The sequence below is a fragment of the Paenibacillus allorhizosphaerae genome (genome assembly GCF_042659105.1).
GTDB classification, from domain to species: Bacteria; Bacillota; Bacilli; order Paenibacillales; family NBRC-103111; genus Paenibacillus_G; species Paenibacillus_G allorhizosphaerae.
The window spans coordinates 115344-173014 of the sequence record NZ_JBHSRV010000010.1; the positions used below are offsets into that span (position 1 = coordinate 115344).

Here is a 57671-nt window from a genome sequence, read left to right on the forward strand (position 1 = left end):
CTCGTCGACAATTTTAGAAAAAAACGTTTCTGTGAGTATTTTTCCGCTCCCGTTTTTCTTTGCCCCAATGCCATTTTTTAGCGCCTGTGTGACGATGAGCCTCAGTTGTTCTTCGGGTCTGCTGGATAGCTTGTCGCTTCGAAATCCAGGCACAGACAAATTAAACAGGTTGCATATCTGCAGCAAATCATGCTTAGATAATAGCTGCGGCAACCACTCGCTCTCATGCATATACACGCCTCCAGTCTACCCATAATTCTACCATTTTCGTATATATCGGACAACGAAATTACTGGAAATATAAGCTATATTAGTAACATGCGCATATGTTAGTGTCGCAAAACGGTTAAGCACATATCAATGCGATTGAAAATGGAGTTTGGATAGGGGCTGCAGTTGCCGGGTGCCAGTCTTCGCCATAAAAATGCACCCCTAGAATCCATCGGATAACCTAAGGTTTTTTCCAATGTTCTAAAGGGTGCAATTCAATGGCCCGCGGGGATTTCTTGTTCCCACCAGTATCTTACATCGTCGAGAACCAAACTCCGCCGCTGCCATCATACTTCCGGCCGTAAGAGATAACCGGGTTCTGGTCATCCTTTTTGACTAAGAATGCTGCCCATCCAGTGTGCGATGCGCCTTCATAAAGCTTTGTTCTAACTGTTGGACTAGGTTCTACAACAATCGCCCGTTCATAATCCTTTCCCTCCGAGGATATCATAGAGAAGTCAACCGGGCTCACGTCAATTTGTTTGTCTTTATTCTTGCTGCTTGATACTTTAATGCTGACTTTTGCCAATACGTATTCATAACCATCCTTCGGAGAATTGTTAAGCTTATTGGCCGAGGAAATCATTTTCCAGGCTTCTTCTCCTCGAATTACTTGATCAACTGATAGCGTTCCGGAATAATCATTCAAAAGATCATTAACAGTGAAGTCAACTTTCTGTCCGATTGGTGCGGGGTTGCTTCGCGATTTTCCAGGTGTGCCTGCCGGTTTCGAATCGGCTTGCCCGCCAATAAGTACCGTATTTGTTGCGCTGTCGTAACCGACTGCTGTGCCGAGAGCTTCAGCAACTGCTCGTGCCGGTAGATATGTATTTCCATTATATGAAATAGGATAGAGTGCGTTCCCTTCCTCATCTTTAGGCTGCCACGCTTTACCATTGAGTTTAAGGTTTAACCCCTTATTAAGGTAAGCAGAGATTTCATCAAGGTTCGAAGCAGCGAAGGCACCAAACGACATTGAAGTAACGATAATTACTGATAAGGCAGACGCGATAAGTAGCTTACGTTTCAAATCTATCTCCTCCATATGGTTATTCCATAACAATTTTATACGGAATAGGATTATTTGGGTAGTACTATTTTCCTAAAAAGTAAAACCTTAAAGATTCCGGAATCATTTTTCAGAACATTCGTTCGTAATTATAAGCTCCGTTTGACCCGGCTATGCCGATGAATGGCGCATTGTGCATTGGCGTCTTGTCAAAATGATAAACACGAATGGGCCAGGGTAGCAACTCCCCCGGCCCAGCCTGCATGCAGTATGTATATGGCCCTTTTGAGGTTCGCGTCCCTCTCCGGATTCGTGCGAACGCGAAAGCTTCGGGCGCCACTCCAACGGGTTGTCCTGTCGCTAGCTGACATGGCCGCAAACAATCGATCTGAAATTCGATGAAAGCGCACATGTTTGTGTCGCCGAACAGATATCAAGTTACTTAATATGATTAAATCTTAAATTTAGTTAAAACATTAAAGTATCGATCATCCTCGATTTTTTGTCGGTCGGTTGACAAGAACTTTATCCCATTCCCCGACAGAAAAAAACGAATCGGAAACAAACTGCGGCTTGCCCCTGGGCTCATCCCGGAAGCTGGGATATTCCTCGATGTCCTCGGCGTTAATCAAATCTCTTTGCCAGCTTGTACAACGATATATTGGTTAGTCAGTGTTGCTCATTAGCTGATCTAGGAAGTACTATTAGCATAATAATTTCAGTTATTATTAGAAAAACCGCTATTAATACGTGGTACATAATCGTGCCTTTAAAATTTGACTCTAGCCTTTTTATTTCCTCGCTATGTTTATCTGGCCCAAACTCTCCAGTCATTACATTATTAGAATTACCCAATTTCGGGAGTTCAACGCCTTTAGGTCTTAGATTACTAAGCTCCAAATCCTTCATTATTTCAGCGTATCTATCACCGACACGTGACTTATATTTATCTTCAATTTCTTTCTTTTGTTGCTCAATTGACGCCTTTGATTCTTCTTCATACCTTTTTATCTCTGCGTCCCGTTGTTTAGCAGCTTCCGCATCGGCCGCCTTTCTCGCTTCTGCAAAGGCGGCACGATCTTTATTCCTCTGATCCTCGATGGATTGAATATCTAACTGCAATGTATTATAGAAGTAAAAGAATGATAGTAGTGTCAATACCAATCCTGCTAAGAAAATCAAGCTAGCTTTCATTCTTATTGTCATCGGCATCCCCACTTGAACGTTCTATTATGTAATTACTTCATTAATGACTATTTGAGCCTCTTAACATATATTTCATCGTCGATACCATCAACCTTCATTTTGTAACGTGTGCCACTTTTATAGATGATTACCTTTGGACTTAATTTTATAGCGACTCTTATTTTATAATCATCTTGTTGCCAGATTTGTCCGTTCTGCAATTTGAATATTGTAGTCCCATCCCACCCGTTAAAATCTCCGTCGATTCTGCTTTCGATGACGCTACTAGTTATTTGTGGCGTTGAAGGCGTAGATGGTACGGTTATTGTTGGCGCGTTTTGGACTAGCCATAGTTTTAAAAATTCATCTTGAGATATCTGGTTATCAGTAAACTTTTTTATGTCTGAATAGCCTACCGTGACCCTTGCTTGATAAGCTTGATCTTTATAAATCTGAATGGATACTCCATCAAGCGGAGTGTTTAACGAAGTAAGGAGGCTCGCCATTACTAGAATGTTTGTACGATCCGTATCAGCATTGCCGCTTGAATTATACACGTATTGCATAATACCTAATTCTTCGCTAAGTTCAATTGTTAGCTTTGCATCAATGCCAGTTGCTTTCAAAAGTCCATTAAACAACTTGGACATACTTTTGAAATCAGTCTTCCCAAGTATCGTAGCAGTTTGAGTTTCTTCATCCCAATCAACTTTAGCAAATATTCCTTTAACGGCTTCTAATGGAATTAATACAGTCCCATCAACATTTATAGCGGGTACGTCACTAGATATCAATTCTCTGTTGACGTTAAGATTTACGATGGGATATCCATTGTAATCTCCGTTAATACTTGAAGCGCTTACTACGCTTGCAAACATCATTAAAACAACGCCGGATAGAATAACTTTTTTCAATTTTCCGAAACTATTAGATGTTGCAATCCGCATATGCATTCACCGTCCTATTTTTCTTATGGCTTCTGTTTCTGCCTTTAGTTATGTAAAACCAATAACTATAGTCGCAATCTGAATAAGAAATCACATCATCCTTTATATTCCTAGATCAACAACCGCTGTAGCGCCTGCCATAAATCCAATACCACTATCGCAAGTAATGACTAATCCCTTTAAATCTTTTGGCATTTCAAAAACAACGTGACCGCTTGCCGTTAAGCCAGGGTTTATTTTTTTTAAGAAAAATGTATTTCCACTTTCATTAATGTATATGTCTGCACCTGAATCAGCACTATACTCTTTTCCGGCAGAATCTTTGATTTTAAACATATTGGAGTCAATTGTTCTTGCGTCTTTGTCATTATTAGTGACCTTTATCTTTACTACTACATATTGGTTTTCTGTTTTCTTTTGAAGAAATTGATTCTTACCAATTACATTCGTAATCTTTGGTTCAGAAACTACGAACGATAAATTTTTAGCCTTCACTTCTTCATCAAGCTTAGCGATTACAGGCTGCTGCTCTTTCTTTACTTCTGCCTGTTTTGCTTTTTCTGCTTTTTCTGCATCGGCATTTTGTTTGGCTATTACAGCTTCGGCCACCGTATTTCTTGGGGTAGTCTTGTCTTCTGGCTTATTACCAATCGCCACAAAAACCACAATCACCGCGACAACCCAAAACCACCATTTCTTATAAAATGGCTTGTCGATCTTCATTTTCCCGCCATCCAGCTTATCAGTCATTGTTATCCCTCATCTGTATAGATAATAAACCTATTATATTACAAAAGTAATAGATATGGAATATCTTTCCTACTATAAGACTATTGACTATATCTGAAATTAGAATAATATTTCAAGTTCTCCAATGTAATGCTAAAGATCACGCCATACAAGACTCCTTCTAATCTTATATGCTTGCTCTAATGTCACCATGTATCCTCATCGGTTCCGCTTTTTGCAACAAAACATTCATTTACCATTCCCACTGGCCATTCCTTCCCGACCATAGCCCTCGCCTGTTTATCCTCCATCGCCCCTCGACATGATATGTACACCTATTTGCACAATACCCCATCCATAACCGATTCTACAAGCCGCTTAAAGCTTCCAAAATGTAAAGCGTATAAACCTTATAAATCGGATGCTCCGAACGCATTTGCAACAATTGGCAAATCCAACGATCTCTCCCTCTTCACTTCCAGCAACTTAAACAACTTGATCCGTATTCAAAATTGCTGCAACCGTTTTGTTCGTTCCTCATATGTCATGCTAAAAAGTTATCCCTCCGGTACGCTACTACGATGATAAGTGCTTCTCCAACATTCAACATAAATTCCTGCAGAGGAGAAAAAGGAAAACAAGCTGCAGCGCAAAAAAGAGAGGAGCTAAAGCACCTCTCTTTCGTTATTGAGGTCTTTCAGCAGCCGCGGCACGAGCCGCTCTTGATAGCCCGCGCGACCAGCCTCCAGCATGCGTTCTTTCACCTCATGTAAATCAGGCATCTGCACGTTCTTCAGCATGGAAAGACGCCGGGTCGAGAGCTCAACGAGTGAAAGGCACGTGTCGTACGAGATCCGGTCCATGTGCCACAAAGTGAAGTGCTCTCCGTATCTTTGCCACAGCCGCTCGCAAATCATCAAGCTCTCCGGGTCGAAGTCACCGGCATAGTGAATCGTCACGCCGCTCTCTGCCAGGCGGTCCAAGAGAATCAGCGAACTTTCTTTCGGCTGCCCGTGCAGGCAGAGCAGCGGCGGCATGGGCCCATTCTTCATTCGGTCGAGGAGTGCCGAAAACACCCCGGAGTTTTCCACCACAAAAACATCTTTTCCATGCGCCGGGGCGGCAAAGGTCAGTTTTATGGCTTCCCGTAAGGGAACGTTCAGTATGCAGCCTTCCTCGCTTGCGATCTGCCAGAAAGAAAAATTAGAAATAAGTCCGCTTGCGCTGACAAAGTTATGGATATCATCTTTCAAAATCCCGGCTGCCACCAGTAGTTCACTCTCGTCTTCTTCGGGTGCGTCAAATAGCAACTTGAGTCCGTCGATCAGATATTTCCCCCACACGTCCGGATCGAACGCATGAGGGTCCTTTGTGATTTTCTCGGCAAACATAGGCAGCCGCTCGTACCCGTGTAAGGGGAGTGCCGCCAGCGCCTCAAGTACCAAGGAAAGAATGGTCTTTGCTTTATGCTCATCTTCCTCGTACAGCCGGATGTAGGATCGCGGCGGCTGCGCCAGCACCGCTTGGACGTTAGCGTTAGCAGCTGCCGTAGTAAGCCGGTCAAAAAAGAGCTGCTGCTGCGACCGTTTGTCCTCCCTTGCCTGTTTGTTCGAGATCAGTTCTTCGCCTGCATAAGCATCCAGCAGCTCTTTTAAGGTAATGCCGTCAAACACCGAATTTGCCAGCATCTTCTCGAACTTTACTAGTTTCATTTTATACGGTTCTTTGGGCTCGTCGACGCTTCGGAAAAATTCACTGATGGCGCGTCGCTCCTCAGGCTTCAAAATCTCCAGCGTAATCTCTCCGGCGATCCGCCCATACGAACGGTATTTTTTGATCATTTCTTCAAACAATCGTTCATAACCGGCAGCATTTTTCTTAAAAAATGCGATGGCTTTTTCAATGTCCATGAGCTTCCTCCGTTAAGTCTCAAAAGCGAGTTGTTCACCAAACCCGCGATGCTCCTCTTCCTCGACGTCATGACGCACCAGCTCCACGCCATCCCAGTTGTAGTGGGCGATGGTTGCAAAGTTCGCGGTTTCCGGTTTGATAATATGAGCAACAGATAAGCTTTTCACCGTCGGGTAGTCCCCCCACAGCACTTGCGAGGTAAGGATATACGAAAATTCCATTTCCTCGGCAAGTCCAAACATATCCGCAATATTTTTCTCGTCGACCCCGGCAAACGCCTCGTCGAGCGTCACCAGCCTTGCCGCATCCTCGTTCGCTCCTTCGTAGCAAGCGTGCAGCGCCGAAAAGAGCGGAACATACACGGATAGTGCCCGCTGACCGCCGGAAGCGGTATTTAAAAAGGTCCTGTTCACTTCATGCCATTTGCCTTCCTTATAGCAGTCGAGTTTGAAATCAAACCACTCCCGGTAATCGAGCACATCGCGCAGCGCGTCCTGCAGCTTCTTCGTCGGGTTTTCGCTCGTCCACTCCCGCGCCCGGTTGATCTGTGTCCTGAAGTGCTTGGTGATCTTTTCTGAATCCTCTTCTTTCATCAGTTCGCTGCTGGCGGTAAGCAGCTGCACAAGCTCCAGCGTGTCAATCTCATCGCTCGTTTCTGCCTTTTTCCCTTTCCAATCCAATCGGAAGCTGATGGACGCTTTTCGCCGCTTCATCACCGCATTGATTCCATCAATCCAGCGCCTCGCCTTTTTGATTTTTTCGCGGATCGTCAGCCCTAGAGTATTGATGATGATATCCTCGAAAAGCTTCTGCTCCTGCCCGTCCAGATTCATCTCAAGTGACTCAAGTTTTTCGCGAATCTCGCGCAGCGCCTCGTCCGGACTCACCCGCTTGAGACCTGTTGCGGCTTCAATGACCCGCCGCTCGGCGATCAGTCCGTTCGTATTGTCAAACAGCGTTTTAAACTCAAAAACGTAATCTAACAGCCGCTCATTCATTAAAACACTCGTGACGTGATCGTAGGCGTGGCTGCTGCTCTCCATGGTGCCGACCGCTGCCGCCTTGGCATAGGTGAAAATATCCGTATCCGGCTGATCATGAAGCGGTAGCGCCAGTTCGTCGCGCAGGATCCGCTCTGCCGCTTGGGTTAATTCGATACGCTTTACACTTTCTCCCTCTTCTTCTTGCAACTTTTCCTCCGCGCGCTCCAATTGATACTTCAACTTATACGACATATCATTTTGTTCTTTGAGCTCTTGCGGCAGCTGGTCAAGCCTCGTTATAATCGAGCTGATTCGCTCTTTAATCTGTTCGCCGCCAATTTTATTGACTTGTAGCTGAAGGGCTACCTTTTCCCCTTCAAGCTTCGTAATTTCTGAAGCAAGAACATTCTTTTCTCCTAGAAGGTCGACGATATAGTCTTCGATTTCCTTGATTCTCAGTTCCAAGTTCAGGATGATGGCTCGCTTATTTTCAATAATACTCATCCGGTGTTGGATTTGTCTCACCTCATCCATATACTCACCGAGGAATTGGATCGCCTTCCTGCATGCCTCAATCGTATTCACACTGAGCCGCATCTGACTCAGCTCTTTTCGGGTTTCCGTGAGCGCTGTAAATGCCTTGCTATGGTTTTGTTGATTGATCTCCAGTTGTTTTTCCACGAACTGCAGAGAAATCTGCAGGAGACCGATGTCCTTGAGCCGGCTCATGATGACAGTAGGTACCGGAAGGCGACGCTCTTCTTCCTGAAGGCGATCCATTCTTTCTTTGAGCATACGCTGCTCTTGTTGAAGCACTTTGTAGGCTTCATCCGCTTCACTCAGTTGCGCCCTCAGGGTTTCGATCTTGGATTGGCGGATCTTCTCCCTCGCCACTTTTCCGATGTAACTGGCTTCTGCCTGTTCTGCGTGGCCCACAAGCGCTCCCGTGTGGTACCGCTTCCCTAACAGGATCACGGTGTGGCTGTCCCTCTCGCCGCTCACCGATATGGCGGAAAGACACTTCGCAATCGCCTCATCGCTTATCGCAAGACCATGATCCGCAATCTGAACATATTCCAGCAGCGTACCTGTTTCGGCTACGTGTGCAGCGCCCTGCAGGACCCGGTCTTCACGGATCTCCCCGCCGGCAAGAGTTGGCGCCACCAGTGCATCCAGCAGCCCGGATGCACTCAGGGCGGACTCTACATCCATCCGCTGCTCGGGGCTTACATGTTCCTTCCAGTCGACCAGCGCGAAGAGCGGTGCATGCGGCGTTCCCGCTTCCTTCAAGGCAGCACGGAACGCATCCGCCCCTGCCTTACGCTGCGGCTCAGGGTCCTTCAGGTTTTGCCATCTCCTCAGCTCTTTGCTGAGCTCGATCCGATAATTATCGCAGTTGGTCATCCGCTGCCGGAGCTCCATTTTCTTTTCGGTGATACCTTTTTCCTGACGCCGGATCATTTGGGTGATCCACTCTTTCAAAGGATGGAAGCCGTCCTCATCCTCACTGACGGCAGCAGCCAGTGAATACATCTGCTTGCTATCATCTTCGTTTAAGGATAGACCTTGAAGCTCCAGACTCCACTGCGACAGCACCTGCATATAATCCTCTTGCAGTGAAATGAGCTCTTCACGAAGGTGCTGTATTTCTTCTTTCACCCGATCGTCTTCTTTTTGAATCTCATCCCGCTCATCTTTAAGCTCTTGGAGTCTGCGCTCTTTTTCCTTGACATCTGCTAGTTTTTCTTTCCCCCGGGTAAGCATGTCTAGATAAGACTGCGCGTTTTGGATCCATGCATTAAAATCCGGCGATTCCGGTTCGGCATAATATTCGTGATCCATATAAGCACTTTGTTCCGCCAGTTCGGTCACCTTCTCGAACCGCTCTTCCAGGCTTTCTAGTTCTTCCCCTAGAGTCGATTCCGCTGCATCCCGCGCCTCGATCTGACTTCGCTTTTTGCTCAGTTCGTCGCTGTACTGCTTTTCTTTATCTTTTTGATTGATCTTTTTTCTATCCAGGTCGCTCGAGAGCTGCTGTAGTTGTTCCAAAATGGATACTACCCCACGCTCCCTATTATACCCTCCGAACTCTGCCTTGAGCGTCCGCTCCTCAGTAGTGAGCTCCAGCACCACCTCATCGACTTGCCGCTTGTTCTCTTGGATGCGCTCGAGTTCTTCTTTTGCATTGGCAAGCCTTCTTCGAATGTCGTTTTCGCGGTTCACTGCATCCACATATTGTTTTGACTTTTCTCCCACGACAGCTCGATTATACGCGCGATACACGTCGTCAATGCGCTCGAGCGACTGCACGGTTTGCCGGCTGCTTTTAATATCGTCTTGAATGTTATCGATGTGCTGGATGGACTCCGTCAGCACCCGCAGATCGTCATCGGTGAGTGCCGGCATCGACTTTTTCAAGATGTCGTATACCGCTTTAAAGTTCATGTCTTTGGCATTCGAAAGTTTCGGCGTGCGAAGCTGCACCAGAAGTTCGATCCAATTTTGAAAGACGTCCATGGTGGGAAATTCAAACAGCAGTTTATTGACTTCTTTCGCGTATTCCTCTTTTTTATCTGTGTGATAGGTACCGGTATTCAGTACTTTGTTGCGCAGGTCCCCTTTCGGGTACGTGACCCTTTCTTCGCCGCCATCGAGTGCAATCCGCGGGCGAATCACATCAAAATCGATGCGGTATCTCCGGTTATCTTTGACGATGAAATACCAAACATCGAGCCCGTTTTTTCTGCCGATTTTTCCGTTGAGTCCCATACCGAGCGTGATATACCGGTTTTGTCCCGGCTTTTCGAATTCCAACAGTACATAGCTGTTTCGTTCGGTCCGCTCCTCCATCTTGCTTTCGAACAGCACGTAATAATCCATATGCTTGTCGCGGGTGCCAAACGGATCCAGACGTTTGCTCGAAATATCACCATCCAGCATCACCGGGAGCAAGGTTTGCATCGTAATCGACTTGCCGACACCATTGCCGCCGCGTAGCAACATTTTGCCGTCGCGAAAATGAAATTCTTCGTAGTCAAACACCCAAAAATCAATTAACGCCGCTCTAGTCGGTCTCCAGTTCATTCTTTGGCTCCCCTTTATCCACGATCTTGCCTGTTACTCTCACGATGGTAGGAGAGAGGCGCACCGAATGCGCATCTGGTCGCTGCACCATGTTCCAGCTTTCCAGGTATTTTGTAATCTCTTCGACGAGTTTGTTGTCGGTCAAATCCACAGCGTATTCCTTTTTCCAATACGTGCCGTACTCTTTCTTTAGGTTCAGCAGGTGGCGTCGCCACTCCAGCGTACTCATCATCACCAAGCCGGCGTGATCCGGATGCAGGGAGTGATCCAAATAATACTCCTTAAGGCGTTCCGCCAGATGCAGCGCCACATCCGAAAGCGACGAATCTGACGGATAATCCCGTGCCATGCTTCCTTCCGGATCGCTGCGGATCAGCATAGCGCCTTCGGCATAGAGCTCAAAACGAAACGGCGTATATTCCAAGATATCCTTCGCAATGAATGACGCATTCCTTTTCACATACTGCACTTCCTCCGGTGCCATCTCCGAGAAGAGTAGCGCAGGCTCCAGCAGCAGCAGGCGGTACACGCGTTGCTTGATGTCCTCTTCGGGAAGGTGCGCCCATAACGACGGGTTTTCCAGCCCCTCCTGAACTTCACACGGAAACGGACGAAGAAAATACCGGGCAACGGACGGGACTTTAAACAGTACTTCTTTCTCAAACGTATCGATGTCCCCATCCCGGTTGATCAAGATCCCCGTTTTGATGGCATATTTAAACACCCGGATGATGCTCAGGCGGTTGCGGTGTTTTTCCAAAAAGAGATGGTCTTCTTCCCCAATGATGATCCGCAGTTCCTCAAGAAATTCGCTGATGAGAAACGTCAAATCGTAGCGCGATTCCAAGAAGGACAACAGCGCAAACAGCACCGTGTAATCCATGGGTGTTTTAAACACATCAGGATCCAGTGCCATGTTGTCGCTTCCTCTTGCCGGAATTTTTTCTAAACGGGCAAAGATTTTACGGTGAACGATGAGATCGTACCCTAATCTTTCGCGAAACCATGTTCTCAATAACGACTCATGGGTACGAACGAGTTCAAAATCTTTTGGCTGCTCTTCCTGGAGAATCCAGTACTGCTCCAAAAGAAGGTTGGATGCCTGCCTTAATTCCTCTGTGTTCATTCGGCAACTCCTCTGCTGCGCTGCTGTAAGATAAACTCTCCGTTTGGCATATCCAGTTCCCCGTCGGCGCAGCGAACCCGGGTTCTCCCTGTTTTCGGCGACCAAATAAAAATGTGCCCCCATTCGGTCCTGGCGCTGCGGTCGCCCGCTAGCATGCACCGATCTAAGAGCTGTAGCAATTTTTGACGCTGCGCCCGGGTAATCTCGGGGAGCGAGTCCAATTCAATTTTGCCGTTTTGAATGAGACGCTGGAAATCTTGTTTGAGCGCCTCCTGCTCTTTAAAGAAAGCTTCCAGCAGTTCTTTCTTTTTCTTCGCATTATCGGCGATGGCGCTTGTTTTCCCTTTGGTTCGCGCACCGGGGCGGCGGGACCCGAGCGGAATCGGGTCGTTGCCCATATCCCAAAAGCTCTCGATGCGTCCCGAGGTGTCGTACTCATCGCAGCTGAGGTGCCGGGTATACGGCACGCCGATCACCACGGAAGCAAGCCGGTGGGCTTCAATGTCGCTTTCCATCCGGCTGAAATGCTTGGCGAGGTCGAGAAATTCCTGTTTCCGGCTGCGCAGAGTGCTTTTGCTTTCAATCAGCCGCGCTGAAAACCAAAGCATTTTCCGGATGATTTCGCCCGTTTGTTTCATGATGTTACTGGCTTCGCTTTCTTCGCCCTGAAACCATAGGGTCAGCAGTCCCCATTCTTCGTTTAGCCGCTTTTTGGTCGCTTCCGGCGATAGCCGGTCTCCGAAGCGGAAAATGGAAATCTGGTAAGCAATGACGCGATCTATAATTTCCCCTACCCATTCGTCATTAAACTTGTGTTCCAGCAGATGCTGAATCGGTGAAAGCTTGACCTGCAGCACCCGCACAAAATCCCGTAGGTAGGTGATGAGCTCCTGTCGTCGGACTAAAAACGCCTCGGTCATCATCTCGTCTTCGGCTTGGAAAGAAGAAATGTGGGCTAAGTAGTCGCTTGACTTCCGGTCGAGCCTGCGGAAATATTCCATAACATCCTCCCACCGTCGAAACACCTCTTCGGGCGGGGTATCGACCCGAATGCTGTACAGCGACTCCAGCGCATCGGCGATCCGGTCAAACAAATTTTTATCGAGTGAGCCTCCGCCAAAGTCCGCTTGGCTGGTTTCCAGCGACTCCAGAAAACGCTCAATTTGAATCGTATAGTGGGTTGCCTGATATTTAAAGCGCTTGGCTTTAACCTCTTCGATCGTGTAATAATCGTTAGTCTCTTGGCGAGAGGTGATGTTTCCTAGGCTCTCGAGGACGGTGAGGTCCTGCCGGAGCTCCGCAATCGTATAGTCCTCGAAATCCTGAAACTGCTGTAAATGCTCAAAAATGTCCTCCGCTTTGAGCTGGGTGCGACGCCCGTGTTGTTCATAAAAAAAGCGCAGGATCGGTCGATACCTCGACGTGTTCTGCGTATGTAAATAATTCATTTCATCTATCGCTTTGGTGTAAGGGTTTAACATGCCAATGCCTCTTTCCGCAAATTCTCTATCTCTATTGTACCATAAATGAGTATCTGCTAGATTATTTCGAGCTCACAAGAAGGACTTTCTCCGGCTAGAAGATGCGTGCTTAGCTGGGCACGCCATATACAAAAAAAAGGTTGGCCCCATCCGATGGGTCAACCTTTGGCTTAGTTCCATTCGTTCAACTTATCGAGAATGCGCTAATCACCTCTCTCCACTCCTCTTTATGCCGCTGAATTTGCTGGAAGCGCGTGATTACTCTGTCTAGCTAGGTGATCTATTTGTATTACTGGGTTGATTTACGGCTGAACGAATCGCCGCTGTACGCCTTGGTATTTCATTTGCAGAGTGTTTATATTCACAGAGAGTCCGATTCGCTTTGCAATAGACTCGATGCCACCCCATTTCCCAAACTGTCGAGGAGCTCCGTTCATATAAGCGGCAAGCGGGGTTTCGAGCGCATTTCTGCCAATAAAATCAAGACCTTTAGATTTATGCCGATAATTAAACTTTGAAGGCTTCCCTGTATCTAAATCTATGCCCGCAAACACCGCAGCATGGCGCTCTCCGTTATCAGTTTGTTGAATGGCCACGTCGAATGCTTTCCCTGCGATCTCCACCCAGGAATGATCAAAAGCGGCACCGCTGGGGTGGCGGACTTCACCAATACAGAGATCAGAGTCGATACCCTGCTCCTTCAGCAGCACATGCAAGATCCCCGAAAGCAGATGGCAACCGCCAGCAATTGGACGTACCCGAAAATCATCCATCATAGCGCAGAACGTCTGCATGATCTCATCGCTATTAGGGTGGTTAAACGCAATGCCTTGGGCGATATCTCGCCATGTCGGTGTGTCGGTAGCATTGAGGTGACAGTTCTTATACTTCTTTCCGCTGCCACAAGGGCACGGATCATTACGGCTGATATTCTTATTCATCTTTTCCTCTCCTGTGCAGGTGAAAGATTTTGCTCAGTATGGTGGACTGTTCAAATAACCTTCCGCGCTTCTTCTACGACTCTTCCAATCGAACAGGCTGTAGATCGCCCAGACGACCTGCGTGGTTTAGTCCTCACTGTACCCGAGATTTTGCACGGCAAGGATAGCGTAGCCTAGAAATACGGAACAATCAAGGGGGGAATCCGCCATCTCGAATCTTCGATGCAATCCGTTCCCCACACAAGCCCTTTTATAGGACAGATCAAAGGATTTGTTTAGATCGATCCCGATTAGTCGGGTATTTTCTTGCCTATCTTTCTGTATTCAGACATTGGCTCCATGAAAAGTACTTCTTCCGGGCATCGTAGGATGTCGGCAGCTTTCTTGCGTCGCTCTCTTCCTGGAAGTACTCCTTCATAAATCCACGCATTAACGGCGCGGTGGGAGGCGCCTAGCTGCTCAGCGAAGTCGGATATTTTAAGATCTTCTGCAAACAGCAATCCAAGCAGATATCGGTTTTTGACTTCCCATGACCGCAGCCGGCGAAATCTCTTTTTCCGAATACCTTTAGATAATACGGCACGAGCACGCTCGCTTTTGTCTGCAATTTCATCTTCTTCCATGAAGCAATACATCCTTTCTTCCTTGATCATCGAAGTGTCCACTATATTACAGTAGGCGCTCCTCGATCCACTCCTGCAGAGACATATTTTCTTCCTCCGCCTTCCGGTTGAGGGCTTCCTTCTGAGATTTAGACAAGAATATAGTGACTGGAAACAAACCTGTATCGATAAGAGTACCGTCATATTTTGGAATAATCTCACCGGACTTCAGGAAGAGCTTCAGCTTGTCTATCAGATCCGGATGCGTTGTTGGCATAACTCCAAGAAGGACAGTCTTTCGCACCTCTACGGTAATGATGCGCCCCTCACGAGTGATTTTCATGTTTGCCGGACCTGCTTGCTTAAACAATTCTTCAATGACCATATAGATAACAGAATTCGGTGCTTGTTGTGTTGGAAATTCGAAGCGGGCATAGCCATAGCCAGTGATCGGCTTCCGTTCGGTAATAGTTAGAAGCGGTAACCATCCATGTTCCAAAGCTTCCTCATACGTCAGCAACTGATCGTCGCTCGTTTTAAGCCGCGCGTCAATCTTGCGGTTATTCACCCGCTTCAACTCGACGATACGGGCCAGGGAGCCATTTTTGACAAATGGCTGGAATAAGAATAAACCATTTCGCTTGTCATATATCGTTTCCACTTTGCCGGCATCCGGGTTTTCATTGATATAATGTTCCAGATCCTCTTCCTTGATAAAGTACGTCTTCTTCCCGCGGTATTCTTCTTCGTAATATTCAATCAGTCCGTCGCGGATTAGCTTATGTATGTAAGTCGTGGACCTGCCGATCCGCTGCGCAGCTTCCATCGAGGTCAAATCTTTTTTGACATAGCTTGTCTTAAACGCCTGAACATCGGAAAGACGAAAGCGGTACCCCCCGTCTCCGCGATGCGTTGATCTGTTCACCGGTTCCAATCTTTTCGTTGGGTTTTCGTGGTTGACAATCTTATAGAGGGATGTCGGTGTAATCCCGATTTCCTTAGCCGCCTCAGAAATATTGATATATGTGCTCATAATTTTTGTCCTCGTCCCCTAATCTTATTAACGGTCCAGTTAAATAGAATTATTATTTATACCATTTTATCACAGTCTAGTAATTCATGTAGATATAAAAATAAGTAAAACTAAACACAAAACCTAAGATATATAATCAACATAAATTAATAAAATAATTATTATATAAGTAGCGAATGAAATAATTATGATAGAACTAAAAGAATATAAGATTATTTTTGATTGAAATCTAATTCTACAATATTTTCAGATTATTCGTTCCTTCAACTGTTATATTTGGTACAATAGAAATAATAAAGTAGATTAAGGTAGTGATAACTTTTGAGTGGAATTTTAATGATAGAACAATCATCTATATTTTCATCATCCTTTATAATAAATGATTTAAGCGACATTCAACTTGTTCATGTGTTGATGAACAGTAATCACTACTTTAACGTTCGAGAAATAGTGTCTGCGCGGGAGGATGAAGAAGGCAACTATGACTACTCCCAGGTTTCGAATTTAGGGATGGTGTACCTTTACGTGCACAACCGTGAGAAAAAGAGGAAGGACAAAACGAAGGAAGATTACTTAAGGGCGCTGCTCTCCTTTCTGCAGTACGTGGAGACGATTTGTAAGAACGACATCAGGGAACTGTCTCGCTTCGACATGGAGATGTTTCAGACCCATCTGGAGCAGCAATATTCAAAATCCAATACGCAGGCGAAAAAGATCGTCATTATACACTCATTCCTGGAATGGTGCTTTGAGGAAGGGTATCTTAAAAAGAACGTTGGACGCGGCCTGCGGCCGGTAAAGAAAATCAAAGAGGAGATTCCGGAGCGGGATATCGAAGAATCGGATCTGAAACTGGCCATTGAGCATTATCGCGACAATCCGAAGGTACAATCCCTCATTTTAATTTTGGGGACCTCCGGAATGCGCTTAAACGAAGTGATAAAACCTCGTTGGGGTGACTTATATTTCGACCGGCGCCAGAAGAAGCATTACCTTATTACCCGGACGAAGCGGGATAAGATCAGGCATGTGCATATTAAGGAATACGCTCTTACCGTTTTAATCGAATATCGCAAACGGGTCGGTCTCAGCTCAGAGTTGAATAGTGAAGACAATACACCATTCTACCCTAATCGCATGGGCCTGCGCTATAGTTTATCGAGTCTATCCACTTACCTATCGAAGCACATGGCGGCGGCCGGTCTTACAACGATTCACGGCCATCGAGTCACACCGCATTTTATGCGGCATTATTTTGCACAAACCGCATACGCGAATGGAGCTCCCATGGATTGGATTTCTGAAACGGTTGATCACTCATCGACCAAGATCACTAAGGAGAATTATTTGAGTCGACAACTAAAGAAGGAGCGAGATGTTAGCGATTACGTAGACCTAGATGTAACGAACTGCTAATACCAGCAAATGCGGATACGCTTATCGAATGATTGGTTGAGCACAAAAACAAAGGATCAAAGGCGGCTACGTCCGATTTAATAAAAATTGAACGAAGGGTTGGATTCTATGGAACGGATACGTGGCGGTTGGGTAAATGTTCCGGAACATTTAAAATGCAAGACCGATCTCAAGGAAATGGGCCTGAAGCCAACGGGAGAAGCAAAAGCGGAAGTGTGGAATGGCCACATTTGGGTCAAGCTCTACAACATTAGCGAAACAGCCCCTTGCAAACCAGCTACCGAAAAGCAACTGGCAGCAGTCGAGAAAGCCCGCACCGCGCAATTGGCCGCTCGGACATGTTCCCGTTGTGAAGGGATCATTTCAAGAAAGGAGCGCTTGTTACAGGGAATATGTGATTATTGCCGGGAAAGTCTCTTTATCGAGGAAATCAGTAAGAATGCCTTTAAATTACTCAGGAACTGGGTTGACAATAAGTCCAAATACCTCATTTTGGATACGGAAGCCACTGGCTTAGATTACGACTCCGAAATCGTAGATATAGCCGTTATCGATCTTGATGAAAACGTATTATTCGAATCATTGGTTAAGCCGGTCTGCCCCATCCCGGAAGAAGCGACCGCCATTCATGGCATCACGAACGAAATGGTCGAAAACGCTCCGAGCTGGCCCGAAGTTTGGGTACACATCCAAAAGATTCTTTCGGTCGATAAGACCATCCTCACTTATAACGCTGACTACGATTTTCAAATGATCCGAAGCAATTGCGAGCGCCACAACCAGTCTTATACCTTATTGAAAAACTTTTGTGTCATGCAGACCTATGCTGAATATGTCGGCAGCTACTCCAGGTATCATCGAGATTTTACTTGGATTAGCTTGATGGATGCCGCTTACGATCAGGATATTCGAATGTTAGGCATTGGAAGTCATAGAGCTAAGGCTGATTGTATAGTATGTGCACGGCTGATCCACCGTGTGGCAAAACGAGGAGTTGAGAAAGAGCTTGCTAAAAAGTGCACGGTCCTGTCCTTTAAAAAAGATGGAGTATCCGCGAGATAGCAGATACTCCATTCTTATTATGCAATGTAATCATCGGCATCGATGATTCTCGTGTCACCGCTTCTTCTGCTGCTGCAGATGCGGCAATATGATTGTTGTATTGCAATTTTTGCCGGTAAATTCATCTGCACTTTCTTAGCAATACAGGATCGGTGCTGGCCATCAGTAAATGAGTAATGATCACAAGCTGTATTATGTTGAATCTCTACACTATTTTGAATGCCTATTGTTTGAAACGACTGTAATAAATTTCTACAGTAATGAACAGAAGCTTCAGAACGGTTGTTTTCGTCCTGAATTTGATATTCTTGAAACTCAGACGGGCTCAGATCGAGCGAGCACTTGCCCGTTCTCCTCATGAAACAATCATACTTTGACAGATGATATACAAATTCCTTATCCGAGGGATCCATCACTTCGTTATAACGATCGGAATTCGCCAATTGATGTAATTCAGAGGTTGCTTCTTTAATGTTTTTGGTTTCACACAAGAAACTATAAATTATTTGAAATCCCCTGGCCACATTATTTGCATGAAAATGCTTAGCGATAATACTGCTGAGGTGGCTTAATACGGCAACCGGCGAGATCCATCCTTCCATAGATGAATCCACTTTATAAATTTTTTCATGAATGGATTTTAACTCCTTTAGTCCCTCTTCATAATTGATCTGGGAGTACCGTAGATGCTGCTCCAACTTCTCAACTGTTTTATGGATTTCCATATAAAGAGTGAGCGCGTCAACGTCTTCCTCTGATAATGGAAGGAACTTTCCTTTCCCATCTTCCTTAATGAATAATATAGAACCTGATTGCTTTGTAAGTGATTCGCCGGGACCAACTAAGGCGTATAGAATCTCTCGATCGCTATGGCCTGTCCCATATTTGTCCCATAGATATACACGATTATAATGCCTGTATTTGCTCTTAAAGCGCCATTTCGAGATCATGCCGTTAAGCACTTCCCCAAGTTTTCGGTCCCCTTCAAAAATCAGAACGTGCATACAGTTCAACCTCCATAAATTTTTCAATCACTCAGGATCTCTCGAAACGCAAAAAAACTCCCTGGATGATTGCACCTTAACGGATAGAATAAACCCGTTTCGCAATAACATCCCATAGGGAGTTGAACTTGCCGCATATGCGGAAATGACGAGAGATCGTCAGAGATATCTAAGACCATTGTACTATATTTGGTATACTTTTCAAGTACCTGACGTCAGAATTCTGCTCGTACATCATCAATGCTTTTTATATCATTTCATTTTTTGAGAACGAATGTCCTTAAGATACCAGTTCTTTAAACCGGCACCATCGATATCTAAGAAGTACATATCAAAATTGACTTGCAACTTCGTACCATTATTTAATTGTACGATGGTGGTCGCCTTTATTTGTTCTGCTGACGGCTCAGGTGGCGTAAAGTCAATACTTTTAAGCTCACCTTTATTGAACAAATGAACATAAGAATGCATGACCTCAACCGGGGCTTTATTCTTCTGGCTACTAACAACTAGAAGCATATAGTCTGGCTCAATTATAGATACAGCTCCATCAAGCTTTCCCTCATTAATGAGCGAAAAAAATAATTTAACCGCATCTTCTGGCTTTCTGCTTTGCACGATCTTTTTTTGATCTGTCGGACCGCCTGGCTGCTCGTATGAGATAATCGGATTACGATCAGCTGACACGGCTGCCGAGGGCTTTTTGTCTTTGTTTTCTTTTGGGCCAGCGTGACTATAGATAATAAAACCGACTATAACAATTACCCAAGCACTCACCAATACTATGGCTATTCTCACATAAATCCGCCCTCCTGGTTTGCTTGATGTGATCCGAGCCGGCACCGGTTATTTATAAACGGTGGGGACCGTAGCCACCGGCAAACCGTAGCTAATGGCTGATAACAGTTTGGTATTAAAGTCGACCGGACTGTCATCTTCTGCAGTATCCTCTGGAAGTATCTAATCCAATCGAGAGCAGAGATCAAAATTAGTCACCGCCAAGCGCCTTATACACCCTCAAAGCGTATTCATATGACTCCTGCAATGACTTTCCTTGATTAATTGCCTCGTACATATATTCAAGCTCTTTGGTACTAAGCTTTCTATATTTATTTGAGGGTTTTAAAAATTTGATCCAAATGGCTTTACTGAGTTTATTGTAAGCAGCCTGCCACTTTTCTTTATCTAAGTCTTCTTTATCCCAGCTCATAATTCCTCCACCGCAGGATACTTAAATGGTACTTAGGAGTTAAGGCAAAAATCTGTTGATTGCCAAGTATCATAGACGTTTTCGATTCACTTATGATTCTGTAAGCATCCATAAATTTGCCATTATATGTGCTCAGATAGCTTTTAGATTCATCCGCCTCATGAATACTCAGCATCGCTATTTGCACATCATCAGAAACGAAATTCAAACTACTAAGAAGCGCATCAAATTTAGTGAAGTTTGGCGTGCTGCAACCCGTCATTTCCCCACCGCCCCCCCCACCTACTGGACCGGAATAAGCAACATCTTCGTAGGGTTGACCTGTGACCGGATTGATTCCCTTATCTACATCAAACTGAAGCAAGTTGTACTGATGCATGATCGATCGTAATTTATACCCGTATTCTTGGTCTGTTGCGTATCCAGCTGCCTGCAATCCATTCGCGAACGCATAAGGGTTTTTTTCTTGTAAGACTTGTTTATAGCGTCCATTCTTTAACAAAAAGTCCGAGTGATCGGAGAAACCTTCCAATGCGCTATTGTAAGATCGGAATTTAGCATCGATCGTTATCCAGGTACCGTCTGCTTTTTGTTCCTTTGTTGTATACGTTACATACTTATCATGGCCATCACCATCAAATTTCTTAATACCGAAGAAATTATAATGAACGGATGCTAACTCACTTCTCCCCCAACCACTCTCCAAAGCTGCTTGCGCTAGGGTGATAGATGCGGGAACGCCGCTTTTTTTCTCCTCCTCCGTTGCGTATGACCCGTATAAAAGGAAAAATGGGTGCGTAGAACCGGTAGCACCTCCAGTGACAACCCCGCCTGTACCACCTTGTGGTCCTGAGTTTGAACTTGCCGGCGGAGTCTTACAAGCCTCATCCATTACCCAGAATGTCTTGGTTACCGTCGTATTGCCGGATGATTCAACTGTCTGCTCCTGATGATACGTTATATTATCGATTCTATTCCATGCATGAGCTTTAACCAATAAGTTTACGTCCTCATAATCGATAGTCACATCTTCATGATGGATAGGGTTATCCCGAGTTTCACCATCATCACCAGTGGTTGGGTTTGGATCATCCCATACGACTTTAGTTTCAATTACGTTAATGAATATTTTATACGTTAGGTCAGGCTTTAACGAACTCGCAAGACTTGGCTTGATATCTGTATTTTCAAGATTGCTTTTCGTCATACGAATGTTATCGATCGCTTGTACAACAATCATTGGCGGACGATATTCCGGTAAATCTGTTGTTTTTTCTATGGCACTGGTATATTGAGCTCGAAGCTTGGATGCAGTATCCCCACTGGTGTCAGATAGCCAATCAAAATGAATAGCGGCGTAAATAATGCCCCCACCTATAAGGATGACAAGTACCGCAATGATGATTGCCGGAATGCCGAAATATATGAGAACAGCTGCTATCAATTTAGCAATGAGTTTAAGAATAAATTTAACTAACATCTTGATGAGTTTTTTAGCGATTTCCTTAAGTACCTTACGCGCCATCGCTTTGGCAAAGTCTTTACCGGTCTCTACCACTCTTCTGCCTACGGAAGGCATTGAGTCTTCTTCTTGATCGTTGTACATTGCCATTCACGGTCACCTCCCGAATAAATGCCCCCCGTCCGGACTGACGGAGGGCAAATTATAATGGTGGATACTGGAAGGATCAGGTCGTTGACGTCTTCCTCTTAGGAACAAAATTCTGACGTCTTAAATCCACTGCGGCATCCTGTTGCGACGGGCTGATAAAAAGATTAGCATCGATTGTTTTCCCATTATAAGCCGTCTTGCCCTGGTCATTATGTAAATATGAAGCAGTGACATATTCAACTTTACGTCCCCCATCTGTTCCTGCTCCAGCAGTCCCGGGAATTGACACGGCTTCTTTAACGGGGGTAAGTCGTACGGAATTCCCTTTACCCTGAATTTCATAAGGGGTAACGACTGTTTCTCCTGTTCGCAGAGAAGAGTTCCCGCGACCCAGGTTAGAAATAGGTTTATATTCGCCGGTTATATTATCTTTAGTTGCGAGAACACTTGATGTTGCTGTTTCTAGTGTGAATACTTTTTTGGCTCCTTGTTGATCTCTCAAATCAGTCAATGCCGAGGGATTAAGCGTTCTTCCGGCGTGGGAGCTTCGCGCCTTACTATCACCGATATCGTAGCCCCCTCGACCATAGACTACTTCACCAATTGCCCCTGCCCTTTCGGCAGCACGCTCGCGTGCCTCGGCAAGATTCGCGGCTTTTTGTTGCGGAGTCGGCGGCGGAGGATTACGTTTTGCATCGACTTTTGCTGTCCCACCCTGAGCAGCAACTGAAGCAGCCTTAGCTGCTTTAGCTGACCAATCACCATCTCTATTGGTCATATTATCATAAGCCTCTTTGAAGTTTGATGGGAACTCAGTTATCCTTTTTCCTGCTGCAGCAGCTCCTTTGCTCACAGCTCTACCACCAATAAGACCAGCTGCGCCTGCACGGTAGCCAGCGCCATCACCCACGGCTTCCCCTATCTCACCACCGATGTATGCCCCTGCACCCCCACCCATACCGGCTCCTGCAAATCCAAATGCCATTCTCCCTGCAGCACGTCCTAAACCGGCGCCAATTTCCCCGGCAGCACGTAATTTACGTTGTTGCATCGAAATGGGGCGGCCTGCTCCATTGTCGGCTACACTTCCTCCGTACGAGGCACCAGCGCTTCCTCCTCCGGCTTTGTTACCACCCATTCCTGGTAACCCATGACCTGCTCCGGAGGACTGGTTATTGTCCGTAGGGATACCTTTATAAGCTTTGTGTCCGTTGACTAATCCTTTACCAACCGTCATCATGCCCTTGGTTAAATTCATCATGCCGGCTGCTCCCACCATTGTACCGGCGGCCGCAAGCATTCCTCCTGTGCGCGATGTCGCTCCGAAAATAAACCGTATGCTTTCAGATATAGGAATAAACAAACACATGCCAACCAACATCTGAAACCAACCCATTTGATCATCAATTAGGTGGTAATAGATCCAAAATAAAACCGCATGAAGCGCTTGGGAAATGATTTGGGCCCAAAGCTCTTTCCATGCTGTCATAGTAACCCCATGCAGCATCGGATAAAACATACAACTTATCCATAGTGGAGCAAGAATGACGAGAATTGCAATCATAAACTTGCGTTGCAAATAGAATACTTCCCACCAAACAGCTGCACCACGTACCGTAAGTGCGCACGCAGCGCGAGCAATTGGAGACGTTAATTCACTTGTGTTCTCACACAAGCTATTCATTTCTATTCTCCAGTCTTGTATGCTCCGTCCATCATTTGGAATGACATTTCCCTTGTTATCAACGACGACTTGGGGTTTCATTAAATCTTTAGCAACCATATTTACTACAGCGTTATTTAATGAAAAAAACGCGGATGTAATCGAAAAAAACTGCCCAATTAGGATGGTAGCTACCACTGTTTTGATTAGAGCATCGTTGACCTCGAATTTAAGTGTAGAAGATAATCTGCTGAAAGAAAGCAAAACGCCTGATTTAATAACTGAAGCACAAATGAAACCCATTGATAAACCGGCAAACATCCAGAATCCCCGATAGAGGACCGTATTATATTGCTGCGTTGTAAATAAGCCCCAAACCGATCGATCAGCACATGCTTTGAAAGTAGTTCCCAGGATCCCGCAGCCTTGATAAAAAATGTGATCGGCAGGGTCGTGAATACCACCTAGTATCCCGTACATGAAGTCTAGAAACCAAGTAAACGGCTGCGCATACCAAGGATCACCACTACCTGCGAAAGCGGCCGGAGCAAAAATACTGGAAACTATCGAAACCAATCCAAGGGAGATTAGTAGTCGCTTAGATTTTTTGTTCCCCTTTTTAAAAGGATTCCTCAAGTTACCCCACCTCCGGAAGCAATCCTTGCTCTTGCAGCCAATCCGGATCGGTGTCTATAAATCGTCTCATCTCTTTACTGACTGTCACTTTAATAAAAGCAGAGCTGCCACCGACTCTTAAGATACCTTCGCCGCGGGAATCGTCTTCCTCTCGCTCCGGAGGGCGACGGCATATGACCTCAAGTTCACCTTCAGAAAAGTTAAAGATACTCTTCAATTGCAGTTTTTCATCCGTCGAGATTTGGCCAATACGTAGGAATAATGCGGTCGTAGCATTTTTAACCAGTGCGATCCCACTAGAATCTTCCAAAAACGGCGTAAGGTCTTGCGTGATGATGTCGGCGCCGGCATTGTATTTACGGGAGCGTCGGGCTAAATCTTCGATGAATTCCATCGCTCCAGGAATTCGCTTCATTTTCCACGCTTCTTCAATTTTCAGTCTCTTTCGGAATTTACGAAGACTGGGGCGTTTAATAAAGTACTCCCAGCCAAGTGTCGTAATGACAAGCATCATAATATCGAATATGCGAGAACTTTCGATGGCTTTAATGTTAAAGTTGATCCAGCATACATTGTCGAGCATATTATCGACTGGCATATCATCCCCGAAATTTGTCTGCCCATCAATAAGCGCACCGTCCGGAAAATCTCGCAAGTATCCACGAATTACCGTAAGCAGCCGTTCAGCGTACTTTTCTTTTAGATCTTCAAATTCGAGAGTTTCCCAATCTACATTAACAGCACAATTTTTAAGTAACCGTTTGTACACATCGGTTAATGTTCGTTCCGGTTTTCGCTTACGAACTTGCTCTACCTCTCGGGTAAAACGATTAAACTCTGGCACGAGACCAGGTTCGTAAAGAGAAGCGGGGTCTTCCGTTATACCGGCATCCTGATAAGTATCAAGAATTGCCTTCTTTAAATGAGTTTCTTCCTCACTAGTCATTCCGCCAAGTAGACGATCAAAGAATTTGAGAAGTTGGCCAATTTTGGGGCCGAGAGGGACAACAACGATTGCCTTTTTACGGCCCACTTCATCTGTAATTTCGACCTCTTCTTCAGAAATTGCAAATGGGTTAATACAAACTTTTCCACCCTCTCGAATTTCTACTTCACGTCCACCAAGGAGCCTGCAAACAGGCCCATTTTCTCCATCAGGATCAATCGAAAATATACGATAACCAAGGCAAATTTGAGAACTGGAGATATACTTATTACTAAATGATTTACCGGATCCGCTGGAACCGACGATCATAGAGGAGTAGTTATCGAGATACTTAGCGAACGTATTTAGAAATTCCATCGTCCCTGAGTGCTGGTTGACACCTAGCGGGACGCCACCGCTAAAAGGAATTTCTGAGCTGTAAAATGGGGAAGCCGCTACAATGGCAGTACGGTCGAAAAATCTCCGATCGTTCCGGTCATCTATCTTGTTATTTGCGATAGGCAATGTAGAAATATACCCGCTCCTCTGGCGATTATAAAGCACTCTTAGATAATGGTCGTTACCCATCAAATCATCCTGCATGTGCATACCGACATTATCGAGTCCTTTTTCGTCCTTAGCGAATACAGTCACAAGACACGTTCCTAGGAAACCATCGTTATAACCATCACTGAGCTCATCGAGCAAACGACCGGCTGCATCTACGGACTTTTGGGCTTCTCGAGCTTCGATTTCGTTCCCGGATTTGAGCATGTTGATTAAACGCGTTCCTTCATCAGTAGCGGCATTTTTATAGGTACGAATTGCTTGATTACGTGTCAATTTCGTTATATAGAACATCATATTAACAGGCCCCGAGCGATATAAAACATCAAGAGATCCAGTTGTTAATGAGGTAGTTCCGAACTCAAGAATAAACGAGCGGAACGGGTACGCCCCTGCAGCACCATCAAGAACATTCCCAATATCACGGGTATGTTCGGGGACTTCGAACCCGGTTGGTGCAACGAAATCAAAATAGGACAAAGTGGGTACCGGCATTCCACTCTTCAGTTCCTGGGACTGTAGTTCACCTGGATCAACAGGTGATTTTTTATTGCCAAATATTTTTTGAAGCAGATTTTTCATCTTTGATCTCCTCCGCCTGCTCTTCCAAATCTTCGTCTAAAAATCGATTTGCCGGACGAGAGTAGTCTGACATTACGATATTTCCGAGTCTCCCTGGAGTCGATACAATCGATCGAAAACCTTTGACGGTTCCTGATTGTTTATGTGTTGCAAAGTATTGCGATTCAAGTAGGTCCTCCAAAGAGGCAAGCTTGGCGACCCCTCCCATGCGTCCGTACCCTCCAATAATTGTAGATCCTAGACGGATGTATTCATTGATCGCTTTGGAATAAACGAGATCATCGTCCATATCATCGATCAACTTAGGCGGGTATTCTAAGATAATGAAGAAGTAGCGAACATAGTTATATTCGTCCGTACTCTTCTGCCAATGTTCCATAAAGGGAAAAAACATACTTTCTGCATAGCGCTGTGCGATAGGCTGTAGAGAAGGGAAGGCATCAAAATACTGCTGCATCTGATCAACAAGTTCGATGGGACGGGACTGCACATGAATCGCGAGCTTCACTTCACGGCCTGGACCGAGTGACAGTTGGGCAAGCAGCCTCTCGAACGCTCGATCGGTATCTTCTTGTTCAATAATGGAGCGAAGCTGATAGTTGATCGGTTCCGTTTTGACAGCTCCAACAAAAGTTCTTACATCGCCTTTTGGCTCTAGCTCAAGCTGATGGTCTCCAACGATTTGTTTTATTCCGATTATTTTCTTCCAGTCTCCCTCAAGTTCTTTCGTTTGCGAGGAAACTTTCTTTTTTTCTGTTTTCTTCTTTGATTTATTTATGGGAATAATCGGCTTATTGGTCATCACTCGGTAAATTAACCATCCAATTAGTCCGAGTCCCAAAAACATAAAAATATCACTCATTAAAATCTCCTCCACAAGCCACTTTCTTTTTTCTTATGGCGCATTCTATACAAGAGATGACGGTCAAGGAAAAGTCCACTTTGAGGGTGCTTAATAAACGATAGCAGAGTTGCAGGAACGAATACCATCGCACACATGAAAAAGACTACGAAAGATAATGCAAACGGAAAATCATCGTTATACGTATATTGAACCAATTCGATAAATGCTAGAAGAGCGATTGAGAAATAAGCGGTTTGTCTCCAGGAGAAGCTTAGTTCCCAGATCTTGACCGGTCGACGTTCCTTTTCCGTGTCAAAAGGCATTGCAGTACGCATTACCAATTGAGCCTCCTTTCGTTATGACCTTAAAAAATGAGCCCTACGCGGGGGTAGGGCTTTACCATTACCTTCTTCTTATTGGTGAGCAATCCAACCTGCAAGGGAATGCATTTTCGCTAGAATAACAATACCTACACCAGCTGTTAATAGACAACCCACCGCAATTCCTCTTTTTTGTGCATTACCCATTGAGAAGCCGAGCATAATGGCTCCAACGGCAATCGGAATAAGGATTAGGGCGATGCCGATAATACGAAGATTGGTTACCCAATCATCTACTAACTTATTAACATCATTAGTACCTTGACCAGCATTTGGAAGGTTACCAATATTCGGCACAACATTTGTAGCGTCGGCAGATGCACCCGTTACCATACAGACGTTGAATGCGACGAAAGCCACAAACAATAGGACTAATACTTTAGAACCAAACCCTTTTTTCTTCATTCGAAAATCCTCCTAATTTCTGTGATATATTGTCTTTTTCTGATTTCAGACCATTCACTACTTCTTCTATGCTGCGACAAAATTTGCTAGAAATGTAGGAAAATTAGCCCAATCTGCTACTAATCATATACCATCACCCCATAATCTGACAATGCCTTTGTGTGTAAAATACACACATAGCGAGTCGGAATTTTACATAATTATGAAAAATATATTGAAAACCTAATCCCTAAGTCATATACTAAATGTACAAACATATGTTTGTAGGGAATAGGGAGGATAAGCAATGTTAGATCAATTTTTTTATCGAATTGACAAAGGTATATATGAAGCCGGCGCAGATTGGGCGGTGATCGGCGTGTTTTTCATCATCATTTTGATTGCGTGCTATTGCGTGCTTGCCTTAAAGGTGAATCGTTTACTTCATGCCGGGGTTGCAGTGTTCATTCTTATGTTTGTAACCTACTTCCCCTGTGTGTCGTTCCCACAACTACTAGAAGGAGCCTATTTACATCTAGGACTTATAACTCCGTGGTATATAGAAGCTGTTCCTAATGTGATTCGTTTCCCTACACTTTGGCTGCATGCAATTTTGATTCCGGTATCCATTTGGACAGTTTTTGCAATGATGAAAGATCTCCTTCGTGGAGATCCCCTGTTAACAAAGAAAATCATTGCTCGTAGACACGAGTATGCACTCGAAGTTGACCGACAACTGAGAGAGCAATGGCGAAAAGAAAAACAAGAACGTGAACGTGAACGTATGCAAGAAGATCCGGCCGGGCTTCATTAGAAGCCGGCCGTTTCTTTTTAGGATGATTTCAGAACTCGTTTCTCATAAGAGAAACCTTGATTTTGTAAATTCGTTAACCACGTTGAAAGAAATTCATTAAGCTTCTGCATCTCGAGCTCATCAATAACCTCATCTTCGTCATAGGCGACCCGGTACTGATAAGTATCCTGATAGCTGACCGCATTGGCCGTCTCAGCTTCCAAATCGACACGGATTTCCATATCCGGGTCAGGAACAAGATCACCATTTAATCTGTAGTAGTGCGTCATGCTGATGGCATTGGTACCAACGACTTCAATGGTAAGGTCCATGAATGGCTTCGACCGCAGTTTGGTATAACCTGATACTTCCAAAATTTCTTTTATATTGCCGCCAAGCAATTGATTAATTTTCGCAAAACGTTCATATGCGTCCATATTTATTCCCCCAGTAGTCCCCTCTCACACCGAGGGGACAAGATTGTCAATCTTGTCATGCCCGGTGTGAGGGCTCTTACCTTATGAACTTAGCAATAACGAATGCTAGTTTTCTTGATCGATAACGTCTTCTATCCACATATCGACGATATCCTCTTTCGAAATGGGAATAGCTACATCTTCGCCGTCTTTGGTTTTACCTTTAAGATTAATTGACTGGAGTCCGTTGAGGACATGCTCTGTCATACTACGATAAGCATCTTCCTCATGAACCTGCATTTTAAATTCTGTTAAGACAATTTTCCCGGGAACCAGTTCCCTAAGTTTAACATTCATGCAAAGCCAAACTTGATTGCTCATACAGCCCATGCCTCCTTGACCCCGCCTACACCACGGGGATTAAATTAAGAATCAATCCGCCCGGTGTAGGGGCTGCCAATATGAGGTTAGATAATGAAATTACATTTTAGCTGGATTTCGTGGGAAGTGGCCGCGATCCAGATACGTGAATCCCTCAGATACATGGCTTTTAATTCGTCAATGACATCCCGAGGATTCGCCCTGCACGTCAGTTCTTCTTTCATTTGGAAAATGCTTAGCACCCGTTACCCCTCCTCTCAAATGGGAAATACTAATTGACCGCTTTCTTTGTCAACGTAGAATTCCAATGGAGTGAATGGGGCGCCTTGCAATGCCTGCTCTGCAATTTCAGAAGCTACGGGCAATACTTTATCGAAGTATGCTTCGACGGCCTTTAGAAACTCAGGATCCTTTGGATACACGGGTGAATCATATTTTGCATCCAAAAAAGACGATTGAATTCCTTTTACTTCATATAGATAAAGTTCGAAGGAGCGGGCAAAGACTTCGGTTCGGCGCAGATAATAATCCGCGTTGTACTTTGTTTTGCCTTTCCAGCGTTGTACAAACGCATCATCAGCGGGCATGCGTGCGATCGCCTGTCGAACACATTGTTCGTATTTCTCGTACACATCCAAAAATGAAAATTGATCACTAAGACGGTCGAACTTTGTGCCTAGCTGATAATCCACTTGATGTGCACTTTCGTGCATGTAACTGGATATTCCGTCCAAATCTACAAGGGTCGCCTTGAACGATGGAAAGAATAGACCCGCAGCCCGGTAGTTACCTAGTTTTCGGATTCGAAAACTATATTCCGGTGCTGGCGGTAACGGAACAATGCGCGACATGCGCCTAAATTCCGCCTCGAGCTCCTTGAATTTTTTTAAATCCACATCTGCATCGAGTTCAACCGTACCGTAATGAGTTAAAAACGAGTTGTTGCTCATCCGGGACAGTGTTTTTTGAGGTATGTTTTTCTTAAGCTGCCAAACTCTTGCATAGGTATCATTCGATTCTTCGCGATCGTCTGCGTCGTCGTGCAGGCTACAGATCTCCTGCAGAAATGGATAAAGGGCCAATTCGATAATCCATCCGCGCGCGGCTGGCATCGTTAACATCCTATCCCATGCTCCTGGTACCTCACAAAGAACGTCCCATACGTCAATCGGGAAAATTTTGTATAGGTCTATGGCTCGTTCTGATTTTGGATCATGCACATCGGAGCAAAGTTCCTGCATAAGCATGATCAGTGATTCTGGCCCCTGCAGATGGAATGCCGATTGCGAATACAGTTTCACAGCGGCAATCACCTTACGTGCCAGTTCTCTTCGCAAATACTCTAAATGAGACCGAGAGAAATTCAGTAGCGAATTTTTCAACAGCACTTCGGATAAGAGGGTCGGGATATCAATAATCCAGTAATATTCACCAATCCTTTTATACCCAAGGTTACGTCCGTGTTTTTTCAGTAGAATATCCGCACCGATCGCGCCGTAGGCTTCATCGTATCCAAACAGACCATCCTTGAAGCAAACCTTGATCCCGTTATTCTCAATTAGTGAATCCGAAGCCTTTGAATAATGTTGCACAATGGCCATGGGACCGTATGGCTTAATTCTGCCCCTAATTGGCTCCATCGTGACTTGAAAGGGGCCACAAGATGCTTTAGCAAACAAATCTTCATTGATAGGAACTTGTTTCATCCTACGCCGAATGGCTTGCTCTGCAATCTTTCTTTGCTCCACACAGGAATCCTCGCGGGAAATCCGGATCCGAAGATCACTAAAGATCTCGGAAATATTACGCTGCTTCATACGTTCCCGGAGATATTCCTCCTTCGTCCTTCTCACACTGTCGACGCGATTAAGCTCTGCAGTTACCATATACATCCTCCTAAGGTTTGATTTGCCCGAAAACGACAAAAAACCCCAAGGGGAGCTTTACATGGGCATACCTCGCCTATGTATCATATGCTCACCCTTAGGGTTGCTTACTTGCGCAAAAATTGCTTCGGACATAAATCTGGTTTTAGTATATCACGATGCCATGATAATAGAAAGAATTAAAAAAGCCATCCAAAGGATCTGGATGGCCATGAAATATCACGGTATTTCGTAAAAATATACTTTAATCTTATCGTTTGCTTGTTTAAGATAATTTCCGAGATCCGTTTCCTTTATTGATTCTAGATAGGCACGAGCTTCTCCCCCAATCAATGAGAGATTTCTAAATATATGTTGAAGCATTTCATTGTCTGTTGGTTTTTCGCGCCAAAACTTTTTCATCAATACCGCGAAGTCCTCTTCATTTCGTTCACGTAAACGTGAATAAAAGTGTAGAAGATCTTCCATGTTGCTGCATACCCAAAAAACTTCACGAGATAATACCGAGGATCGAATTATATAACGGTCCATTCTCGAGGCTTCGGTGTCAATCAAGAAACCTTTCCATGGTCTTCCCCAAAACCCAGCTTCCTTTGGAACAAACCCATTGGCAAGTAAGTTTAGCTTCAATAAACTGTGCTTCCGGATTTCCTCTGCACTCAATAGGTAAATTTTACGATCTCGAGCATGTATAACCGTTTGCAGCTCGTCGTATTCTTCAGCTGTAATTTCCAGGAGGAATTGTTTCTGATAATGGGCGGTACCCAAACAGGCATCATCATAAATTTCCATGAGAGCGTCATCTTCGACGTGTACGCCGGGCAGGTGATAGTATGTCCATAAATATTCATCACTGCTCGGGTCGATATTCAAGTAGTATCGGCACTTAGGGGCCTCCTGCCAAATAAAGTGATTGGCCCCAATCGGGTACACACGAATCGTTATATGATTAACCTGGATATCGAAGCCATGATATAATTCATCTTCGCCGGCATGACACGATGCCCTAAATGCATCGATGGATTCGTCATATCGATACGTCGTTTGTTGCGAATTGATAAAGGGATTCAGATGCTCAACAAGAGCTCTTGTAAAGACGGGATAGAATCCGTTTGTAAAGCATGGAAAGCTAACGTCACTTTTTGCATGTAAGGAAAACGAACCCTGACGGTAGATCACTTGAGGATTGGTATTCGGCTGCAGGGCTATCCTCGTGTCCTCTTCGTCTGTAACCCGTACCTTTTGAATAGCACCAGGGGGAAAAGATAAGTAAGCATCCTGTCGCGCTTCCTCATACTTGCCCTCAAAAACGTAGTCAGATTGTTTTCCATTTTTCAATAAAACTTCGACATTCCAAGACTTGGCCATAAATTAGTTCCTCCTCAAATAGCCCCCAAAGGAGGGGGCTGGTAATAATGCTCCCCTCCGATAGGCGGAGGATTCACTTATTTAGATGAAAAGTTCAGCGATCGAATAATCGGGATCGGGATTTCGCTCATCTAGTGGCTGCTTCAGAATATCTCTGATATATTTTCGGGTATACTCGTCACCACGTTTTTTTAAAATTGCCTCGAAGCTGATACTGTCGAAGACGATGTAATCCTTAATGGCTAAGTATTCGTCTCCCCCGTCTAGCTGCTGTATGAGTGCAAGATTCTCGAATGTTAATGCCTTTCCAACATTCCAATTTCCCTGCCTAAACATCTCGATCAGTGTATCATCGATGAACACTCGTAGAAGCTATTGGAGCGGGAAAATGGCGGATCGGAGGCCATTCGAATCCATGGGTTCTGCATTCCCTTTATATACCAGATATCCTTCATTGCTTCTTTGCCGCACAACAAGCAAAATACGATGTCATGAACGATATTCCGATATGCCTGCTCGTTACGGCTGATGTGATGGCCACACGAACATTTTGAGCTTTCCTTAATACCCTTTCGCAAAAAAATAAGCTGCGACATATTTATTTTCCCCTTTCGCCAGCCATGCTGGATGCATAATGTATTAGGCCATTGATTGATTGCGGCTCAAATAGGACAAGCGTTGCAGCCGTCGGTTTAGGAACTCCTGACTCTGCTTTTCCTTTTCAATTTCCATCACAACATAGCGTTCCCGTACGTCCACAAGTTGACGAAATTGATTGAGTTCGGGTTTCCGTAAATATCCTCGCGCACAGCATTCCTCAAGACTAGTCGTATCGACTTTTGCACATTGGATAAGAACGCCAGCTCCCAAAAGGGAAAGAACAATTTCCGGATCACAAGAAGCCTTTCTCTCCAAATACGAGAATGAACCGAAGTCATATTGCAATTTCCGTTTCCTTCGCAGACTTGGGGATTTGAGTGCTGCTGCCCGAGCATTCTGATAGAGGTTCTCTACCGTATCCAGGCGGCCTTTTGCAGCTCTCCAAGCTTTGGCCTGGTCCGAAAAACTGGCATCCCTGAGCCATGCCACTTCACTTTCGACGAAAGAGACGTCAACACGTGAAGCTTTCTTTGGGGAGAATTGCACGTAAGGTTCGCCGGGAACTAGGTATTTCTTAAGTACCTTTATTTGATCCTCATTCAGTTCACTAAGATCTACATCGGCAATCAATGGCAATATTCCCAGATCGAGCAGATGCTCATTCAATGCGATGTAATTCGTCCGGTACACGTTGTATTTCATCATTTTTCCAACGACGCCGACATCCTTCCATTCCATACGTATGCTGCCATCAGCTTTTTGATTTTCCTTGAGTATCTCCTGAATTTGTTCCAATCGTGCCTCTGCAATCTTGAGCTCACGGTAGTTGCCATCCTGGATAAACCGCTTGATCGTTATAATGCTCATTGGTAGTCACCTCCGAGCATAGACGCCATTCGTTCACTTGTTTGGTTATCCAAGATGAGGCAACGATGTGCGCCAAGATCAATCGGTTCATCGGAGACCAGTGTTCCGTAGATATAATTCCAGTCTGTCTCGCTATAAGGCTCAATGGTAATCGGTAGGTAGGGAGATTCATCGCTGCGCCGCAACGTATAGTAATGCAGCTGCTCCACTCGAAATATACCGGGTAACACCCAATCATGAACGAGAATCTTGGCATCCGAGAAATTCAATGGACGCTTTAACCTACCAACGTCTAATCGAAGCCAGTTCTGGTTACGATTAAAGAGGAATCGCCGGGTTCCGTTTACCTCAACTACAATTCCTGCCATAGAGCTTAGCTGCAGCAAGGAAGGCCGATGTACCAATCGGGCCATTAATGCCGGGATTGATGGAGTTACATCATCGAACCCAAATAAATCGGCCGTACCTCGAGCTCCAATGCAGTCAAACAGAAATGGAAATTGTTCAACGGTTGCCTTTCGAGCAACTTCACTCAGGTCTGCTTCAAGGAAAGCAAACTCCGACCTCAATCGGAAGTATCGGATAACAGACGATTCGAGAGGTTGAAATCGACCACAGTCGTAGTAGTACCTTCGGCCGGATAGAAGATCATCCCCCCCACCCAGAACAATGATGTCTCCGACGCACATGGGGCGGCCCTTATATCCTTCCGGGAAGTTTTGATTGAACGCGTAGTGATATAAACCATCAAGAAGCGAATCTGTTGAGGATGTTGTCTCCAATCCGAGCTCGTCCGTTGTTCCGGTCCATGCCAACTCATAGAGCGGGTATAGTGATGATTCGGACAGCTCTACACGAAGAGAGACAAACGATCGTCCTCCGTACTGTTGCACGAATTCAGGTTTCATCTGGAAAAGGGATACTGTATTCATATTTTGGCGCCTTTCGGCTACCTCCTTTTGTCATAGTTAAGGAAAAAAGAAAAGGGGCGGAATGTTGATGTTCCGCTCCCTTCACTTAATTGCTTATTGTTCCCACGGCATGCTGGAGTTACTTCTGCCTCCACCGCCGCCGGCACCCGCGCCGCTATATTCACGGCTGCCACCTTGATTGCCATAATTACCGGATCCATTGTTTCCGTAACGCTGGTTATTGTTTCCACCACCGTTACCACCTCGGTTCCCGTTTCCGCCGTTGCCGCCGCTTTGTCCGCCACGGTTTCCGTAATTTCGGTTTCCTCCGCCACCTTGTCCCTGATTGTTTCGGTTGCTTCCAGCGTTACCGTAATTACCACGATTGCCGTTGTTTCGTTGGCCGCCTCCGTTACCTTGATTCCCGCTGCGGCTGTAGTTGTTATTACGGCTGCCTTGATTGCCGCTTGCTACATCCTCAGGAGGAGCATCCAGGTATTGAATGCTCTTTGCAACAATTTCAGTCACCCAACGACGATTTCCGTGATCATCATCATAGGTCCTCACCTGTATGCGGCCGTCGACAAAAATTCTCCTACCTTTACGCAGATACGTATCTGCCGAAACCGCAAGATCATTTTTGCAAACGATCGGTATGAAATCAGCCGAACTTCCGTCATTGAGGTCCACGGTGCGGTCAACCGCAAGGAAAAAATTTGCAACTTTGAAGTCGCCCATGTCCTTAAAATCCGGATTATCGACTAAATTACCTACAAGCTCAACAACATTACGTTTAAACATACGATTCTACCCTTTCCTTATCCCGCCTCCCTTTAAGGTGAGGTCTTACGGATCATAATTACGAAGCTTTCTGAATGTTCGTGGCTACGAATTTACCAGCTATCTCTTCGTAGTAAACTTCGCAAGGATCCCCCTGGCTTAGCCCGATTTCATCCAGAAGCTGCATCAATTCACCTACAACGGCTACTTCGATGATCTTTTCACCGATTTGTAAATCCATAACGTAATAACACCCTCCCGGGCCCTGTATAGCATGCAGATCCTTATATACTGGGATCGGCATTTCATCTGAATCCTTCTTGGGCAGTGCATGATCTCCATCAGGAAACATCATTGGAAATTCTTCACCGGCGTACACATAAAGGCCTAAACCATGGAGAGCTATCGCCTTGACCAAGCAACGTTGTATCGAAGTGTTGATATCCATCGCTGTGGGCTCAAAAAGCGTACCCCCAAATTCATCCATGACCGGCAGCACGCTTGAGCGCCTATCCCCATTCACAGTGACGGCGACTTCAACGAAGTATCCGATCTCAGTTCTCAGGTAAGGTAAAACGAAGTTGCCGCGTTCATCCGGATAACGGACGATCTCATACGTGGAGTCTGGGTAAAGTCGCCTAAGCTCCGAGTAAGCATGAACCCAAGAAACATAGTTCAATGAGTTATGCTTCTGCTCGATAAAGGAACCTACGTCCACAGATGAAAGATGTTTGAACGTATCCAAATTTCTTCCTCCTTTCTGCTTTTTGCAGTCATATATAGAAAAAGCCAAAGAAAAAACAGTAACATTTCGTCACTGAATTCCTTTGGCTTCACCTATCAAAAACGTAAATAAAAAAGCCCTACGTTTTTCTCCTTCTCAAGACATGGAAATGCCTTGACATAAGAGCAACCCGTAGGGCGCAGAAACTTGAACAAGAGGCAACAAGGCCGAAATAATCATAGGTAAATGATAGCATATAGATCTGATAAAGACAACAGGATAAAACATGGGCTACTAATCTAGGACAATTGGACTACAGACTTTCTCGACCATAGAACGATACCAAAATTTGTACTCTTCTTTCCAATCAATACTTACATCAGGAATTTGCCGGCTCCATATTTTTTTGCCAAAGCAATATGGACAACGACTTCTAAGACTTGATCTTTTATTAACCGTGTCTTCCCACGTATGCATGCGTGTGGTCTTGCAGAGCCACGTAACCCGCTTTCCACTCCCTGATGTAACATCAAAGGGAGTAAGATCCCCGTTTAAGACGGGATGCCATTCCCATGCGATATCCGGCTCTACAATAGCTAGGCAGTTTTCAAAACAAACTAAGCGACCTTTACAGTAAGGACAACCCGATTTTCGATTCGTTCGATTATCAATACTGGCTTGATAGGAAGGGTGTCCTTTCCCTTGTGGACACTTCCACCAAGCCATCATTTTTTTGCATGCATGAACGTCTTCCGGACGCAGCACATTTTTCTCATAGTCCCATTCGGCAGCAATATCCGGGTGTTTAACCGCAAGACTTAGTTCGGGTGTTAATCGGTTCCCACTACAATATGGACATCCTTCTCCCTGAATCCTGTTGTATGGGTTCATTTCATAAGAATGGTTTTCTGAGCATTTCCACCATACTATTACATTCGTATAAGGCAGAATATCGGAAGGTAGCAATTTTCCATTTCGGTCTGGGTGCCATTCTTGAGACAACTCAGGGTACAGATATAGAAAGCTTTTGTTCGGGTCAGATACTTTTCTAGGTTTTGAAATTCGATACTGTCTTAGAAGTCTGCGGTAATGACGATAGCATAGCATGTACTTCCGTACAAAAACCTCTTCGCCGCACTCTGAACAAATCTCATTTTCTCGTTTTATTCGGATAGCCATGTGCTCCTCCGCATCTCTATCGACATTTAATTCTAGACTGATTCCAAACTTACTCCTATATCTGGATTCGACTTCTCTACTTAAGCAAATGTGGTGGCGCACAAGTTCCCACGTGATAAGGAACAACTAATCGGGGATACTTTTTCATTGCCTCAATATCTTCTGCATCTAAAGGCTTGCTACATTTCACACAAAACACTTCTTCTGCAGGTTTGTCACGGATCCCCTTTTTCTCGTAGATGCGGAGGTCTTCCCATCCCATTTCATAACTATCAAACCCGTTTCGGTGAGCTTCTGCGAAGGCCCGATCCACAGCATTGGCAGTTCCGAGATTATCGATTTCACAAAAACCATACCCATCACGAAACGTATCTCCAAAATAGATGCGGATGACTACTTTAACGAAAGTTTCGGTAACCTGGTACTCCCGGATCTCCTTTTTATAATGCTCGCCAGCAATTGTATTAGCACGGTTCTCATACCACTCAACAGGGATGAACTGTCTACTATTGTTCTCACGCTGAGCTGCAGGCTGCCGTTCAAATTTCGCTTTTAATCTCGGCCACATTTCCTGCCAGTTCCACATGGGTATTGCCTTCCTTTCTTATCAAATGCTTCTTTAGTTGGCCACTTCTTACTTAATAAAATTCACTTTGCCGAACTTATTAATATAGTTATCTAATGATTTATAAAACATGAGTGCCTCGTTAACCTTATCAGGAACACTCTGCAGTAACTTTTTAAAATAATCTGTACCGGTATCGGTAATCTTGCAGTAGTGATTATGGCGTTTATCTTCATTGTCCCAGAAGCGAGTTATATATCCTTCCTGCTCCATGAAGTCTAATCGTTTGGACATATAAGAGACGTTAACGCCGATACCTTGTAAATGCTTAACCATCAATTCATCGAGCTCACGAACATATCGGGGCTGCTGGATAATCTCCGCTAGCACGAAAAAATCAATAAATTCCTGAACTTTTAAAATCCGACTCACCTTGTTTGTTTTATTAACGGATTCAAAGGGTCGTTTTCTATTCAGTACCATACGGAACATTCCTTCCTTTACCGAATGCTTCCAGAAGAGTGATTGTTCTCCTGGGAGCGGGAGGTTTTACTGTTATAGTTAATCTTTGCGTAGATAAATTAGCTATTTCCGCTTCCTTTCTAACGTACAATGATTTGCCATTTATTCCGGAGAAAATAACCGCCATTGATCCAGACTGCATGTTCATTAGAACGTTCGATAAATCCGCCATATTCGACGAGTTCACCATGACGGTAAATATCAACCCACAAGTTGAACCATATCGCATTTTGAAAGTCTGCATCCGTTTGAAGCTTTTTACCTTTGAGGTAGGCGTTGGAATAAAAATCAGGCATAGACGATGCCTCCCTATTCGTATGCACTCAAATCATATGGTACAAGGAGTGCTTCGTTCGACGTCTTAACTGCATCAATGAACCAGGATTCCGGAAGCGATAAAATTTTCGAAACAAGTAGCGACCAGAGGGCCTGTTCTTCAGAAGTCAAATTATCCCAAGTAACGCATGCCTCAGGATCTTTCAGGCGTTCATGAGTAACGATGTGATGAAACCATACAACCGGCTTCCCTTTCGATAATCGTATGGAGGCCCCAATCCGATACTGATGAGCCTGTCCTTCACCGGTGAGATATGACGTAAGGGAAATATAAAGAAAGAACTCCGGCGAGCCGCTCCGCACTTTAGCGAAGCGATCTTCATCCCAGATAGATAATAACACCTGCTCCACTTCAGCATCGTTGCCAAGAGTATCCGCAAGGAAACGATAGGTCTGGTCGTCCTGGAAGATAACGGATAAGGCCTCTGCCGCGGCGCGCACGCCAAAGCTATCATTTACAATCTTGAATACTTCATCTGCTTTCCCACTATGGACTGAGCGGATAAGTTGTAACAAATATTCGATCTTCATGTCAGTCATCCTTTCAAATATCCGGTTCAAATATCGAGCAGCTTCCAAGAGAGAAGCAGCCTAGTATAAAATGAGTCGAAAAAGAATCTATAGCAATACAAAGCTTGAACGAAATAGGAGAGCTGAAGAACTACTTAACTCTACGAATTGTTCGGGATTTTTTTCCCTCCGTAGGTGGCGTATCTTTATTTGTAATTGTTTTAATCCCCCAATAAAGTAAGCAGCCAGTAACCACCAATAATACGACGATCGCAAAAAGCTCGTAAGGGTTAGTAAGGTATTGTACCCAATTACTCATTGCAAAGACCTCCTCTAAACGAATCATGCGTCGGGACGGCGACACCGCCGGCAATAAACCAAAATATGACAAAGGGAACCTTTGTTCTATTCTACTAAAAACCCGGGGCATTGTCTATAATCATTTTATATGAGTGTCTTATTACAACGCCTTATGGCGCGCGGGTTCTACTTGTCTCTTTGCGCGTCTGTACGCCCGCTCGATCGTCCGGGTCTCTCCCCTGTCCATCCGATTCTTTACTTTCATTTTTCCTTCCTTGACTACTCCGTGCCGGTCCATGTCACTCCCCTGTCTCTTTCCAGCTAATACTTTACTGCTTCAGCTCCCTCATTTAATTTACTTTATCCGATTCTCCTTTGATCTGGTTTAGCGATTTTACTTAATGTTTCCTATCCTTTGGACTTCCTTTTCGTTATTTTTCGATTTCCCGCAGCGCGCGGCCACCCCGCCGCCCTACCTGACTTTCGTGTCCAGGTACGTACAAATTAACTAGATATGATTAGCGGTATCTAGAAAAAAGAAAGAATCGGAAACAGGAGAAATCGAAAGAGACAAAATATAAGATCAAGTATCAAGGGTGGACGAAAAGAATCTCGAAAGAAGAAGTTAGGATCAGAGTGGCAGGAGACGGGACAATGGTGGGGGGACGTAGAACTCAAGCGGGGCAAGATGTTGTAATAAGACACTCATATGTTATGAGGTACATTTGGTGTAGAATCGGCTTAGAATCCTGCTTGCGACAACGACGCAGCCGTCGAATACCGATTTTCCGCTGCCCAGGACGACCGGACAAATCGTCAGGACAAATCGTCAGTAGGAATTCGTCGATACGTTCACTATAAATCATTACGTTATGTAAGGTTCAAGGGGGAATCTGAATTTTTTGGCAGACAACAATGTTGCGCAAAACTGCCCGTCAGCTGAATGCCTCCACTTTACTTCGGCAAAAGGGTCAGGTTCTTGTCGCGCGTCGACAAAAGGGTCAAGTTCTTGTCGTTCGTCCGCGACAAGAACTTGTCCGAATGAAATAAAAAACCCGCAAGTTATGCGGGTTTGAATCGGGCTATGTTCTTGTCGTCCGACAACAACAACTTGTCCAACGACGAGAAAATGACCCGTTCAGTATGTCTTTGTTTCAAGTTAAGAGTCATCTAAATACTTTTTTTAAGTCAGAATCAAGTACTACATTAAGTTAGTACTATACTTGGCTATCTGTTCCCGTTATGATATTTCTATCAGATTTTCGCGACACGGTTAGGTGGAAATTTCTACTGTAAGCGGAAGCAGGCTGAGTTATAATGGGAGGGTTCTCATATGAGTCAGGACGTGAAATTGATATTATCGTGGATTTTTATTGGTATGAATCTCCTTGCATTTGGTCCAACGTTTGGGCTTGGACTATTGTTTGTACCAATAATGCCGCTATTTTTAGCCGGCATGTCTACAGATAGTGGTGATAAATCTTTAGTCTTACCTATAATCGTTATTGGCTATGCGATTATTTTATTATGGGGTACTGGTTTATTCTTTTCGATCCGATTTCTTTACCTGCACAGAAAAACCAGAAAAACTAGAGACTTAAAATAACGGCCCGCGGACGCCGAACTTCTGTTAGACGCTCCGGACGCCCGGAATGGATCATATTGATTTGGGCAATACAAAAAGCCCGAGACATGGCCAATTGTCTCCGGCAGCCGTTGGGCTTCTTGGTATATGGTTTTAGGTTCCATTATGTAAACCGATCCTCCAATAAGGAGACCGTCCTGAGCGCTCAGTCGGTGTTTGTTCATCCTGTTACCCTTCCAGATCCGTCCTGGGAGATCAACCCCATGAGGCGCGCCTACAGACCCGGTACTCTACCGTTCATCCCATCCACCTAATCTATTAAACTATTTTATCCAATTCACAAAATATTAAACCTCTCAAATTCATGCCCCTACGATCACATTTCATTTCAATCTAAAACATTTTTTCTCTTGTCGACAACTTGTTATCGCAGTAAACTACCTTCTTCTCTGCGTATTTTGATCTGTCGTCTTTGAATCATTCGCGGAATTCTCCGGTATGTAAATCATCATAAGTAATAAAGTCTCTTCGAGCTCGTTCAATTTCATATAACGAGTAAGGGTAAGATGGTGCAAGATTGTTCGAATGATAAGAGTCGAAACCAAAAGAACAACAGAACCTAAAAGTAGACTATTCCAAATCATACTCAACCCATCCATAGCCACTAAAAACGATTTGTTAGTATCCGTTATAGTGCCTGAACTTGCTAAGAGCAAATTAAACCGGAAACCAATATACTCCGACCATAATGGGAACGATAGAATAGCAGAAAGTGATATGGGTAGCCATCGCATATCTTTAACCCTATTCTTTTCTATTCGAATAATCTCAATAACGGATTGTATATGATCCTGATCGATAGGGATTCGGAATATGTTTTTAAATGCGTCCTCCATTTGGTCTAACCGATATTCCCTGAGGAAATCCTTCTGAACTTCATATATTCTATCAAAAATGGTATAATTCATAAACTTTTTATACTTCGCGCCAAACTTCTCTTTTACATAATTATTACATACCCATATAGTTCTACTCCATAAAATGAGAATTAGACCGAGACTAGATAGAACAACCGTTTTCTGCCATAATGGATTATTTCCAAATCCAAAACTGAATAGAAAAAACACTACTATACCCGCTAGTATTGAAATGGTTATTATCTTTATTTTAGCTGCCGGTTTAAGTACCAGGTTATAAAGGGATGAACGTTCTTGAAGTTGATAAAGTTCCTGTATTAGATTGCTTCGAGTGCTTTGTTTACTCACTATTTACCTCTCCATTAATGTTTGATGTTGTCCAGTGCTCCAGTGCTTCCCCAGCGGTCTCTAGAATCAACTATCTATAAACTAATTACCAACCGGTTCGAATGTACTGGGCTTATAAAATGAAAAAGACCACCTATCGGAGTGTGTAAAACACTGAAAGGTGGCCGCTTGCGGAATATGAGATTAATTTCAAAGAAATTAACCACATTTGAGCATAGAAAAGGCATCGAAAAACAAAATCTTCTTTGTAAACATAAAAACGAACTTTCCTTGCGCATAGGTAAAACTTCATTACTTTCCGATGGATGAAATTTTCAAAGAAAACCATCCGTCGCCATAAATGCCAGCCCGTAGGGAGGTAGACTTGCCACAAAATGTGGAAACGGTGTAACTTAATCACCAAGTAAAACTACTTATATTCTAAGTGTTAACCACCATAATATCAAGAATTAAAACCCTAAAAAGTCCTTAACATTTGTAAATTTTTACAGTCAGGACTTAGTTTTTTTATAATTAGAATTTTTGTTCCCTTTTATTTTAAAAAAAATAAGGGTTTTTGTCAATCAGGAAGGTGAGCTCTAATTTTTATTATCCGGATTATACTTTTTGTTTACTAGTTCTTGTATTACAATTTTGGGTATTCCGTCTCGTTCTATTGCCTGAATAACTTTTTGCTTTAAATTGATCGAAATGGTCATGAGTTTTTCAGCTGGATCAATTGGTTTACGACCCATGCAAGCCTCCATCCGATCACCTTCCTCATTTATCTAATCTCTTCAAACATTATATCCTCTATTATCGTTATAATACCAGTACCCATATGAGAATTTATAATACTTGAGTATAGTCGATTTTTTTGAACCAGAACTTCTGTTGCGGGGAGAATTAAATAAATTCTTCTGGAAAAAAAGAAGAGGGCTTTCGCCCCCAATCATAACCTTTACTTCCCAGCAGCCTATCTACTTGCTTAATGATACGAAATATAATGCAGGACGTCGGTTGAAGTCTATGTTTCCCCATAGGTGAAAATATTTATCCGTAACGACTAGTTTCATTGGATAGGGGTTTTTCGGTCTATAGTTGGTCAGCATCGGTTCTGATATTCTCAAATCATCGTCTACCGTTACCAATCGCATTCTGCGGTCATTTCCCATGTATAAGACATTCATTTTTCCTTCTGAATAAACCGAATAGGAGAAGGAATTGGGCGAGATTGTCGTCACTTTGTCTTTGCCATTCTCATATAATATATCTCCTTTATAAATATCTAGCTGTCTAATGGTTGTTCCCTGGAATATAGAAAGGCGGCCGGTTCTATCATCAAATACGTACTTCGTATCAGGTTGCGCCGAAAACAAGACGCGGTTTAAATCTTTTACCGAATAACTTCTATTATCAAAATATAACGCTAAATTAATATTATCTCCAAATAAAATACCTGGTTCTCCATTTGATCGGTAAACCACATTAAGAATTTCAGGTGTAGAGGCATAAGTTTTATTAAACGGTTGTTCTACTGCATACACTTCATCAGTCACGACTCCAGATGAGCCGATCGTCCATTTCTGAACGCCCCCGCTGTTGCGCCAATAGATTGAATCTCCGGATACAAATTTGAGGTTTTGGCCCTCCTTGTCCCTTTTTACGAATCGAACAACAGATGCCTTCGAAATCCATTTTCCATTTTGCGCAATTGACATGTAAAAATATGTGTATCTTTCATTGTTAAGTGTAACGTCTTTATCCCAAACTACAAAAGTCTTGTCGTCCTTTTCAAACACATTTATGTTATTTTTTCCATTTAGTGACGAGTAATTATCCGGATCGTAGCTTTCATCTCCGTACTGTTCCGCTTCCTGGACTAGTTCTACTCCCTTGGTTATCTTTATCAAACGATCCGAGGGATTCCATGAAACTCTTTTACCAGTAGCCTCACTAACAAAACGTAGAGGTACCATCGTATTCCCGTCTATAATTTTTGGGGCCACATCCAATTCTGTACGCATACCATTTACAGCTGCGATCTTAACATTAATTTGCAGATCAATTATTAAATTACCGTCCTCACTCGTTCCCCGAATGGTTTTATTGTTTGCATTCCACGTAATCCCCAATCCCATTTTCTCGAACAACGGACGAAATTGAACTAAAGTGGTCCCGTCTTCAAGAATGGGATCTACATCAAATTGCATTGTCGTACCTTCATACGACACACTTATCGGCTGTTCTGCGTAGAACGTCTGTTGCTCTGCGTAGGACATTCCGGGAACCAGAGAAAAAATAAGTATGAAGATACTCAGTAAAACATTCTTATGATGCATAATAGTTCTCATACCCCTTATTCAGTCTATAATGTACTAGCATACATAGGCTGCTTTATTCATATTTCTTTGAAACTAACCGTCTGATTTCTTTTTTTGTAAATACTAGAAACATAACATGAATCCTTCCAGAGATTCTTCCTTGGCTGGTTCAATCATTCGGCCCTAGGATTAAATACTCTTCATAAATCGCGTTTCTTCGTTCGAATCGGCTCAAGATAATCTGAGGACTTAATAACAATTTGTGCTTTGTTTATGTTATTGTATGTATTTTTTCTTAGATCCCCAAATATCAGAAACTCTTTTCCTACGAGGTCCTTCTTTTCATATATAAAGTGCTTATAGTATTCTGCGAAAATAACAATAGTGAACGGCTTTTCTTCATCATCGATATCCATATCTATATAAGTGACCTTTTCAAGTTTTGTCACTTCGCTAATACGTCCGTACACGAAATACTGCATGCGTGGGATCGTCATATCTTGCCAGAGTAAATCATAAGCCCGATCCGGACTCATGACCACCTGAGATAGCGGAAGTTTTCTTCCTCCCCCTACATTAAAATAGAGGGTGGCTAGTATGTCGGGCTCATAGGATGTCAGCAGCTTCACTATGCTTTTTAACGATCCAATAGTCCCCGGTGTATCGCGATCATCTTTGACCTTGATTTTATCATTTTCTGGCGTCTTTTCTTTTCTTTCGACCGGCTCTTTCGGGATATAATCAGGATCGAGCTTTTTCAAATTTAGGTTTATAATTTGTTTCGGAACGCCATCGGACTCCAGAATCTGCTTCTGATAAAGCGCGGTCTTCTGAATAGCCTCAACCACGTCAAGCGGTTCAAAAAATCCGCAGCTCTCCTTATGTTTACTTTCAATGTCCTTTCCCACAGTTTTGAAATACGCTGATCTTTTCGTTTCCGACGAAGAAGAAGCGCCGACATAAATAACCGGCGCCTTGCATTGGGGATCTATACAATATAATGTGTATCCATGCTTCTCCTCTGAATACTCGGAAGAGTGGACCACTTTTCCATTTGGAAGCAGTGCAGTTAACACCGGTGATACCTCCTATTTTTTATTTTGAGCTTCAACTTCCTCAATTGCCATTCTTACTGAACTATTCCAAATTGGTTTTTCTCGAATAGGCCGTATCCATGGATATTTAATCGAAATTCCGGTACATACGACTAGACACGTTAGAAGCGAATAAAGAATATTAAACTGAAATATGTTTGAGAGAAATAGAAGTACTGCAATAATTACTACGAACAGGGAAAATGATTTCAAGTTAAATAATAAGTCATACATTTTTATATACCCTTTGGTCTTATCATTGAAGATTGCTAATGCTTTACCGAAAAGTACCAAGATTTCCGAACGCTCATCGGCCGAATACGCCATAAGATCAAAAGCCTTTATTAATTCTCCTCTCGAAGGATATGGGCCAACCGACATTAAAATTGCTAAATAAACTTCCTCTTTATTTGATTTACTGTTAGGAATTGCAGTTGACATCAGTGAATCCTCCTATTCCATACCGCTCCCTACTCTATGGGGTCAACCCAATGTTGCGGGCGAGGAGCGGGAACCCATACGTACCCATTTTCCATTATCATGCCATACTGGCCGTATCCGTTTTCGTCAACGATCCAAGCGATACGTTTCCGTTGTGCAGTGTCGCTTATATTAACCGGTTCAAACGGAGGGGCTACTGATTTTCTTACGAGTGGATTCCAGCCAAAATGACCGTCAACCTTTGTAACCGGCTTATTACTTTGATTCAGCAGCCAAACACCAAAGTGCTTGTGATCTCCACCAACATACCAGACGGCATCTTTTATGGGAGCCAAGCTTGGTGGCAGCATAGGATATCCTTCATAAAGGGTATCCCAGTATCCGTCATTTAACCATGCTTCCGTACTCATTACATACTCGTGGAATGTTTCGACTTCAGACTTATCATTGTATTTACTCCAAGCCGGTTCCGATGTAGGTCCCGGGGCTGGTTGATGTTTTGACCGTCTATCTGAAAAATTTACGACAACGCCCATTTAACCCACTCCCATTATTATTTTTGTTCCATAAAGTGCATTATGATATACGGTACAATCGAGAAAACAATTGCTAAAAATGCCATACCTATTGACCAAAAGTTAAAAACTTGCTTCATTTTCACGTTTTTTCGAACTTTATAAATATGACTGATTCCCCATAACATAACTGACGCCATGAGGGTGGCCATTACTCCCCACTGCTGTGCAATCGAAAGGGTGGTCAATACATAGTGCTCTACTGTTTTACTTACAACATCATCAGCATTTGATGAAAGGTAAAAATTTTTAAGCAAGCTATACACATCCTTAATTTCAGTCAATATTCTACAAATTAAATAATAGCTATGTATTCATCGTACACACATACAACTATGTGATCACTATATATTTCCAAATGGCACCTGTCAAGACTTCATTCCTATAAAATACGACTTATGTCCTATTCAAGCATTTATATGAAGTCTTCACAGCTGTCATTTGAATGATTGGAAGGGAATGGTGAGCTGCTGCTCACCCTCCCATAGCCTCTTGATAAATATCAAAATTAGGTGAGATATCATGTTGTCCTGGCCATAAACCTAAGACCTGACGAGAATTATTCTTATATTGAACCAACGCAGTAAAAACCTCTTGCGACGAATCAATTCTTGCGAGCATTGCGTGATGGAATATACCTCGATCACCGGTTTCAATATTCATGCAACTGGCGAGTCCGTCGTCGTATCGTTCAACAATCCGATAATGGCCCCAATACGTACCTTTTCGTTCTCCAGCACTACCATCTTCTAAATGCAGTTCGAGTTCCATCTGCTCCATGTTCTCTTTTGGAGTACGTGCAACCGTTGGAAATTGAATAACATTATTCGAAGATTTAGGTGCTGGCGATTGCGTAAAGATACCGAGTTTCTTTAAAAACTCTGGGCTCGCTTCAGCTGCAAATTGCATTTCGGTAATTTTAGGTGGCGAAAATACAAGAGATTCAGTTGATGTGGTTTGTTCTTCGGTGTCAAGTTCCAGTTGCTGCTGCTCCAGCTTATCATGTTCCTCTTGTTCTTTCTTGAGTGCATCGAGAAAAGCTTGTGACTGTTGTCCGTAATCAACGTTTCTTTCATTGCCCGCCGGGTCACTAGATATTGAAGTCTCAATCAAGTTCTCCGATTGAGTTGCTATAATTGGTCCTGCCACTACCTGGGATTCAGTGTCGTTGAATTCGACTTCTTTAATTGATCGGCGAATAGTTGGTTTCTGGATTTCAAACATCCTATTCTCGGTTGTATTATTCCTATACCAAGAAATACGCGTCTCAAGATCAACAATAGTAGAAGCCATCTCCGAACGGCGCCTAACCCCGCTCCAGTACCAACTCAATAGCCCGGCAAAAATAAATGGAATCGCTATGATCATACCCACTCCACTTAACAAAACGTAAGCAGTCGGAATTTCTATATGCCACATAATCCTACCCCTCTTCTTCGCGCACGCGCCATATTTATTCGAATAATTGCCCCTGAAATTCTCCACGATAATTGGATTCCAACCCGACCACAAAATCTAAGCTTTCATGGATTGCACGAGTTGGGTCCCACTTTGGATCTCTCGGGACTTGTCCTTGATAAGTCATCACTTTCCCAAATCTCCGTGGTGCGACAATGGCGGACGTAAGGTCAACACTGTGCCAAGGAAACCTGAACAAATTTTGATCACATACACCGAACCCATGAAAGTTTACATCCGGGAAGCGATCAAAGACTTCGCTTAGGAGCTCGTTCCTTTTTCTCCACGAACGAATGGTTAGGATTCCACCTATACCGACACAAGGAGGATCGACCTTCGTAAGAATTTCTTCCAGATAGGAAAACGGCGATGAGTCTATATGCCATATAGGCATCGGGCAAACGCCTTCGTCACAGAGAAATTCAAAATGTGCTGCAGATAAAGCATCATTTCCACGGACGTCGAGATTCGACCATGTAAAGAACTCTTTGCGATAGCGCTTTAAGAAGTCAGCATACTCCTCGATATCGATAGGGCAGTCATGCAGATCCCAGGCTTTAACTTTGGCAAAGCTAAATCCATTCATCAACTGAAAGCCCCCACTATCGATAAAGAGCTTTTCTATCCCGTTTTTAGCCTTATACCTTCGCCAATTTTCTTTTCCCTGTTTTCGAAGGTACAAATAATTGAACATAGCCCACCTTGCTCCTCGTGAAGCAGCTAAAGCGAGGTCCCTTGGATGTGATTCCGTTCCGGAAAGCCAAACGCGGATTCCTAATATCGTCAAACGCCGCAGGCCTGTCCTGGTTTCTGTGACCCTCGATATGTCAGAGAACATTTCGACAAGACAACCAAAAAGTGCGGAGCTCATTCTACAGAACCGTTCCACGTCTTTGATCACACAAGTTCGCGTATAATAAACATACGCTGCAGCCTTCACTAGCCGCTTCCTTGCAATTTGGTTCGGACTTGTCGCCTTTTTCGGACTTAGCCACAAATTATCGTCATGCAGCCGAATTACCTGACTGCGAGATCCAGTTACCGTTTGAACGTACTGCCGGCGGCGCGCCTTTTTCAAAAAGCTGCGGACACGCCTGCTCGCCTCCGCTTGATAGTCGATCAATCGAATCATCCTTCCTCATTAAACATAAAGAGCCATGACAGATCGTCACGGCTCGTACCCTTATACGGTATATTCAAAATCCTCGTCCATAATGATTAACCTACTAGGGCGATAATTTAGAATTTCCGTATCTTCGTCTTCCAGTAATTGTCTAAAGAAAAGGGTTACCTTATTTAACATAGTCAACATCCTCCTTGCCCCTCCTTCGTAGGTAGGGGCCATAAAATACTCCCACCTAGGAGTTAAAGCAAAGATTTGTTGGTTAACCGATGACAATACCCGGCGCGAGAAGATCGACGATCGTTTCCTCTATGGAGTGAAGTATTTTCCCGCTGCTATTAAGCTTCTCCATTTTGACAACAACATTGAGGGAACGGCGCTGCTGCTTCAATCCATCTGCATACCCAGTTAAAAACTGCGATACACCCTCCGGCTCAAAAAAATGAAAGGTGTTTTTACCGACCGTAATCCTAAACCTACTTACGATCAGATTGACAGTTTTTTTCTCGTGAGGGGCGAAGGCATTGGGAATGACCTTATCCAGGTTCCACCATTTCCTCCATCCACCCACTTCGACATGAAATCCGCTTGGACAAGACATAGGTGTTTTATCTATATCTTTTGTCCACTTCATGGCTTCATCAAAAGTTGCGCCCTCCAAGTCGATGGTAACAAGGTTTCCGCATTTCTCGCATGTGGTTGTAATTAAACGTTCTGCCATCTGTCATTCCTCCTGGACATAAAAAATAGAGCGTCCAAATTACCCCGCTCTTCCTTATACATATGAGTGTCTGTGCTGCTTATCGCGCCAACGAATCAAGAGGCTAGACGCAGTCGGGTGGCAATATACTCGCTTATGAGCCAGTACTCACCCTTTACACAAACCGTTACTTTACCCCTTAAAACTTTGCCGTACACCATAAATCACTACACTCCTTTGGACATAAAAAATAGAGCGTCAAAATGCTCGCTCTTCTTCATACACACATATTGATGACAATATTCCCGTTCACAAAATTACCTAATGTGGATATACCGGTCGCTTGGATTCAAATAAAATCTCCTCCTCATATGATATTTCCTGTGCAAAACGCAAAAAAGCCCCGCAGCAGGAATCCTTGGAAAACAGACAGACTGGTCCTGTTCTCATAAATTCCGCCGCTAGGGCATTTGACTTCGCACAAGGTATAACTAGATTCTAGACTTAATATACCATATTATCTTTGAGGATGGAATAAAAAACAGTAAATTTCTGAACCGCAAGCCCTAGATTAGTCCTATCCATTATAAGGCCCGTCAAGTAATTTAGTATGATTATTATACTATAGATAATGAAGGAATTAGGAAAATTTTGTCGAAATAGAGCTATCTGCAAATGAAATTTTTCCATTAGGGGTGTAAATATTGAAAGAGAAAATTAAAGGCTTCATTTATGGCTGCGTTGTAACATCATTGATAACAGGATCAGTAGCTTATGCTGCAAACCCAACATCGATTGAAGTGTATTTTAAAGATTTGAAATATAAAATAGACGGTTTAGATAAAACACCTTCCGAAGGCCAGGGATTTATATATGAAGGTACCACTTATGTTCCTTTGAGGTTCATCGGGGAATCATTGGGCAAAAATGTAGAGTGGGACGGAGATACGGAAACTATTTGGGTTGGTAAAAGGGAAGGTCGGTTTACCGGTTTAACATCCCTTAAATATGCAAGAACTGATGGGGAAGTTTGGACTGATGAAAAGCCAGGAACGATTGAAATTGCGGGAACTAAATACAAAAATGGAATTCGCGCAATGGTTAAAAATTCTTCTAGTTCTGATGGGAAAGCTTCCATTGATTACAACTTAAATGGAAATTACAAAAGACTGACTGCCCTAGTCGGTATGGATGATGCTTCTAGGAATGTCAAAGCACTTGGTATCATCAAAGTCATCGGAGATGGGAAAGAACTTAAAGTTATTTCTAAGTTAATAGGTGGGGACAATCCAATAAATGTAGATGTCGATGTCACCGGCGTCTTAAAGCTACAAATCGTTTTTGAAGTTGATTATGATAAAAATTATAATTGGGCAGAAATACTTTGGGTCGACTTCCTCGAACCCAAATTGTTCGAATAAATAAAATAAGATGACTTCCTCCGAAGTCATCTTATTTTATTTATTAGGCATCCCACGTCGTATATAAATTCTGAAGTCCTAATTTATTGGCCGGCCGCCTCTTCTGCAAGGAGTCTTTCAATGATCAACTTGTCCTCTTTCGTACACCGATCGATCTCGCCGGTCGGATTAAAAATCGTATCGTATGAAAAAAACACAGGCGGTACCTCAAGGAATGATGATATAAGTTTCAAAAATCTTTGAGTCACCGGTATACCTTCCCGATACTCCCGTTCGAGAACAAAACGAATGATCACTTCAACCTCATTCTGCGGTAATTCAATCCCATAAAATTTCATTGCGTTAAGCAACAAGCATCGAATATCCAGATCCAGATCTCCGAATCCACGTTCAAATCGGTAAGGACCTTTACGCTGTATCCCCCAATAACCTCCATAACGAAGATCCTGTACGGCCTTGAGAACTTCTCTCATTTCATAAAGATGAGATAACTCTGGGTAGTCTAGCAATAAGGATTCCATGCTTTTATCTTTTTCAACAACCGTGCATGCCCAACATCCCATTCTGCTTGCTTTACACGAGTTGATGGCCCGGTCCGGGCTATTAATCGATGCTCCGATTTGACATTCACCCATTGATTGTGAGTATAAATTTATCAATCGGCTATTTCCATAGTCAAAATATGGATGCCATGGAGCAACCTGTCTCACGAGATGCGTAAGGACATCTCTTGCCCGCCACCGTGCAATTGGTGCACAAGTAGATATATTCGCTACCGAGTGCTGGCCGAAAAAACCATCACCATATTCTTTTGTTACACTGATTGATCTTGCTGTACTTTCTTGCATCCTAGAACCAAGTAATTGGCAGATCGTATCTTCGCTGGAAGCTAACTCCAATAAAGATTTCCGCCCTGCTTTAATTTTGAGCCGCTCCACACACCAAGACAGATTTTTCGTCGGTGGCTTGTAACCTCTACCCAAAACATTAACGAAATAAGCATCCTCAACGTCCGGTTCGGAAAGGATGAATGGAATTTCGATTGGGAGTGCTGCTATTGCCTCCCTTACCTTCCGAATGTGCTCCTTCATCAACGGCTGGTCTACGGTGCCAGTGTCTGCACTTAAAATGACCAACTTAGTCGTACATTCCGGATGCTCCAGTTTATACCTAATGCATTTCTGTACAATGACGGAGCTGTCTTTCCCCCCACTGAAGTTTGCACAAATTAAGGAGAACCGCCTAAAGCATTAGGCGATTACCTCGTCCGTTTCCTTTTCCAACTCTTCGGGAACGGCCTCATCAATTACAAACTCTTCCCCCGCGGTATTCGGCACACGCCGGGTTACCTCGGACCCATTAAAGTCAAGAAGCATGGGTTCATATTCGATGACCTCTTCCAGACGAAGCGGCCACGATAATTCCCCCCCGACGCCGTAAGGGGCAAACGGAAGATTAAAGAAAAATTCAAGCAAGAAGGTTATGTCCCCCCGCTTCGCCCATACTTTTAATTTATGCTCATGTCTGAATCGGTAGGAACACACGAAAGTTCTCATTCTCTAAGAACGTGAACAAATCATAACTGAACTCTTCTGCTGCAAAGACATGTTCCCATCGAATCTTACTGTCTCGTTCAATGAGTCTTTCGTCCGGTGGATCGTTTTCCGGAAAATGATGTACCACCAAAAACGTCGACTCATACGAAAACACAGACGTAAAATCACGAACAACCCCATAATACTTACAGTTGTGGCTCTTAAGCAACTTCCACAGCTTGCGGCTTACATTGGAATGCGCTTTGAGCCGGGCTTTAGGTACAATTTTGTTCGGCGCATCAGCATCGAACCTATATTTCTCTTCCGTCTCATAAATAGATATCACTTTCCTGACCTCCCGTATAGTTCGGGTATACGCGACCCCTATTTTTACATAGTTTCGCCAATAAATAGATTCATAATTTAAGGAGCAGCTGCCCTTCACAAAACGCCTCGCGCTTTCGCTTCTTAGCTTGAATGGAAGGAACCTCCATAGTCTGAAGTTCTGGTTGTACAGCACACGGAGCATCTTCCTCCAGACCTACCCGATAACCATGTTTGGCCGCAAGTGCCTGCAGTGTAGCTAGCTCGCGCTGCTTTATCTTTGCCTCTTCTTCAATCCGGATTCCAGGCAGGGCTTCGCGTGCGATTTCCTTTAATGCATTACCGATATCAGTATATGACCCGGCGCCCCACTCGAAATGATGCAGTAGCAGCTCCTCGAGCATCTCGATTATTCCCTTAAGATGCCGGTAATAATCACGAAATCCATGCAGATTATAATGTGCAATGAAGCCGCTATACACATGAAGAAATTCGTACAGTGACTTATCAATCATCATGGAATCGCGTGCCTTAACAACCTTCATAAACTTCTTATAAATTTTTCCCTTCTGCTTTGCCGTAAATCGAAGTTCATCCTGGAACTCCATAGAATATTCCCTCCTTTAAATTAAAAAGGCGCCTAGAATATTAGGCACCTTCTCTCCTCATAATATGTTACTCTTCCAACACCACATCATCGTATCGATCAACAACTATGACTTGATCGTACTTATGTGGGATAATACCTGGAACTTCGTAAAACAAATAATAACGTCCATTAACCTCTCCGCGAAATGAAAAAGGGAATGATTCATACTCTTCCTTTGATATTATGGGCAGAAGAGATATCTCATTTGAACGTCCTAAAGCTCTTCTAGCCGATGCAGCCACCAGGATATCATCTTCCACTTGTACGATTCGGTCATTCTTTGCTTCGTACAGGCAAAATTTCATGAGCCCACCCTCCTATTTTCACATGTAGGTCCTATGCAAAAATCCTTTCGTACATACTAGCTGGCCTGTTGGTCACAAGGAACAGAATTACTACAGGACAGTACAAAATCTACATCGCTCCGGAGATCATCTTCGGACCTTCCCGTCGAATCGAGGATTACTTTTATTGGGAACCTACCTACATAAAAGTGAATCATCTGTTCAGCCGGAATGCCATTTCTACGGTACTTAGCCATCTTCCGGACGAGTGAACCGTACTCCCTCGTTGACACAAGACTAATGTTCATAAGATCATCGGCGAGTGCGTAGATGTCAGCCATCACTTCATGGATTCCCTTTTTCTGCGATCGTTCAAGTTGACGAAGATCCAACATGGAGTAGCCGGCTTCAACTAAAAGCAAGACCGCCTTGATTTCAGACCTGTTCCCGGGATTGGTCATCATCCTACTTACAGTTCCGCTTAATTCCATTAGTTCGGATGTGTTCATTCCCAACAACACTAATAGATGTCCAATCACCGAGAAGCGGGGTTGTCCTTCCGTTGTTTCCACATAACCCTCTAACTTTGAAATCCCTCGTTCCTTTACAACATCGAGCAAATCCTGTAATTTTCGCATATTCGCCTAATTGCCTCCTTCAAATTCATAGATGTGTTCCCCTGCATAGCAAAAAAAGCCCATATGCAACCGGACTTTGATAGCCATAAAAAAATAAGGCTATACAAAATTCCGCCACATAGGGCTTTCGACTTGGGCAAATTGAATCACATCTTTATAGGTATTATATCATAAACGAGTCGCGATTGGAATATACTGGACATTAACGATTAAGGAGTACGATTTTTTTCATCTAATTGTCGAAGAAGTTTAGCTCTGCTCGCTTTCCTTTCCTTCATCAATTGCTCTATAGATTTCATATCTACTTTTTTCGGCTTCTTTATAAACGAGAGAACATTTTTTTTTCATTTTAGGCCTCCTAGTCAGAAGTTACCTTTCTTACCACATAAACTTCTTTGCATTTTAATAAAAGGCTATGTTAAATCAAACTGTTGATTTTCGATAAAAAAAAACCGCCCTAATGAAAAGGCGGTTGATTTAGCTGTTGTTTCTCGTTTATTATTTTGAAATGTCAATTATATAAGAAGTAATTTCCTTAATTTTTGTTTTGTTTAAACTGCTATTGAAACGATATATATTACAGAAAGCGTAGCTAATATTGCTTTCGAGGTTTAGGATGCCATTTAAAGAACCGGAGTATCCGTGCGTTACAATATTACTAATAACTAATTCCGTTGGCTTGTTGTCAATCAGTTCTTCAAGCATTTTGAAAACTTGAGCCTTACCTTGTAATACATTGTTACCGATAAAATTCCACTGGATATCTTCTATGATGGTCTCCGTGATAAGGCCAATATCGTTGCAAACAAAGGCAACATTAAACGCTCTAAGTAGTTCTTTTTTCGGTGCATTTCCACAATCTTCTGCACAAATAATTTTCACTTGATCGTATCGAATGTTGTCCTCTGACATACTTCACTATCCCCCACAATCAAAAGTAATCATCTTCGATGATTATATTACAACTATAGAATGAATGCTTTCAAATATCAAATATCAACAACAATGTTTAACATAGCCTAATAAAAAAGCCATCGCATCGCGACGGCTAATACTTCTACTTATGTAACGGAACGACAGTACTATTTCTCATAATATCCGATGCTTGGCCTGCTATAGAACTTACCATACGCAGACGAACATCAGTATTCAAACTACGATCTTCGTTAATCTGTCTTAACTGCTCGGCTAACGCCAAAAGTTGCTCTACTTCCACTTCAGCAGGGCGCTTTTTGCGAAAGAAGTTCAAAAAGGATGCCATGTTCGTCACCACCTAAACGATTTTGATAAGATAGCGCAACCAGTAGACTCAAATGAATGAGATTAACATAACGTTCAATGTTGTCAAAATCAGCTTCACTTACCTCATGAGAGGATTGAGAGGCTACGACTACGACACCAATCATTTCGTTTTGCTGATAAATGGGTACCCCTATAATGCTATTATATCTTCTCTCGCCTTGCTTGACAATGATATGTGCTGCTTGCTGAGGAATGTCGGTATAGACAATACGACGATTCTCTTCCCAGACTTGGCCAACAAAACCTTCACCTTTTGAGAACTTCAAACTGCCGTCAACCGAGCTTCCACTTCTGCATTCCCCAATGAGCACCATTTTCTCGTTAGGAATGTCCCTCAGGAAAAAATAAGAATGCTTATTGTTCTGGCTATCAACTGTAGTGCTGCAGATCTCTGCACAAACAGAATTGAGAAACAAATTAAGCCAATAGGGCTCATTGACCTTTTGAGTAAACGTCTTCACTGCCAGGTTGTAACACTTTCCAATTAAGTGATCCAGATTTAGTACGAGTCTACGTTCACGTAAAGTATCTTTCATTGATGAGTTGAGTTGATCAGTCACGACAGAACGAGCCGCATTCACTTGTTCCAGCTCCGTAATCTTCTCCTTCAATTTCTTGATTACATCTTCCGTAGCCACTTTCTTAATCAACTCGACTGCGTATTCGTGATGTAGCAGGTTGGGAACCCACGAATACAGCTGCCCCCGCTCCTTGTCTCGACTACACAGCCACAAAGCCCATCCTCTAAGAACATTGTACGCACCGATTACTGTAAAAAAGGAAAAAAGAAATATGATAAAAATTGCTTTATTATTAAAGGCACCATTTGAGACAAAAAGCAATGTACAAATATCGTTAATCATTTTATAAATCCATATTATCAATCCTGGGAACACAGAGTCTATGGCGGCATTGATGCCAAATAACGTGAGACACGTTAAAACAAGTGCCATCATAGCCGCTCCGACCATCCGTATACGAAATCCCCTCTTAGGATCAGTGGCAACGCTTGCTGACGTCCCTTGATTGATCTGAGGTTGTACCATTCGTTATTCTCCTTTGCTCATAGTTCTCGCGTATTCGAGATGTGCAAGATCGTGAAGCCTTTCTCGATTAGAAAGCATTGCGAGCTCCCGATTGTTGCGAATCAATTCCTCAACAAGTGCAACGATTCACATTCTTTTCCCGGACCTGTTTCTCGGTATCATACGAAAAATCTTTGAACATTCCAATCCCTACTTCACATAAAA

58 protein-coding genes (1 of these 58 only partly in view) are annotated in these 57671 nt (G+C 43.7%); 5 read left to right on the forward strand and 53 right to left on the reverse strand.

Annotated elements, in window-relative coordinates:
* The 12 genes from ACFQI7_RS27925 to ACFQI7_RS27980 form a co-directional block, all read right to left on the reverse strand.
* On the reverse strand, nucleotides 1-231 hold the 5' end (the start) of the coding sequence (locus tag ACFQI7_RS27925) for a hypothetical protein (RefSeq protein ID WP_218101277.1). The gene continues 1062 nt to the left of window position 1, outside the view; 231 of the gene's 1293 nt are visible here — the first part of the coding sequence; its start codon is at nucleotides 229-231; its stop codon lies beyond the left edge, outside the window.
* A 292-nt stretch (nucleotides 232-523) separates the two neighbouring features.
* On the reverse strand, nucleotides 524-1300 hold the full coding sequence (locus ACFQI7_RS27930; RefSeq protein ID WP_218101276.1) for a DUF4352 domain-containing protein: 777 nt from the start codon (nucleotides 1298-1300) through the stop codon (nucleotides 524-526).
* A 648-nt stretch (nucleotides 1301-1948) separates the two neighbouring features.
* On the reverse strand, nucleotides 1949-2485 hold the full coding sequence (locus tag ACFQI7_RS27935; protein ID WP_218101275.1) for a hypothetical protein: 537 nt from the start codon (nucleotides 2483-2485) through the stop codon (nucleotides 1949-1951).
* A 47-nt stretch (nucleotides 2486-2532) separates the two neighbouring features.
* A complete protein-coding gene (locus ACFQI7_RS27940) occupies nucleotides 2533-3411 on the reverse strand; it encodes a copper amine oxidase N-terminal domain-containing protein (protein ID WP_218101274.1) in 879 nt (292 codons plus the stop codon).
* 102 nt (nucleotides 3412-3513) lie between these two features.
* Nucleotides 3514-4161, reverse strand: coding sequence for a DUF4352 domain-containing protein (locus ACFQI7_RS27945; RefSeq protein ID WP_218101273.1), 648 nt, complete (start codon nucleotides 4159-4161; stop codon nucleotides 3514-3516).
* Nucleotides 4162-4805: 644 nt separating this feature from the next.
* Nucleotides 4806-6050, reverse strand: a complete 1245-nt coding sequence (locus ACFQI7_RS27950) for a TIGR02679 family protein (protein WP_218101272.1) — start codon at nucleotides 6048-6050, stop codon at nucleotides 4806-4808.
* 12 nt (nucleotides 6051-6062) lie between these two features.
* Nucleotides 6063-10118 (reverse strand): TIGR02680 family protein, encoded by a 4056-nt coding sequence (locus tag ACFQI7_RS27955; protein ID WP_218101271.1) that lies wholly within the window; start codon nucleotides 10116-10118, stop codon nucleotides 6063-6065.
* Nucleotides 10099-11244 (reverse strand): TIGR02678 family protein, encoded by a 1146-nt coding sequence (locus ACFQI7_RS27960; protein WP_218101270.1) that lies wholly within the window; start codon nucleotides 11242-11244, stop codon nucleotides 10099-10101. The genes ACFQI7_RS27955 and ACFQI7_RS27960 overlap by 20 nt, the downstream gene beginning before the upstream one ends.
* Nucleotides 11241-12725, reverse strand: a complete 1485-nt coding sequence (locus ACFQI7_RS27965) for a TIGR02677 family protein (RefSeq protein ID WP_218101269.1) — start codon at nucleotides 12723-12725, stop codon at nucleotides 11241-11243. Before ACFQI7_RS27965 ends, ACFQI7_RS27960 begins: the two co-directional genes overlap by 4 nt.
* A gap of 302 nt (nucleotides 12726-13027) precedes the next feature.
* The gene (locus tag ACFQI7_RS27970) at nucleotides 13028-13666 is read right to left on the reverse strand and encodes an SEC-C metal-binding domain-containing protein (RefSeq protein ID WP_218101268.1); all 639 of its coding nucleotides are present in this window, start codon (nucleotides 13664-13666) and stop codon (nucleotides 13028-13030) included.
* A 290-nt stretch (nucleotides 13667-13956) separates the two neighbouring features.
* Nucleotides 13957-14289: a hypothetical protein gene (locus ACFQI7_RS27975; protein WP_218101267.1), complete on the reverse strand. Its 333-nt coding sequence runs from the start codon at nucleotides 14287-14289 to the stop codon at nucleotides 13957-13959.
* Between the two features lie 46 nt (nucleotides 14290-14335).
* Nucleotides 14336-15301, reverse strand: a complete 966-nt coding sequence (locus ACFQI7_RS27980) for a helix-turn-helix domain-containing protein (RefSeq protein WP_218101266.1) — start codon at nucleotides 15299-15301, stop codon at nucleotides 14336-14338.
* A 336-nt stretch (nucleotides 15302-15637) separates the two neighbouring features.
* Here ACFQI7_RS27980 and ACFQI7_RS27985 point away from each other — a divergent pair, with 336 nt between their 5' ends.
* Together ACFQI7_RS27985 and ACFQI7_RS27990 are read left to right on the forward strand one after the other, a co-directional pair.
* On the forward strand, nucleotides 15638-16717 hold the full coding sequence (locus tag ACFQI7_RS27985) for a tyrosine-type recombinase/integrase (RefSeq protein WP_218101265.1): 1080 nt from the start codon (nucleotides 15638-15640) through the stop codon (nucleotides 16715-16717).
* Nucleotides 16718-16825: 108 nt separating this feature from the next.
* A complete protein-coding gene (locus tag ACFQI7_RS27990) occupies nucleotides 16826-17779 on the forward strand; it encodes a 3'-5' exonuclease (protein ID WP_218101264.1) in 954 nt (317 codons plus the stop codon).
* 17 nt (nucleotides 17780-17796) lie between these two features.
* Here ACFQI7_RS27990 and ACFQI7_RS27995 read toward each other — a convergent pair whose 3' ends face one another.
* From ACFQI7_RS27995 to ACFQI7_RS28035, 9 genes are all read right to left on the reverse strand, one after another.
* Nucleotides 17797-18783: a hypothetical protein gene (locus ACFQI7_RS27995; RefSeq protein WP_218101263.1), complete on the reverse strand. Its 987-nt coding sequence runs from the start codon at nucleotides 18781-18783 to the stop codon at nucleotides 17797-17799.
* A 252-nt stretch (nucleotides 18784-19035) separates the two neighbouring features.
* The gene (locus ACFQI7_RS28000; RefSeq protein ID WP_218101262.1) at nucleotides 19036-19581 is read right to left on the reverse strand and encodes a hypothetical protein; all 546 of its coding nucleotides are present in this window, start codon (nucleotides 19579-19581) and stop codon (nucleotides 19036-19038) included.
* 190 nt (nucleotides 19582-19771) lie between these two features.
* Complete coding sequence (locus ACFQI7_RS28005) at nucleotides 19772-19993, reverse strand: hypothetical protein (RefSeq protein ID WP_218101261.1); 222 nt, start codon at nucleotides 19991-19993, stop codon at nucleotides 19772-19774.
* Nucleotides 19980-21605: a glycoside hydrolase family 73 protein gene (locus tag ACFQI7_RS28010; protein WP_218101260.1), complete on the reverse strand. Its 1626-nt coding sequence runs from the start codon at nucleotides 21603-21605 to the stop codon at nucleotides 19980-19982. The genes ACFQI7_RS28005 and ACFQI7_RS28010 overlap by 14 nt, the downstream gene beginning before the upstream one ends.
* A 76-nt stretch (nucleotides 21606-21681) precedes the next feature.
* The gene (locus tag ACFQI7_RS28015) at nucleotides 21682-23904 is read right to left on the reverse strand and encodes a hypothetical protein (protein WP_218101259.1); all 2223 of its coding nucleotides are present in this window, start codon (nucleotides 23902-23904) and stop codon (nucleotides 21682-21684) included.
* A 1-nt stretch (nucleotide 23905) separates the two neighbouring features.
* Nucleotides 23906-25978 carry a VirB4 family type IV secretion system protein gene (locus ACFQI7_RS28020; RefSeq protein ID WP_218101258.1) on the reverse strand — a complete coding sequence of 691 codons (2073 nt, stop codon included), beginning with the start codon at nucleotides 25976-25978 and terminating at the stop codon, nucleotides 23906-23908.
* A complete protein-coding gene (locus tag ACFQI7_RS28025) occupies nucleotides 25944-26840 on the reverse strand; it encodes a hypothetical protein (protein ID WP_218101257.1) in 897 nt (298 codons plus the stop codon). Before ACFQI7_RS28025 ends, ACFQI7_RS28020 begins: the two co-directional genes overlap by 35 nt.
* Nucleotides 26840-27157 carry a PrgI family protein gene (locus ACFQI7_RS28030; RefSeq protein WP_218101256.1) on the reverse strand — a complete coding sequence of 106 codons (318 nt, stop codon included), beginning with the start codon at nucleotides 27155-27157 and terminating at the stop codon, nucleotides 26840-26842. Before ACFQI7_RS28030 ends, ACFQI7_RS28025 begins: the two co-directional genes overlap by 1 nt.
* Before the next feature lie 78 nt (nucleotides 27158-27235).
* Nucleotides 27236-27607 (reverse strand): hypothetical protein, encoded by a 372-nt coding sequence (locus ACFQI7_RS28035; RefSeq protein ID WP_218101255.1) that lies wholly within the window; start codon nucleotides 27605-27607, stop codon nucleotides 27236-27238.
* Nucleotides 27608-27893: 286 nt separating this feature from the next.
* On the opposite strand from ACFQI7_RS28035, the gene ACFQI7_RS28040 reads away from it, so the two are divergent.
* A complete protein-coding gene (locus ACFQI7_RS28040; protein WP_218101254.1) occupies nucleotides 27894-28400 on the forward strand; it encodes a hypothetical protein in 507 nt (168 codons plus the stop codon).
* Nucleotides 28401-28417: 17 nt separating this feature from the next.
* Here the strand turns inward: ACFQI7_RS28040 and ACFQI7_RS28045 are convergent, their stop codons facing one another.
* The 14 genes from ACFQI7_RS28045 to ACFQI7_RS28110 form a co-directional block, all read right to left on the reverse strand.
* Nucleotides 28418-28816, reverse strand: coding sequence for a DUF1249 domain-containing protein (locus ACFQI7_RS28045; RefSeq protein WP_218101253.1), 399 nt, complete (start codon nucleotides 28814-28816; stop codon nucleotides 28418-28420).
* A 105-nt stretch (nucleotides 28817-28921) separates the two neighbouring features.
* Nucleotides 28922-29176 (reverse strand): hypothetical protein, encoded by a 255-nt coding sequence (locus ACFQI7_RS28050; RefSeq protein WP_218101252.1) that lies wholly within the window; start codon nucleotides 29174-29176, stop codon nucleotides 28922-28924.
* Between the two features lie 257 nt (nucleotides 29177-29433).
* On the reverse strand, nucleotides 29434-31062 hold the full coding sequence (locus ACFQI7_RS28055) for an LPD1 domain-containing protein (protein ID WP_218101251.1): 1629 nt from the start codon (nucleotides 31060-31062) through the stop codon (nucleotides 29434-29436).
* Between the two features lie 219 nt (nucleotides 31063-31281).
* Nucleotides 31282-32430: a hypothetical protein gene (locus tag ACFQI7_RS28060; RefSeq protein ID WP_218101250.1), complete on the reverse strand. Its 1149-nt coding sequence runs from the start codon at nucleotides 32428-32430 to the stop codon at nucleotides 31282-31284.
* A gap of 639 nt (nucleotides 32431-33069) precedes the next feature.
* Nucleotides 33070-33897 (reverse strand): hypothetical protein, encoded by an 828-nt coding sequence (locus tag ACFQI7_RS28065; protein ID WP_218101249.1) that lies wholly within the window; start codon nucleotides 33895-33897, stop codon nucleotides 33070-33072.
* Nucleotides 33894-34829, reverse strand: a complete 936-nt coding sequence (locus ACFQI7_RS28070) for a hypothetical protein (protein WP_218101248.1) — start codon at nucleotides 34827-34829, stop codon at nucleotides 33894-33896. Before ACFQI7_RS28070 ends, ACFQI7_RS28065 begins: the two co-directional genes overlap by 4 nt.
* 93 nt (nucleotides 34830-34922) lie before the next feature.
* A complete protein-coding gene (locus ACFQI7_RS28075) occupies nucleotides 34923-35609 on the reverse strand; it encodes a single-stranded DNA-binding protein (protein ID WP_218101247.1) in 687 nt (228 codons plus the stop codon).
* Between the two features lie 58 nt (nucleotides 35610-35667).
* Nucleotides 35668-36333, reverse strand: coding sequence for a Sak single strand annealing protein (locus ACFQI7_RS28080; RefSeq protein WP_218101246.1), 666 nt, complete (start codon nucleotides 36331-36333; stop codon nucleotides 35668-35670).
* 273 nt (nucleotides 36334-36606) lie between these two features.
* A complete protein-coding gene (locus ACFQI7_RS28085; protein ID WP_218101245.1) occupies nucleotides 36607-37491 on the reverse strand; it encodes a zinc-ribbon domain-containing protein in 885 nt (294 codons plus the stop codon).
* 76 nt (nucleotides 37492-37567) lie between these two features.
* On the reverse strand, nucleotides 37568-38077 hold the full coding sequence (locus tag ACFQI7_RS28090; protein ID WP_218101244.1) for a hypothetical protein: 510 nt from the start codon (nucleotides 38075-38077) through the stop codon (nucleotides 37568-37570).
* A 48-nt stretch (nucleotides 38078-38125) separates the two neighbouring features.
* A complete protein-coding gene (locus ACFQI7_RS28095) occupies nucleotides 38126-38539 on the reverse strand; it encodes a transcriptional regulator (RefSeq protein ID WP_218101243.1) in 414 nt (137 codons plus the stop codon).
* 119 nt (nucleotides 38540-38658) lie between these two features.
* Complete coding sequence (locus ACFQI7_RS28100) at nucleotides 38659-38874, reverse strand: hypothetical protein (RefSeq protein ID WP_218101242.1); 216 nt, start codon at nucleotides 38872-38874, stop codon at nucleotides 38659-38661.
* Nucleotides 38875-38887: 13 nt separating this feature from the next.
* Nucleotides 38888-39445 (reverse strand): hypothetical protein, encoded by a 558-nt coding sequence (locus ACFQI7_RS28105; RefSeq protein WP_218101241.1) that lies wholly within the window; start codon nucleotides 39443-39445, stop codon nucleotides 38888-38890.
* A 130-nt stretch (nucleotides 39446-39575) separates the two neighbouring features.
* A complete protein-coding gene (locus ACFQI7_RS28110) occupies nucleotides 39576-39743 on the reverse strand; it encodes a hypothetical protein (protein WP_218101240.1) in 168 nt (55 codons plus the stop codon).
* Between the two features lie 1314 nt (nucleotides 39744-41057).
* On the opposite strand from ACFQI7_RS28110, the gene ACFQI7_RS28115 reads away from it, so the two are divergent.
* The gene (locus ACFQI7_RS28115; protein WP_218101239.1) at nucleotides 41058-41330 is read left to right on the forward strand and encodes a hypothetical protein; all 273 of its coding nucleotides are present in this window, start codon (nucleotides 41058-41060) and stop codon (nucleotides 41328-41330) included.
* A 416-nt stretch (nucleotides 41331-41746) separates the two neighbouring features.
* Here ACFQI7_RS28115 and ACFQI7_RS28120 read toward each other — a convergent pair whose 3' ends face one another.
* From ACFQI7_RS28120 to ACFQI7_RS28165, 10 genes are all read right to left on the reverse strand, one after another.
* Nucleotides 41747-42574 carry a hypothetical protein gene (locus ACFQI7_RS28120; RefSeq protein ID WP_218101238.1) on the reverse strand — a complete coding sequence of 276 codons (828 nt, stop codon included), beginning with the start codon at nucleotides 42572-42574 and terminating at the stop codon, nucleotides 41747-41749.
* Nucleotides 42575-43152: 578 nt separating this feature from the next.
* A complete protein-coding gene (locus tag ACFQI7_RS28125; RefSeq protein ID WP_218101237.1) occupies nucleotides 43153-43308 on the reverse strand; it encodes a hypothetical protein in 156 nt (51 codons plus the stop codon).
* A gap of 225 nt (nucleotides 43309-43533) precedes the next feature.
* Nucleotides 43534-44766, reverse strand: a complete 1233-nt coding sequence (locus ACFQI7_RS28130; protein ID WP_218101236.1) for a stalk domain-containing protein — start codon at nucleotides 44764-44766, stop codon at nucleotides 43534-43536.
* Nucleotides 44767-45077: 311 nt separating this feature from the next.
* Nucleotides 45078-45953, reverse strand: coding sequence for a hypothetical protein (locus ACFQI7_RS28135; protein ID WP_218101235.1), 876 nt, complete (start codon nucleotides 45951-45953; stop codon nucleotides 45078-45080).
* A 12-nt stretch (nucleotides 45954-45965) separates the two neighbouring features.
* Complete coding sequence (locus ACFQI7_RS28140) at nucleotides 45966-46412, reverse strand: hypothetical protein (protein ID WP_218101234.1); 447 nt, start codon at nucleotides 46410-46412, stop codon at nucleotides 45966-45968.
* A gap of 29 nt (nucleotides 46413-46441) precedes the next feature.
* Nucleotides 46442-46948, reverse strand: coding sequence for a hypothetical protein (locus ACFQI7_RS28145; protein WP_218101233.1), 507 nt, complete (start codon nucleotides 46946-46948; stop codon nucleotides 46442-46444).
* A 17-nt stretch (nucleotides 46949-46965) separates the two neighbouring features.
* Nucleotides 46966-47244, reverse strand: a complete 279-nt coding sequence (locus ACFQI7_RS28150) for a hypothetical protein (protein ID WP_218101232.1) — start codon at nucleotides 47242-47244, stop codon at nucleotides 46966-46968.
* Between the two features lie 217 nt (nucleotides 47245-47461).
* Nucleotides 47462-48406 carry a hypothetical protein gene (locus tag ACFQI7_RS28155; RefSeq protein WP_218101231.1) on the reverse strand — a complete coding sequence of 315 codons (945 nt, stop codon included), beginning with the start codon at nucleotides 48404-48406 and terminating at the stop codon, nucleotides 47462-47464.
* Nucleotides 48407-48440: 34 nt separating this feature from the next.
* Nucleotides 48441-49139, reverse strand: a complete 699-nt coding sequence (locus tag ACFQI7_RS28160; RefSeq protein ID WP_218101230.1) for a hypothetical protein — start codon at nucleotides 49137-49139, stop codon at nucleotides 48441-48443.
* A gap of 691 nt (nucleotides 49140-49830) precedes the next feature.
* Nucleotides 49831-50289 (reverse strand): hypothetical protein, encoded by a 459-nt coding sequence (locus ACFQI7_RS28165; RefSeq protein WP_218101229.1) that lies wholly within the window; start codon nucleotides 50287-50289, stop codon nucleotides 49831-49833.
* A 683-nt stretch (nucleotides 50290-50972) separates the two neighbouring features.
* Here ACFQI7_RS28165 and ACFQI7_RS28170 point away from each other — a divergent pair.
* Entirely contained in the window at nucleotides 50973-51689 is a 717-nt protein-coding gene (locus ACFQI7_RS28170) for an NPCBM/NEW2 domain-containing protein (protein WP_218101228.1), read from the forward strand.
* An 83-nt stretch (nucleotides 51690-51772) separates the two neighbouring features.
* On the opposite strand, the gene ACFQI7_RS28175 is transcribed toward ACFQI7_RS28170, so the two are convergent.
* The 8 genes from ACFQI7_RS28175 to ACFQI7_RS28210 all read right to left on the reverse strand — a co-directional run bounded on the left by ACFQI7_RS28175 (nucleotide 51773) and on the right by ACFQI7_RS28210 (nucleotide 57467).
* Complete coding sequence (locus ACFQI7_RS28175) at nucleotides 51773-52918, reverse strand: phosphoadenosine phosphosulfate reductase domain-containing protein (protein WP_218101305.1); 1146 nt, start codon at nucleotides 52916-52918, stop codon at nucleotides 51773-51775.
* A gap of 21 nt (nucleotides 52919-52939) precedes the next feature.
* Nucleotides 52940-53164 carry a hypothetical protein gene (locus tag ACFQI7_RS28180; RefSeq protein WP_218101227.1) on the reverse strand — a complete coding sequence of 75 codons (225 nt, stop codon included), beginning with the start codon at nucleotides 53162-53164 and terminating at the stop codon, nucleotides 52940-52942.
* Between the two features lie 43 nt (nucleotides 53165-53207).
* Nucleotides 53208-53570 carry a hypothetical protein gene (locus ACFQI7_RS28185; RefSeq protein ID WP_218101226.1) on the reverse strand — a complete coding sequence of 121 codons (363 nt, stop codon included), beginning with the start codon at nucleotides 53568-53570 and terminating at the stop codon, nucleotides 53208-53210.
* 70 nt (nucleotides 53571-53640) lie between these two features.
* Nucleotides 53641-54156 (reverse strand): hypothetical protein, encoded by a 516-nt coding sequence (locus tag ACFQI7_RS28190; protein ID WP_218101225.1) that lies wholly within the window; start codon nucleotides 54154-54156, stop codon nucleotides 53641-53643.
* A 67-nt stretch (nucleotides 54157-54223) separates the two neighbouring features.
* Nucleotides 54224-54502, reverse strand: coding sequence for a hypothetical protein (locus tag ACFQI7_RS28195; RefSeq protein ID WP_218101224.1), 279 nt, complete (start codon nucleotides 54500-54502; stop codon nucleotides 54224-54226).
* Between the two features lie 56 nt (nucleotides 54503-54558).
* Nucleotides 54559-55119 (reverse strand): hypothetical protein, encoded by a 561-nt coding sequence (locus tag ACFQI7_RS28200; RefSeq protein WP_218101223.1) that lies wholly within the window; start codon nucleotides 55117-55119, stop codon nucleotides 54559-54561.
* Nucleotides 55120-55617: 498 nt separating this feature from the next.
* Nucleotides 55618-56031, reverse strand: a complete 414-nt coding sequence (locus ACFQI7_RS28205; RefSeq protein ID WP_218101222.1) for a nuclear transport factor 2-like protein — start codon at nucleotides 56029-56031, stop codon at nucleotides 55618-55620.
* A gap of 305 nt (nucleotides 56032-56336) precedes the next feature.
* Entirely contained in the window at nucleotides 56337-57467 is a 1131-nt protein-coding gene (locus ACFQI7_RS28210; RefSeq protein ID WP_218101221.1) for a GAF domain-containing protein, read from the reverse strand.
* Nucleotides 57468-57671: the final 204 nt, after the last annotated feature.

Excerpts from the sequence above, each read along its gene's own strand:
- ACFQI7_RS28200 (WP_218101223.1), bottom strand. The coding sequence starts at position 55,119 with ATGCGAAAATTACAGGATTTGCTCGATGTTGTAAAGGAACGAGGGATT.
- ACFQI7_RS28050 (WP_218101252.1), bottom strand. The coding sequence starts at position 29,176 with ATGAGCAATCAAGTTTGGCTTTGCATGAATGTTAAACTTAGGGAACTG.
- ACFQI7_RS27990 (WP_218101264.1), top strand. The coding sequence starts at position 16,826 with ATGGAACGGATACGTGGCGGTTGGGTAAATGTTCCGGAACATTTAAAA.
- ACFQI7_RS28055 (WP_218101251.1), bottom strand. The coding sequence starts at position 31,062 with ATGGTAACTGCAGAGCTTAATCGCGTCGACAGTGTGAGAAGGACGAAG.
- ACFQI7_RS27965 (WP_218101269.1), bottom strand. The coding sequence starts at position 12,725 with ATGTTAAACCCTTACACCAAAGCGATAGATGAAATGAATTATTTACAT.
- ACFQI7_RS27960 (WP_218101270.1), bottom strand. The coding sequence starts at position 11,244 with ATGAACACAGAGGAATTAAGGCAGGCATCCAACCTTCTTTTGGAGCAG.
- ACFQI7_RS28075 (WP_218101247.1), bottom strand. The coding sequence starts at position 35,609 with ATGTTTAAACGTAATGTTGTTGAGCTTGTAGGTAATTTAGTCGATAAT.
- ACFQI7_RS28130 (WP_218101236.1), bottom strand. The coding sequence starts at position 44,766 with ATGCAATTTGATGTAGATCCCATTCTTGAAGACGGGACCACTTTAGTT.
- ACFQI7_RS28060 (WP_218101250.1), bottom strand. The coding sequence starts at position 32,430 with ATGGCCAAGTCTTGGAATGTCGAAGTTTTATTGAAAAATGGAAAACAA.
- ACFQI7_RS28110 (WP_218101240.1), bottom strand. The coding sequence starts at position 39,743 with ATGAGTAATTGGGTACAATACCTTACTAACCCTTACGAGCTTTTTGCG.
- ACFQI7_RS27995 (WP_218101263.1), bottom strand. The coding sequence starts at position 18,783 with ATGCACGTTCTGATTTTTGAAGGGGACCGAAAACTTGGGGAAGTGCTT.
- ACFQI7_RS28195 (WP_218101224.1), bottom strand. The coding sequence starts at position 54,502 with ATGAAATTTTGCCTGTACGAAGCAAAGAATGACCGAATCGTACAAGTG.
- ACFQI7_RS27950 (WP_218101272.1), bottom strand. The coding sequence starts at position 6,050 with ATGGACATTGAAAAAGCCATCGCATTTTTTAAGAAAAATGCTGCCGGT.
- ACFQI7_RS28045 (WP_218101253.1), bottom strand. The coding sequence starts at position 28,816 with ATGGACGCATATGAACGTTTTGCGAAAATTAATCAATTGCTTGGCGGC.
- ACFQI7_RS27935 (WP_218101275.1), bottom strand. The coding sequence starts at position 2,485 with ATGACAATAAGAATGAAAGCTAGCTTGATTTTCTTAGCAGGATTGGTA.
- ACFQI7_RS27975 (WP_218101267.1), bottom strand. The coding sequence starts at position 14,289 with ATGGAAGAAGATGAAATTGCAGACAAAAGCGAGCGTGCTCGTGCCGTA.
- ACFQI7_RS28165 (WP_218101229.1), bottom strand. The coding sequence starts at position 50,289 with ATGGCAGAACGTTTAATTACAACCACATGCGAGAAATGCGGAAACCTT.
- ACFQI7_RS27945 (WP_218101273.1), bottom strand. The coding sequence starts at position 4,161 with ATGACTGATAAGCTGGATGGCGGGAAAATGAAGATCGACAAGCCATTT.
- ACFQI7_RS28125 (WP_218101237.1), bottom strand. The coding sequence starts at position 43,308 with ATGGGTCGTAAACCAATTGATCCAGCTGAAAAACTCATGACCATTTCG.
- ACFQI7_RS27970 (WP_218101268.1), bottom strand. The coding sequence starts at position 13,666 with ATGAATAAGAATATCAGCCGTAATGATCCGTGCCCTTGTGGCAGCGGA.
- ACFQI7_RS28105 (WP_218101241.1), bottom strand. The coding sequence starts at position 39,445 with ATGAAGATCGAATATTTGTTACAACTTATCCGCTCAGTCCATAGTGGG.
- ACFQI7_RS28065 (WP_218101249.1), bottom strand. The coding sequence starts at position 33,897 with ATGAGCATTATAACGATCAAGCGGTTTATCCAGGATGGCAACTACCGT.
- ACFQI7_RS28010 (WP_218101260.1), bottom strand. The coding sequence starts at position 21,605 with ATGGCAATGTACAACGATCAAGAAGAAGACTCAATGCCTTCCGTAGGC.
- ACFQI7_RS28005 (WP_218101261.1), bottom strand. The coding sequence starts at position 19,993 with ATGAGCTGGGATAAAGAAGACTTAGATAAAGAAAAGTGGCAGGCTGCT.
- ACFQI7_RS28070 (WP_218101248.1), bottom strand. The coding sequence starts at position 34,829 with ATGAATACAGTATCCCTTTTCCAGATGAAACCTGAATTCGTGCAACAG.
- ACFQI7_RS28040 (WP_218101254.1), top strand. The coding sequence starts at position 27,894 with ATGTTAGATCAATTTTTTTATCGAATTGACAAAGGTATATATGAAGCC.
- ACFQI7_RS28090 (WP_218101244.1), bottom strand. The coding sequence starts at position 38,077 with ATGTGGAACTGGCAGGAAATGTGGCCGAGATTAAAAGCGAAATTTGAA.
- ACFQI7_RS27985 (WP_218101265.1), top strand. The coding sequence starts at position 15,638 with ATGATAGAACAATCATCTATATTTTCATCATCCTTTATAATAAATGAT.
- ACFQI7_RS28095 (WP_218101243.1), bottom strand. The coding sequence starts at position 38,539 with ATGGTACTGAATAGAAAACGACCCTTTGAATCCGTTAATAAAACAAAC.
- ACFQI7_RS28100 (WP_218101242.1), bottom strand. The coding sequence starts at position 38,874 with ATGCCTGATTTTTATTCCAACGCCTACCTCAAAGGTAAAAAGCTTCAA.
- ACFQI7_RS28155 (WP_218101231.1), bottom strand. The coding sequence starts at position 48,406 with ATGTGGCATATAGAAATTCCGACTGCTTACGTTTTGTTAAGTGGAGTG.
- ACFQI7_RS27940 (WP_218101274.1), bottom strand. The coding sequence starts at position 3,411 with ATGCGGATTGCAACATCTAATAGTTTCGGAAAATTGAAAAAAGTTATT.
- ACFQI7_RS28085 (WP_218101245.1), bottom strand. The coding sequence starts at position 37,491 with ATGGCTATCCGAATAAAACGAGAAAATGAGATTTGTTCAGAGTGCGGC.
- ACFQI7_RS28190 (WP_218101225.1), bottom strand. The coding sequence starts at position 54,156 with ATGGAGTTCCAGGATGAACTTCGATTTACGGCAAAGCAGAAGGGAAAA.
- ACFQI7_RS27955 (WP_218101271.1), bottom strand. The coding sequence starts at position 10,118 with ATGAACTGGAGACCGACTAGAGCGGCGTTAATTGATTTTTGGGTGTTT.
- ACFQI7_RS28145 (WP_218101233.1), bottom strand. The coding sequence starts at position 46,948 with ATGGGCGTTGTCGTAAATTTTTCAGATAGACGGTCAAAACATCAACCA.
- ACFQI7_RS28025 (WP_218101257.1), bottom strand. The coding sequence starts at position 26,840 with ATGAGTGATATTTTTATGTTTTTGGGACTCGGACTAATTGGATGGTTA.
- ACFQI7_RS28205 (WP_218101222.1), bottom strand. The coding sequence starts at position 56,031 with ATGTCAGAGGACAACATTCGATACGATCAAGTGAAAATTATTTGTGCA.
- ACFQI7_RS28115 (WP_218101239.1), top strand. The coding sequence starts at position 41,058 with ATGAGTCAGGACGTGAAATTGATATTATCGTGGATTTTTATTGGTATG.
- ACFQI7_RS28030 (WP_218101256.1), bottom strand. The coding sequence starts at position 27,157 with ATGCGTACTGCAATGCCTTTTGACACGGAAAAGGAACGTCGACCGGTC.
- ACFQI7_RS28140 (WP_218101234.1), bottom strand. The coding sequence starts at position 46,412 with ATGTCAACTGCAATTCCTAACAGTAAATCAAATAAAGAGGAAGTTTAT.
- ACFQI7_RS28210 (WP_218101221.1), bottom strand. The coding sequence starts at position 57,467 with ATGGTACAACCTCAGATCAATCAAGGGACGTCAGCAAGCGTTGCCACT.
- ACFQI7_RS28160 (WP_218101230.1), bottom strand. The coding sequence starts at position 49,139 with ATGTTCAATTATTTGTACCTTCGAAAACAGGGAAAAGAAAATTGGCGA.
- ACFQI7_RS28020 (WP_218101258.1), bottom strand. The coding sequence starts at position 25,978 with ATGAAAAATCTGCTTCAAAAAATATTTGGCAATAAAAAATCACCTGTT.
- ACFQI7_RS27980 (WP_218101266.1), bottom strand. The coding sequence starts at position 15,301 with ATGAGCACATATATCAATATTTCTGAGGCGGCTAAGGAAATCGGGATT.
- ACFQI7_RS28035 (WP_218101255.1), bottom strand. The coding sequence starts at position 27,607 with ATGAAGAAAAAAGGGTTTGGTTCTAAAGTATTAGTCCTATTGTTTGTG.